This is a genomic window from Halodesulfovibrio marinisediminis DSM 17456, assembly GCF_900129975.1.
Lineage (GTDB): Bacteria > Desulfobacterota > Desulfovibrionia > Desulfovibrionales > Desulfovibrionaceae > Halodesulfovibrio > Halodesulfovibrio marinisediminis.
Genome location: NZ_FSRG01000009.1, coordinates 1 through 57,671, shown reverse-complemented (window position 1 = coordinate 57,671; position 57,671 = coordinate 1). Strand labels below are relative to the sequence as shown.

Annotated in this window: 49 protein-coding genes and 5 tRNA genes; 23 read left to right on the top strand and 31 right to left on the bottom strand. The window is 45.1% G+C overall.

The window, feature by feature from the left end; all coding sequences use genetic code 11:
- The first annotated feature begins 253 nt into the window (after positions 1-253).
- Positions 254-339, top strand: a tRNA-Tyr gene (locus BUR09_RS16185).
- Positions 340-457: 118 nt separating this feature from the next.
- Here the strand turns inward: BUR09_RS16185 and BUR09_RS16180 are convergent.
- From BUR09_RS16180 to BUR09_RS16170, 3 genes are all read right to left on the bottom strand, one after another.
- On the bottom strand, positions 458-1,462 hold the full coding sequence (locus BUR09_RS16180) for a DUF1848 domain-containing protein (RefSeq protein ID WP_074217989.1): 1,005 nt from the start codon (positions 1,460-1,462) through the stop codon (positions 458-460).
- Positions 1,463-1,707: 245 nt separating this feature from the next.
- A complete protein-coding gene (locus BUR09_RS16175; protein WP_245796753.1) occupies positions 1,708-2,145 on the bottom strand; it encodes a regulatory protein GemA in 438 nt (145 codons plus the stop codon).
- Positions 2,146-2,345: 200 nt separating this feature from the next.
- Positions 2,346-2,543 carry a hypothetical protein gene (locus tag BUR09_RS16170; RefSeq protein ID WP_139296878.1) on the bottom strand — a complete coding sequence of 66 codons (198 nt, stop codon included), beginning with the start codon at positions 2,541-2,543 and terminating at the stop codon, positions 2,346-2,348.
- A gap of 339 nt (positions 2,544-2,882) precedes the next feature.
- On the opposite strand from BUR09_RS16170, the gene BUR09_RS16165 reads away from it, so the two are divergent.
- Positions 2,883-2,968 (top strand) — tRNA-Tyr (locus tag BUR09_RS16165).
- A gap of 477 nt (positions 2,969-3,445) precedes the next feature.
- Here the strand turns inward: BUR09_RS16165 and BUR09_RS16160 are convergent.
- Positions 3,446-3,655 (bottom strand): hypothetical protein, encoded by a 210-nt coding sequence (locus BUR09_RS16160; protein WP_074217988.1) that lies wholly within the window; start codon positions 3,653-3,655, stop codon positions 3,446-3,448.
- A gap of 405 nt (positions 3,656-4,060) precedes the next feature.
- On the opposite strand from BUR09_RS16160, the gene BUR09_RS16155 reads away from it, so the two are divergent.
- The 11 genes from BUR09_RS16155 (at position 4,061) to BUR09_RS16105 (ending at position 13,495) form a co-directional block, all read left to right on the top strand.
- Positions 4,061-4,146 (top strand) — tRNA-Tyr (locus BUR09_RS16155).
- A gap of 200 nt (positions 4,147-4,346) precedes the next feature.
- Positions 4,347-4,526, top strand: coding sequence for a hypothetical protein (locus BUR09_RS16150; protein WP_074217987.1), 180 nt, complete (start codon positions 4,347-4,349; stop codon positions 4,524-4,526).
- Between the two features lie 719 nt (positions 4,527-5,245).
- Complete coding sequence (gene tmcD / locus BUR09_RS16145; RefSeq protein WP_074217986.1) at positions 5,246-6,499, top strand: electron transfer complex subunit TmcD; 1,254 nt, start codon at positions 5,246-5,248, stop codon at positions 6,497-6,499.
- Positions 6,500-6,517: 18 nt separating this feature from the next.
- Positions 6,518-7,174, top strand: coding sequence for a TmcC family electron transfer complex membrane anchor subunit (gene tmcC / locus BUR09_RS16140; protein WP_074217985.1), 657 nt, complete (start codon positions 6,518-6,520; stop codon positions 7,172-7,174).
- A gap of 17 nt (positions 7,175-7,191) precedes the next feature.
- Entirely contained in the window at positions 7,192-8,505 is a 1,314-nt protein-coding gene (gene tmcB, locus BUR09_RS16135) for an electron transfer complex ferredoxin TmcB (RefSeq protein WP_074217984.1), read from the top strand.
- 12 nt (positions 8,506-8,517) lie between these two features.
- Entirely contained in the window at positions 8,518-8,907 is a 390-nt protein-coding gene (tmcA, locus tag BUR09_RS16130) for an acidic tetraheme cytochrome c3 TmcA (protein ID WP_074217983.1), read from the top strand.
- A gap of 25 nt (positions 8,908-8,932) precedes the next feature.
- Positions 8,933-9,466 (top strand): hypothetical protein, encoded by a 534-nt coding sequence (locus BUR09_RS16125; RefSeq protein WP_074217982.1) that lies wholly within the window; start codon positions 8,933-8,935, stop codon positions 9,464-9,466.
- Between the two features lie 3 nt (positions 9,467-9,469).
- Entirely contained in the window at positions 9,470-10,375 is a 906-nt protein-coding gene (locus BUR09_RS16120) for a universal stress protein (protein WP_074217981.1), read from the top strand.
- A 27-nt stretch (positions 10,376-10,402) separates the two neighbouring features.
- On the top strand, positions 10,403-10,810 hold the full coding sequence (locus BUR09_RS16115; protein ID WP_074217980.1) for a response regulator: 408 nt from the start codon (positions 10,403-10,405) through the stop codon (positions 10,808-10,810).
- A gap of 26 nt (positions 10,811-10,836) precedes the next feature.
- A complete protein-coding gene (gene divK / locus BUR09_RS16110) occupies positions 10,837-11,205 on the top strand; it encodes a DVU0259 family response regulator domain-containing protein (protein ID WP_074217979.1) in 369 nt (122 codons plus the stop codon).
- Between the two features lie 340 nt (positions 11,206-11,545).
- Positions 11,546-13,495, top strand: a complete 1,950-nt coding sequence (locus BUR09_RS16105) for a response regulator (protein ID WP_074217978.1) — start codon at positions 11,546-11,548, stop codon at positions 13,493-13,495.
- A gap of 570 nt (positions 13,496-14,065) precedes the next feature.
- Here the strand turns inward: BUR09_RS16105 and BUR09_RS16100 are convergent.
- Both BUR09_RS16100 and BUR09_RS16940 read right to left on the bottom strand, forming a co-directional pair.
- Positions 14,066-14,671 carry a hypothetical protein gene (locus BUR09_RS16100; protein WP_074217977.1) on the bottom strand — a complete coding sequence of 202 codons (606 nt, stop codon included), beginning with the start codon at positions 14,669-14,671 and terminating at the stop codon, positions 14,066-14,068.
- Positions 14,672-15,530: 859 nt separating this feature from the next.
- On the bottom strand, positions 15,531-15,686 hold the full coding sequence (locus tag BUR09_RS16940) for a hypothetical protein (protein ID WP_175566056.1): 156 nt from the start codon (positions 15,684-15,686) through the stop codon (positions 15,531-15,533).
- A gap of 366 nt (positions 15,687-16,052) precedes the next feature.
- On the opposite strand from BUR09_RS16940, the gene BUR09_RS16095 reads away from it, so the two are divergent.
- Positions 16,053-18,026: a DUF2075 domain-containing protein gene (locus BUR09_RS16095; protein WP_074217976.1), complete on the top strand. Its 1,974-nt coding sequence runs from the start codon at positions 16,053-16,055 to the stop codon at positions 18,024-18,026.
- A gap of 106 nt (positions 18,027-18,132) precedes the next feature.
- On the opposite strand, the gene BUR09_RS16090 is transcribed toward BUR09_RS16095, so the two are convergent.
- The 16 genes from BUR09_RS16090 to BUR09_RS16015 form a co-directional block, all read right to left on the bottom strand.
- A complete protein-coding gene (locus BUR09_RS16090) occupies positions 18,133-19,287 on the bottom strand; it encodes a hybrid sensor histidine kinase/response regulator (RefSeq protein ID WP_074217975.1) in 1,155 nt (384 codons plus the stop codon).
- A gap of 393 nt (positions 19,288-19,680) precedes the next feature.
- Positions 19,681-21,951 carry a PAS domain-containing sensor histidine kinase gene (locus BUR09_RS16085; RefSeq protein ID WP_074217974.1) on the bottom strand — a complete coding sequence of 757 codons (2,271 nt, stop codon included), beginning with the start codon at positions 21,949-21,951 and terminating at the stop codon, positions 19,681-19,683.
- A 207-nt stretch (positions 21,952-22,158) separates the two neighbouring features.
- The gene (locus BUR09_RS16080; protein ID WP_074217973.1) at positions 22,159-22,695 is read right to left on the bottom strand and encodes an RrF2 family transcriptional regulator; all 537 of its coding nucleotides are present in this window, start codon (positions 22,693-22,695) and stop codon (positions 22,159-22,161) included.
- Between the two features lie 789 nt (positions 22,696-23,484).
- Positions 23,485-23,733, bottom strand: a complete 249-nt coding sequence (locus BUR09_RS16075) for a hypothetical protein (protein WP_074217972.1) — start codon at positions 23,731-23,733, stop codon at positions 23,485-23,487.
- Between the two features lie 385 nt (positions 23,734-24,118).
- Positions 24,119-26,593: a Lon protease family protein gene (locus tag BUR09_RS16070; RefSeq protein ID WP_074217971.1), complete on the bottom strand. Its 2,475-nt coding sequence runs from the start codon at positions 26,591-26,593 to the stop codon at positions 24,119-24,121.
- Positions 26,594-26,602: 9 nt separating this feature from the next.
- A complete protein-coding gene (locus tag BUR09_RS16065) occupies positions 26,603-27,034 on the bottom strand; it encodes an Hsp20/alpha crystallin family protein (RefSeq protein WP_074217970.1) in 432 nt (143 codons plus the stop codon).
- A 272-nt stretch (positions 27,035-27,306) separates the two neighbouring features.
- The gene (locus BUR09_RS16060) at positions 27,307-27,975 is read right to left on the bottom strand and encodes a GntR family transcriptional regulator (RefSeq protein WP_074217969.1); all 669 of its coding nucleotides are present in this window, start codon (positions 27,973-27,975) and stop codon (positions 27,307-27,309) included.
- Between the two features lie 264 nt (positions 27,976-28,239).
- Positions 28,240-29,463, bottom strand: a complete 1,224-nt coding sequence (locus BUR09_RS16055) for a hypothetical protein (protein ID WP_074217968.1) — start codon at positions 29,461-29,463, stop codon at positions 28,240-28,242.
- 59 nt (positions 29,464-29,522) lie between these two features.
- Entirely contained in the window at positions 29,523-30,794 is a 1,272-nt protein-coding gene (locus BUR09_RS16050) for a TRAP transporter large permease (protein WP_074217967.1), read from the bottom strand.
- Positions 30,795-30,806: 12 nt separating this feature from the next.
- Positions 30,807-31,307: a TRAP transporter small permease gene (locus tag BUR09_RS16045; RefSeq protein ID WP_074217966.1), complete on the bottom strand. Its 501-nt coding sequence runs from the start codon at positions 31,305-31,307 to the stop codon at positions 30,807-30,809.
- Positions 31,308-31,360: 53 nt separating this feature from the next.
- Positions 31,361-32,353 carry a TRAP transporter substrate-binding protein gene (locus tag BUR09_RS16040; RefSeq protein ID WP_074217965.1) on the bottom strand — a complete coding sequence of 331 codons (993 nt, stop codon included), beginning with the start codon at positions 32,351-32,353 and terminating at the stop codon, positions 31,361-31,363.
- Between the two features lie 82 nt (positions 32,354-32,435).
- The gene (gene cuyA, locus BUR09_RS16035; protein WP_074217964.1) at positions 32,436-33,437 is read right to left on the bottom strand and encodes a D-cysteate sulfo-lyase; all 1,002 of its coding nucleotides are present in this window, start codon (positions 33,435-33,437) and stop codon (positions 32,436-32,438) included.
- 22 nt (positions 33,438-33,459) lie between these two features.
- Positions 33,460-33,849 carry a RidA family protein gene (locus BUR09_RS16030; protein ID WP_074217963.1) on the bottom strand — a complete coding sequence of 130 codons (390 nt, stop codon included), beginning with the start codon at positions 33,847-33,849 and terminating at the stop codon, positions 33,460-33,462.
- A gap of 378 nt (positions 33,850-34,227) precedes the next feature.
- The gene (locus BUR09_RS16025) at positions 34,228-35,673 is read right to left on the bottom strand and encodes a Na+/H+ antiporter NhaC family protein (protein WP_074217962.1); all 1,446 of its coding nucleotides are present in this window, start codon (positions 35,671-35,673) and stop codon (positions 34,228-34,230) included.
- A gap of 129 nt (positions 35,674-35,802) precedes the next feature.
- Positions 35,803-36,804, bottom strand: a complete 1,002-nt coding sequence (cuyA, locus tag BUR09_RS16020) for a D-cysteate sulfo-lyase (RefSeq protein WP_074217961.1) — start codon at positions 36,802-36,804, stop codon at positions 35,803-35,805.
- 1,079 nt (positions 36,805-37,883) lie between these two features.
- Positions 37,884-38,165, bottom strand: a complete 282-nt coding sequence (locus tag BUR09_RS16015; protein ID WP_074217960.1) for a peptidylprolyl isomerase — start codon at positions 38,163-38,165, stop codon at positions 37,884-37,886.
- A gap of 315 nt (positions 38,166-38,480) precedes the next feature.
- Between BUR09_RS16015 and BUR09_RS16010 the strand changes: the two genes are divergently transcribed.
- The 4 genes from BUR09_RS16010 (at position 38,481) to argB (ending at position 44,479) form a co-directional block, all read left to right on the top strand.
- Positions 38,481-39,947 (top strand): 30S ribosomal protein S1, encoded by a 1,467-nt coding sequence (locus BUR09_RS16010; RefSeq protein WP_074217959.1) that lies wholly within the window; start codon positions 38,481-38,483, stop codon positions 39,945-39,947.
- A gap of 218 nt (positions 39,948-40,165) precedes the next feature.
- Entirely contained in the window at positions 40,166-41,617 is a 1,452-nt protein-coding gene (locus BUR09_RS16005; protein ID WP_074217958.1) for a DegQ family serine endoprotease, read from the top strand.
- A 572-nt stretch (positions 41,618-42,189) separates the two neighbouring features.
- Positions 42,190-43,545 carry an ATP-dependent protease ATPase subunit HslU gene (hslU, locus tag BUR09_RS15995; RefSeq protein WP_074217956.1) on the top strand — a complete coding sequence of 452 codons (1,356 nt, stop codon included), beginning with the start codon at positions 42,190-42,192 and terminating at the stop codon, positions 43,543-43,545.
- A gap of 40 nt (positions 43,546-43,585) precedes the next feature.
- Positions 43,586-44,479 carry an acetylglutamate kinase gene (gene argB, locus BUR09_RS15990; RefSeq protein ID WP_074217955.1) on the top strand — a complete coding sequence of 298 codons (894 nt, stop codon included), beginning with the start codon at positions 43,586-43,588 and terminating at the stop codon, positions 44,477-44,479.
- Positions 44,480-44,572: 93 nt separating this feature from the next.
- On the opposite strand, the gene BUR09_RS15985 is transcribed toward argB, so the two are convergent.
- The 7 genes from BUR09_RS15985 to BUR09_RS15955 form a co-directional block, all read right to left on the bottom strand.
- A complete protein-coding gene (locus BUR09_RS15985; RefSeq protein ID WP_074217954.1) occupies positions 44,573-45,064 on the bottom strand; it encodes a nuclear transport factor 2 family protein in 492 nt (163 codons plus the stop codon).
- 177 nt (positions 45,065-45,241) lie between these two features.
- Complete coding sequence (locus tag BUR09_RS15980; RefSeq protein ID WP_074217953.1) at positions 45,242-45,796, bottom strand: hypothetical protein; 555 nt, start codon at positions 45,794-45,796, stop codon at positions 45,242-45,244.
- A 124-nt stretch (positions 45,797-45,920) separates the two neighbouring features.
- Positions 45,921-47,897, bottom strand: coding sequence for an NHL repeat-containing protein (locus tag BUR09_RS15975; protein ID WP_217694189.1), 1,977 nt, complete (start codon positions 47,895-47,897; stop codon positions 45,921-45,923).
- Positions 47,898-47,985: 88 nt separating this feature from the next.
- Positions 47,986-48,486 (bottom strand): cupin domain-containing protein, encoded by a 501-nt coding sequence (locus tag BUR09_RS15970; protein ID WP_074217951.1) that lies wholly within the window; start codon positions 48,484-48,486, stop codon positions 47,986-47,988.
- Between the two features lie 296 nt (positions 48,487-48,782).
- The gene (locus BUR09_RS15965) at positions 48,783-49,634 is read right to left on the bottom strand and encodes a 2-oxoacid:ferredoxin oxidoreductase subunit beta (RefSeq protein WP_074217950.1); all 852 of its coding nucleotides are present in this window, start codon (positions 49,632-49,634) and stop codon (positions 48,783-48,785) included.
- Positions 49,635-49,639: 5 nt separating this feature from the next.
- Positions 49,640-51,328 carry a 2-oxoacid:acceptor oxidoreductase subunit alpha gene (locus BUR09_RS15960; RefSeq protein ID WP_074217949.1) on the bottom strand — a complete coding sequence of 563 codons (1,689 nt, stop codon included), beginning with the start codon at positions 51,326-51,328 and terminating at the stop codon, positions 49,640-49,642.
- Positions 51,329-51,529: 201 nt separating this feature from the next.
- Positions 51,530-51,886: a winged helix-turn-helix transcriptional regulator gene (locus BUR09_RS15955; protein WP_074217948.1), complete on the bottom strand. Its 357-nt coding sequence runs from the start codon at positions 51,884-51,886 to the stop codon at positions 51,530-51,532.
- A 447-nt stretch (positions 51,887-52,333) separates the two neighbouring features.
- On the opposite strand from BUR09_RS15955, the gene BUR09_RS15950 reads away from it, so the two are divergent.
- Positions 52,334-53,488, top strand: a complete 1,155-nt coding sequence (locus tag BUR09_RS15950) for an iron-containing alcohol dehydrogenase (RefSeq protein ID WP_074217947.1) — start codon at positions 52,334-52,336, stop codon at positions 53,486-53,488.
- 133 nt (positions 53,489-53,621) lie between these two features.
- Positions 53,622-54,854, top strand: a complete 1,233-nt coding sequence (locus BUR09_RS15945) for an NAD(P)-dependent oxidoreductase (protein ID WP_074217946.1) — start codon at positions 53,622-53,624, stop codon at positions 54,852-54,854.
- A gap of 191 nt (positions 54,855-55,045) precedes the next feature.
- On the opposite strand, the gene BUR09_RS15940 is transcribed toward BUR09_RS15945, so the two are convergent.
- Positions 55,046-55,555, bottom strand: coding sequence for a ferritin (locus tag BUR09_RS15940; protein WP_074217945.1), 510 nt, complete (start codon positions 55,553-55,555; stop codon positions 55,046-55,048).
- A gap of 281 nt (positions 55,556-55,836) precedes the next feature.
- Here BUR09_RS15940 and BUR09_RS15935 point away from each other — a divergent pair, with 281 nt between their 5' ends.
- Positions 55,837-56,043 carry a dual CXXC motif small (seleno)protein gene (locus tag BUR09_RS15935; RefSeq protein ID WP_074217944.1) on the top strand — a complete coding sequence of 69 codons (207 nt, stop codon included), beginning with the start codon at positions 55,837-55,839 and terminating at the stop codon, positions 56,041-56,043.
- Here the strand turns inward: BUR09_RS15935 and BUR09_RS15930 are convergent.
- Complete coding sequence (locus tag BUR09_RS15930; protein ID WP_084539531.1) at positions 56,040-56,717, bottom strand: phosphoadenosine phosphosulfate reductase family protein; 678 nt, start codon at positions 56,715-56,717, stop codon at positions 56,040-56,042. The genes BUR09_RS15935 and BUR09_RS15930 overlap by 4 nt on opposite strands.
- Before the next feature lie 485 nt (positions 56,718-57,202).
- Here BUR09_RS15930 and BUR09_RS15925 point away from each other — a divergent pair.
- Positions 57,203-57,279 (top strand) — tRNA-Arg (locus BUR09_RS15925).
- A 223-nt stretch (positions 57,280-57,502) separates the two neighbouring features.
- Positions 57,503-57,579 (top strand) — tRNA-Arg (locus BUR09_RS15920).
- The last annotated feature ends 92 nt before the right edge of the window (positions 57,580-57,671 follow it).

Sequence of the window (57,671 nt, the reverse complement as noted above, 5' to 3'; positions counted from 1 at the left end):
GATGAATTCTTTGTAAGCCTTTTTTCGTGACTCCTACCCCCTACAAAGCCTTCTCTTCCTTCTCCACACTTAATCTTTTTTTCATGACTACCAAAACATCACAAGCGATGCATCATTGAAAGATCGTGTTTAAGACACACTTCTATTCTTGCCGTTCAATTTTTTTTTAAATTTCTGCTTGCCAAACACATCTGACATGCGTAGAACCCGTCTCCGTTGTTGAGAAATACGTTCTACAGCAACAAGCACAATTGGTGGGGTTCCCGAGTGGCCAAAGGGAACAGACTGTAAATCTGTCGGCGTACGCCTTCGGAGGTTCAAATCCTCCCCCCACCACCACGAATTTAAAGCCAGTCGAAAGACTGGCTTTTTTTTGTGTGTGCAATCCCAACTAAGTTGATAGATAATAAAAAAACGCTGCAATTAAATACGTTGCAGCGTTTTTAGCTAATAGAACTTAAATTGGAATTATTGTTTCAGCATTGTTATCTTTAAGCTTCAAATTTTTCGTAACAACCCTGTCTGAAGTATTTGCATAGCAATATACACACAGATGCCCACATGTATCATACATACCGATGTCTTTACTTATCACACAACCGCATTCTTCACGCTGCCCTTTATCCTTAGGAACCATTTTTAGATTTGGCATTGGCAGCAAAGAATGCTGAGTTTGATATTGCCTTAAAAAATCAGTTAATTTTTCATTCTTCGGAGTGCAAAGCTTAAACAATAGTTCATCATCGATGCATTTGTTTTTACTTACACCATACTTTGTAAGATCTCTCTTTTCACAACAGGTCGCTATAGCTAGGCCATATTTTTTTGCAATTTTTGACAGCTCAATAGCAAAGGTAACTTCTTCATCAATCGAAGGAGCACGCAGGTCAGACAGCTCACTACACTTCAATGTATTTTGCACCTTCCTATAATCTGCAATATCAACGAAGCTAATCACAACCTTTTTAGTATGCCCCTGTAGTTGCTTCGCCAGCTTTTCAAAGCGCTTAATGATTAACGATACGGTTAACCCATTCCCCAAAATAATTGGATCAAAACGCCAAACAATACGGTCCGCACCAATACGGGTTGAAAGTTCTTTAAATGTTGCCAATCGCCGCTCTAAGTTAGGCACGTTTGGTTCGAGCTTCTCAGCATCATAGTCATTAAGTGTATACTGGAAATAGTAGGCTAAGTTCCGTGAATCCAGCTCATCAAGATACTTCAACATTGGAGCAGGATTTTTTGTCCAAAAAACAATTGCTCCTGTCCTGCTAAAACTAATGTAACTCTTCTTTCTATTAAATGGGTTTATCCAAGCTAGATAGCCCGTTCGCAATCTATTCATAAACCAATCTGAATGATATGCAGGAATGTCTGTAGAGCGACTGACAGAAATTATTGCTGGAGCTTGGGCATTTTTTTCACCTTCATTAGTCTGAAGAATCTCTTTTTTTGGCATCTTTTCTCCTCAGCACTTTTACCTATCTATAGTTAATATTAGGCAAACCGCTCAAAAGCATTCTTACATCCATATGGATCACAATGGCTACCTGCTTTTTATACTTGGGACAGTTTGATGGCAAATCGCTTAAAAGTCATACCTAGTTTGTGACGCCACAGCAGGAGATAATATCGTATTGGTCCTAAATGTTGTGAATCATGCCGAGCTCTCTAGTCTGTGCTACCAACTCTTCAACTTACGTTCTACTCAACCTCTATACCCTGATCTTGGCAGAGCTTGACTAAGTCCTTTGCAATAGCTTGCAGGACTGCTTGATCCTTAAGCCAAACAAAACTCTCTACGTCGAATTGTTCTTTCATGTAGATATCAACGCCACTCGTTTTCCAACCGAGTTTTTTCCACAGAGCCAATATGTAACGTTTCTGCTTCATATACGGAGCATTGTCGGGAATAGCATAGAAATCTTTCTCAGGCTTAGGTGCTGTTTGTTGTTTAGCAATAAACACAGCCCCACGCTCTTCCATATGGCGCAACAGACGATAACGCTGTTTGTAATCAAGCTTAGCTGCGCTGCTTACTCCAAACATATCTTCCAGCATGACTTGGTACGTATCATCATCGAGGCCAAGCTGTTTTTTGCCCAAATGAATTTTTGCTAGCTCTGTGTTCCTGCTCATCATATTTCTCTCTAGCTGCTCATCAGGTCGGAATCGCCAATCTTTGGCGAATGCCCGTGGCTGTCTCGGACAGTTTCACACTTACGACTTCGTTAGTAATAAAAAAACGCTGCATACAATCTCCAGTTTATAGGAATTGATTGTGCAGCGTTCAATATTTTGCAGGTCGATTAAAAAAAGCTACCACCGGACAAAAGCATTCCTTAGTCAAAACTATTCCAATGCCCACAGTTCTCGCAGGAAAAAGCAGATGGGGCATATTCATCGCTTTGCTTGGTTACTTCCACCTCATTAAGATGACCGCAATTTTCGCATGGCATCAATGCTACTGAGCGTTCAGGGTCAAAATCATAAATCTCCCCATCAATGGTGATGCTGTCAGTAAACTGGTCCATATTCATCATCGGCTCCTTCGACTGAATATTTTTAGATTATCAGCGTAAATGTACCGTATGTAACTATTCAGAGCAACGAGTGATGAATAGTTACAAGGTATAATCTGACCACAATGCATGTCTCAACCAATGCTTACCCACAGGAGCTAAGCCAACGCCTGCCCCAAAGAATCCTCCAGAAAGACTGCCTCTCTTCAAATAGACAAAACTACATTCTTCTACCGTAGGCACCCCGACTTTCCTAAAATTTGAAAAAATATTTTTTTTAGCTTGCCAAAGGTGCCCGACATGCGTAGAACCCGTCTCCGTTGTTGAGGAATACGTTCTACAGCAACAAGCACAATTGGTGGGGTTCCCGAGTGGCCAAAGGGAACAGACTGTAAATCTGTCGGCGTACGCCTTCGGAGGTTCAAATCCTCCCCCCACCACCACGAATTTGAAGCCAGTCGAAAGACTGGCTTTTTTGCGTTCTACCCTTTTCTGTATCTGCTTACACTCTATCCCGCCGCAACGGCGACTTGATAACCATACAAAAGCGGTTCTCTTTAGCAACCACGTATTCCCCAATAAAAAAAGCCAGTCGTATTGACTGGCTTTTAGTGTCTAATCTCATAACTCATGTCTTGAGTTCCGTAATATATCGTTATGCAAACCCAGCCTCCCCAAGACCGGATATCCACTAACAATTGCCCCAGACACTTGAGTCTCTATGAACTTGCTTTCAAGCTCTTCTATACACTCAAGTTCTGCCAGAACCCCTTGAAGACTTTCCTACCTACCTCAAAGGATTTCTCAGGCAACGTCTGCATAAGACTGATCTTTATCAGATAACCACGCAGCACACCTGAAACAGGCTCCTCATTTGTAGCTCTGACTGAGATCGAAGATACTTATTTCATATTCTATCTCTACTGTGGTCGTTGCGTAATAGGTACAGAACGCTCAAACTGTGCCTGGCTGTAGACTTCGCATAAAAGCTGATCAGCCACACCGTTCAATCGCTTCTGCAAACCGGTAGGCAGTGCTTCTATTTCTTCTGCTAACTCAGCCATGAGGCTGAGTAAGTTCTCTGAAAAATATCTAGTTTTGGATTCTGTCTTTTGTGTTGCTTTTGACATTAGCCCCTCCGTAAGTCATTTCTCATTCGTCGCTTCTTTTTTATTCAGCAAAAAACATGTGTAGGGTCTGCATTAAAACAAATTTCGATACAATGTTAACAATGCAGCATGCTCAGACGCTCATGAAGCGATACAAAATATATTGCTTACCTTGTATGACTTCAAAATCATCTTGATTTTTACTTGGTCAAAATCACATGCCGAAAAATTCTAACGTGTTGGCTAAGTGTTCTTGATTATTTTTGCAAACATTATTTTGCTTTTGAGTCATTTTTTTGCTGTAAGTAAATGTTAACTTAATAAATATGTTAAGTAGTAAACACTTTTCACTTGCCAAAACAGACCGTCATGCGTAGAACCCATTCTCGTTGCCAAGGAATACATCTTCCTAGCAAGACCATACATGGTGGGGTTCCCGAGTGGCCAAAGGGAACAGACTGTAAATCTGTCGGCGTACGCCTTCGGAGGTTCAAATCCTCCCCCCACCACCATGGAACACGCTTGCGGTTAGTTTGAAAAAACTGACCGCTTTTTTTTATGGTTAAAAGCAACTTGCCCAAAACCTCTTCTGATACCCTCCACACCATACTTTAAGCATCATAAAAAATTCCCAAATTGCATATCCAAGCATTATGCCATATAATAAAAATTGTTTTTCAGATGTGGCATAAGCAACATTGGAGATTATTTTATGCAACAACCAAAACGCTCTTCAGAAGAGGCTAAAAAGCTTATCTGCCCGTTTCAGTTGGGGAATGCTGATTTTGCCTTTCGTTTTAAAGACGATAATTCTGACCATGGAAAATGTATGGCAGAACGATGCATGGCTTGGAGCGACGGACGCTGCCTGCTTATCCCCTCCGCGCAATAAAACGTTTAACCAGATTATCAGGCTCAGAACCGTATCATCATATATGGTTCTGAGCCTTTTTTTATCCTTTCTTAGTCAGCTTCAGCACACCTTTCAGTACGCCAATCCAACATCCCGAAATACCATTCATTAATTCTATACTGCATTAGTAGATAATAAATACACGCCTGCGACTACTTTTTTAGCCTACGATTACTGCACAACTTCCATTTTCGAACTGTATCTCTATACGGTGAATAGTTTCCTTATCTCGTGTTATTCTACACTGCTGTTGTAGAAATTAAATTTCATATCTTTTTATTTTTCCTAAATAATTCCGCGTTATATTATGTATTTTCATGATAGTATTTTTCTAAATTCAAAATAGTTTTTTGTGTCTATTTAATACCGCAGCACTCTACTTTATCCATTTAGTGTCAAACATAAACGTAGCTCAAACTGCGAAAGTAGTTACATACCAAAACAGTATAGTTATAATCACTATAATAGAATTTGTAACATGCTGTTTTCAGGAACAATATAATTCATACATGTTGCGAAAGATATTTCCGACCTTGCTTGTTACGTATTAATTTAAATTTTTATGAACGTTTTTCTACATGACTGTGCTACATTATTAACGAAATAGGAAAATTTAGTATGCAACTATATTTTCTCCTTTTGCCGTGTGTGTTGGTAAAAGGACGTCTGTTAACCCTTGGATGGCCAAGGAGGCCAGCATGTATAAAACTGAAACGTGGAATTGGGAGGTCGGTCAGCGCACCATTGCGGACATGACACCCAAAAACGACCACAAATGGCAGGAAGAGATTTTTATTTCTCCTGATGGGGAAAAGGCTTCCGCCGTTGTATGCCTAGATGATGCTGAGTTCTCAATACGGACGAATGACAGTGTTTCTGAAAACACATTCGAGAAATTGTGGGAACTTAAGTACACTGCCAATGGTGATCTTTGCTGCTATGCGATGCAGGACGAAGAATGGACCATGATGGTAGACGACAAGGCTTGGGAAGAAACCTATGGCTTTGTCTGGTCCCCATTGTTCAGTGCTGACGGCAAAAACGTTGCCACAGCAGTTCAGCAGGACATGGAGTATGGCATGTCCGTGAACGGAGCAATCTGGGAAAACCTTTTTGAAAACGCCAACAACTTTGCGTTCAGCCCCGACGGGACGAAATCAGCAGCTGTAGTTCAGGTTAAGCCTATGGGTCAGGCAGATCTGAAAACATTCCGCAGCGGCATATTCTCCCTCGCAGTTGACGGCGTTGCGTGGGATAACAATCTCATGAATTTATGGACACCTGTATTTGACAACAATGCATACCGCGTTGCTGCACAGGTACGTCTCAACCTCTATGAATACAGTATTATTGTAGACAATATTGTTTGGGATAATACGTATCAGGGCGTATGGGAACCATGTTTCACTCCGGACGGAAAGCACGTTGTTGCGCCGGTTCGTCAAGGTGGAAAATGGGGAATGGCTAAGGACGGACAGCTCATATGGCAAGCCCAATACGCTAACTGCTGGCACCAGCAGTATGGTGCAGGCGGCGAAAACCTCTACGCTATTGTTGCCCCTGAATACGGGAAATTCACCGTTGCAGTTAACGACAAGCCTTGGGATATGCGCTTCCCTGTTATTACAGACCTTGCAGTATCTCCTGACGGCAATAAGGCTGCTGCTCTTGCAAACACCATTAATAAAAATTGGCGTATTTGTGTAAACGGTTCCGCTTGGGATGGTTCATACGACATGGCGTGGAAACCTGTATTCTGTCCAAAGAGCGAATCGGTTGGTGTCAAAGTGCGTAAGAATGGCAAGTACACTGTACTCGTTAACGGCAAAACAGTCGGCAGCGAATTTGATATGTGCTTTGACCCTATCTTCAATGCCGATGGCAGCAAAGTTCTTGTTCGTGGTCTTCACGATGGAAAAGCTCTGCGTATTGTTGCTAATGTGCCTAAATAAACGACTGGAGATTTCGCTATGAACAGTCTCTACAATTTTGCTGTAGGACCGTTAGCATGGGCAGCCTTTATCATTCTGGCTGTAACCGCAGTGTGGCGCCTGTGGTCCATGTACTCCCTTGCTAAACAAAAAGATGCGTCATCTGTAGCATACATGAACTGGAAATTTAGCCTGCGCTCAATTTTCAACTGGTTTATTCCCTACAGATCACTTGGTTGGAAAACAAATCCAGTTCTTACTGCAGTTACCTATGTATTCCATTTTTGCTTTGTCATTTTGGTTATTTTTGTGACCCCTCATCAGATTCTTTTGGAAAACGCGTTCGGAATCACCTATCCGACACTGTCTCCAGAAGCTGCTCAAGCTCTAACACTTATTGTGATTGCCTGTTGCTGTTACTTTGCATACCGCCGCGTAACCAACGTTACTGTCCGCTATGTTACCCGCGCAAACGACTGGATTACCCTCGGTCTTGTTGCGGCTCCGTTTGTTACAGCAATACTCTGTTCATGGAGCATCGGCGGAGAAATTCTGCCACTGCTGCACATACTCACAGCAGAAGCTCTTATCGTTGCCATTCCGTTCACCCGTCTTGCTCATATCTTGTTCGCCCTGTTCACCAGAGCCTACATAGGGTCTGAATTCGGCGGCGTACGCAACTGTAAAGACTGGTAACGGGACTGGAGGAACTAATGAGTATTCAAAACAGAAAAATTGAGGATGAAGGTCTCGCCTACGGTGTAAGCAAGCTTACTACTGATAAGATCCAGCAGACATTCAAAGCTCTCATTGATAATGAAACCGGTGCCAAACTTAAAGCTTTCTCCGAAAGCTGCATGCGTTGCGGCATGTGTGCAGAAGCTTGTCACTTCTTCGTTTCCCATGGCAACGATCCTTCCTACTCCCCTGTAGGCAAAGTTTCACAGACCATGACCAAGCTGCTTGCCGCAGACGGCAAAGTAACTCCTGAAGACATCTACGGCATGGCACAGGTTGCATATACAGAATGTAACTTATGTCGCCGCTGTGTTCACTACTGTCCTATTGGTATTGATGTAGCTTACATCATGACAACTATTCGCCGCTTCTGTCACAAACTTGGCGTAACACCACAGTACATTCAGGATACAGCACACTCCCACTCTGCAACCATGAACCAGATGTGGGTAAAAGATGACGAGTGGATTGACAGTCTCTTCTGGCAGGAAGACGAAGCACGTGAAGAATTCCCCGGTCTCCGCATCCCTATGGATAAGGAAGGGGCTGACTTCTTCTACTCCGTTATCGCACCGGAACCAAAATTCCGTACCCAGCTTATCTATCAGGCTGCTGCAATCATGAACCATGCCGGCTGTGACTGGACTATGCCATCCATGCCGGGCTGGGATAACAGTGACATGTGTATGTACTCCGGCGACTTTGAAATGATGGGCCGCCTGAAACGACAGCACTACGAACTGGCGCAGAAGCTTAAAGTAAGCCGAATTGTTATGGGTGAATGTGGTCACGCATTCCGCTCCATCTACGATAACGGCAACCGCTGGCTCGGTTACAAAGACTATCCGGTACCTGTAGTGCACTCCATTGAGTTCTTTGCAGAGCTCTTTGAGCAGGGTCGCATCAAGCTTACCCACAAACTTCAGGAACCGGTAACAATCCACGATCCTTGTAACATCATCCGCGGCTACGGTCTTATGGATAAACTTCGCTACGTTGCTCACGAACTATGTGAAAACGTCATAGAAATGTATCCAAACCGCGAACACAACTTCTGTTGTTCAGCTGGCGGCGGCGTTATTAACTGTGGACCTCCATTCAAAAAAGTACGTGTAGAAGGCAACCGTGCTAAAGCCGATCAGCTTAAAGCAACAGGTGCTAAGATCTGCATTGCTCCGTGTCACAACTGTCACGGCGGTCTCGAGGATGTTATCCACCATTACGAGCTTGGAATTGAACTCAAATTCCTCGGCGATCTCATTTACGAGTTAATGGAAAAACCGGAATAAATGGAGAGCACCATGAACAAAGTATTCACTTCGATACTGATGGTCTTTGCCTTCATGCTGACCGTTCCGGTAGCAACCGCAGTAGCTGAAGGCATGCCTGAAGGCAGAATGGATGTACCGCAGCTTGCACCGTTCAAGTATGCACCAGCTGTCTTTGATCACGATCCACATAACGAGAAAGCTGGTCTGGATGAAGACTGTAGTGCATGTCACCACGGCAGTGACGAAGGCATAAAAGTTCTGGAATACGATGAAGAACTTCCATGCGCAGACTGTCACTCCGTAAACAAGAAGAGCGGCGTAACCCCGTTACGCAGAGCATTCCACTTACAGTGCATTACCTGCCACGAGAAACAGAATAAAGGCCCGGTACAGTGTAAAGCCTGTCACCAGCCAGAATAAGAGCATGTAAAACAGGAGAAGCAGCATGGAAGAACTCAACCTCTCCCCCGATGGCACGCTCCGGCAGAACAACTCTGCTGTTGCTGATATTATCAGCTGCCTCAGCCAAAGGATTGTGCTTGAGGATGGGGTAACTCTGCGCTCGTTCTTCTCCTTGTTTTCTGCGTATCCAGATATACTTCGCCTGAATCCTTTTTTGCAGGGAGCCTGCAATGATGCGGCTACCTGCAACGATTCAGGATGCACGACAGAGGACTTCACGCATTTGGAACTCTATAGACAACTGGAGATGACAGGTGCTCCCGGTACGCCGGAAATGAACATCCATACTCTGGTACGCGGCATAAACAATCAGGGCAGACATGAGCTGCGTTTTTACCGGCTCAACAACCTGCTGGACATGCCTTTTTCGCTTGGCCAAATGCGACACGTACTATTCGGAGACAGAACCAGCGAGTTGTACTGCAACACAACGTTCTCTCTCTTCGAAGTAATCGAAGGAATTGCCTGGGAGCTTGGTTTTCAAGGCGGTTCCCTTACATGCAGCCTTAGGAGGTAGCATATGTTTAAGAAAATTCTGTTCGCTACATCAGCTTCCCCCGCTTGCGATAACGCAGCCAAGGTTTCTTTTGATCTCGCACAAAAAAACAATGCTAAACTGTATGCCCTGCATGTTCTCGGCGTTCCATCCCGAGGTTTCAGCCATACTGTGACAGACCTTCGCACTGGTGAAGAAGAAATAGTAGATGCTGATTACCGTGACTGGGTTATGGAAGAATTAAAAACAACCTACGCAACTCAGCTGGCTGAAAGCGAAAACACAGCACTGGAACTTGCTGTAGGCGTTCCAGCTACCGAAATCCTGCGTTTTGCACGTAAGGAAGGGGTTGATCTTATTGTTATGGGTGCAAACACCCGTGATGATGATCCGGAATCTGCCCGTTCCCGCTCTATTGTAGGCCGCACCATGGAAAAGGTAGCACGCCTTGCGAAGTGCCCTGTGCTCATCGTTAACAGACCATGCACAACCTGCTGGAAACTCTTCTCAAACATTGTGTACTGTACAGACTTCTCCCCTGCAGCTGACACTGCTTTCGAGTTTGCACGTACCACTGCTGAAGAGATTGGCGCAAAGCTTAACATCTTCCATGCATTCGATATTAACAACTCCAAGTTAGGTCTGTTCCCGTCTCAGAACGATATCGAACGCCAGCTTGAAGCTGCACAGAAGAAAATTGACGAGCGCTACGTTTCCAAACTGACCGGTTATGACAACTATGATGTAGAAATCTGGGAAGGCACCCCGTACGTTGAAATTCTTAAATTCGCTCGGGAAAAACAAGCCGACCTCATCATCATGGCACACCATACTGCTGAAGTACCAGCAGAAGACGCAGAGCTTGGCAGCACCATTGAACAGGTTGTTGTCCGCTCCGCCTGCCCTGTCGCCAGTGTGTCGCGTGCATAAAAGACACATGCTGGTTAGAGGTGAAACATGCATACACCGCGCGTACTTGTAGTAGATGACGAACTCAGTTTCAGGCTGTTCTTAAAAACGCTGTTCGAAACAAGTGGCATGCGGGTAGAAAGTGCCCGTAACGGCAGTGAAGGTTACGATAAAGCGCGCGCTAACAAGCCATCGTTAATCGTGCTTGATGTGATGATGCCCGAATGGGGCGGAATCAATATGTACCGGAGAATTAGAACAACGCCGGAATTGGCAGATGTACCGGTAGTGATGCTTTCCGCAGTGGCTCCTGAGGGTTTTACCCATGCCCTTAACATGATAGGCATATCGGAAAAGGAACTTCCTCCACCCGAAGCCTATGTGGAAAAACCGCCAAGCCCTGATGAGCTCCTTGCTACAGTTCGTGGTCTGCTTAAACAGAGTGTTTCCGAATAACCTGCTACTACCAAGGAGTGACTATAATGCCACACAAAGTCCTTGTAATTGATGACGATCCATATATTGTTAAATACCTCATCGATATTTTAACCGACAATGGCTACGCAACATGCTCAGCGTCCAACGGTGCCGAAGGCTTCGAAGTGCTGAAACGCGAAAAGCCGGATCTCGTAACTCTTGATCTGGAAATGCCGGAAGAATGGGGCCCACGCTTCTACCGCAAAATGTCAAAAGAACCGGGCTTCGAAAAGACTCCGGTTATCGTGATCAGCGGCCTCCCGGGCATTCATCTCGCTATTAAAAACGCTGTTGCGTCCCTGAAAAAACCTTTCGACCCCAATGCACTCCTTGAAATCATCAAAGGTGCACTGGCTGAAAAAGAAAACGCTTAATTGACGATAATTGCCTCCGGCGGCTCTCCGAGGGGCTAGGGCTCTGCCCTGCACCCGCAAGAGGGACGCCCCCTTGACCGCGCTTAAGACTGGTTTACTTGTGACAAGTACACATAGCCTATTAGGCTAATGACCACCCACAACTGTAATCAGTCCTAATAAAAGTTTTAGGAAGGGGGTCTGGGGGAGAACCCTTTTCCAAAGCTTTAGCCGCTCTCGAAGAATGAGAGATTACGGATAAAGACAGTGGAACAGGGTTTCCCACAGCCGCCGGAGGCAAAAAAAGCCTCACCAAAAAAGAAAGAGGCAAAACACTCCTCGATGAACCGCTGGAGGAATAATGTTGTACACGATTCTGCTTGTGGATGATGAGGAAGGCATTCGGAAAATCTTAGGTCTGTCGCTGCGGGATCTGGGATACACTGTATACACAGCAGCCAGCGGCGAAGAAGGCATAGAGCTCTTCAACAAGTACGAGCCGGAAATCGTACTGACCGACATCAAGATGCCTGGCCTGAGCGGTCTCGACCTTCTTGATACATTCAAATTTCAGGCTCCGGATACGGAAGTCATCATGATCACGGGTCATGGTGACATGGAACTGGCTATCCAGAGCATCAAGCGTAACGCGACAGACTTCATTACTAAGCCTATCAACGAGGATGCGCTGGAAATTGCGCTCAAACGTGCGCATGAACGTATTGATATGCGTCGTCAGCTCAACCAGTACACGTGCGACCTTGAACGCCTTGTTGACGAACAGGCCACCCAGATTGTGGAACAGGAACGACAGCTTGCTGCACTGCAAATTGCAGAAGGCTTTGCGGATGGCTTGCGAACTATCGTAAGCAACATTGACGGCGGCTCTATGATGTTCAACCAGCTGCCATGTTTTGTTTCCGTACACAATGCCAACAGTGAAATTATCTCCAGCAATCCGCTCTTCAACGAACGAATAGGACCTGCTACCGGTAAGCCAAGCTGGTGGGCATACAAGGAGAATGATACCCACCGTCCTGACAGCTCGCCTGTAGAACGCGTTCTGCTTTCAGGTGATGCTCAGTCGTCACAGGAGTTCATCACAGATAAAAACGGTAACAAGCTGCCAGTACAGGTAAACGCTGTGCCAATTCTGGATAACGACGGCACCATTGAGCTGGTATTGGAATTGGCAGCAGACATGACCGCAGTACAAAATATGCAGGAAGAACTGCGTATCACTCGTCATCGCTACCAACAGCTTTTTGAAGAATCCCCGTCCTATATCAGCGTACAGAATAAAGATCTTAAAATTATCGCGAACAACAGACGATTCCGCGAAGACTTTGGAAGTTCACTCGGCAAAAGCTGTTACAAGCTTTACGCACATCGGGATACACCGTGCACTAAGTGTCCGGTAATGAAAACATTTGAAGACGGCAAACCTCACCAGTACGAAACCGTCATCACCACGAAGACAGGAGAACAACGCAACGTACTTATTTGGACTGCCCCCATTTGCGATGTGGAAGGCAATATTGCAGAAGTAATGGAAATGTCTACAGACATTACACAGCTTCGCGCCTTGCAGGACAGACTTTCAACTCTCGGGCTGCTGCTTGGTTCTACCGCACACGGCATAAAAGGTCTGCTTACAGCGTTGGATGGTGGCATCTACCGTCTTGGTACCGGCATAAAAATGGATAAGCCGGAACGCGTGCTGGACAGCTTTAATGACCTTACCCTTTTGATCGACCGCTTACGTAAAATGGTACTGGATATTCTGCACTACGCCAAAGAGCGCTCTTTGAACTGGGAAGTGATTATTCTGCCGAACTTTGTACGGGAAATTGAAAACATCATTCGTCCAAAAGCAGATGCAAGAGGCGTTACTTTCAAATGTGTTGCGCCGGAAGACGGCACTATTGAGGCTGACTACAGCGGCTTATCGTCCGCGTTGGTTAACATTTTGGAAAATGCTGTGGATTCCTGTGAAGCATCACGTTCAACAGCCGAATACTGTGTAGAATTTTCTGTATGCACAGATGGCAAAACGGTTGATTTTACTATTACCGACAACGGTACCGGCATGACACAGGAAACACGTGAAAAGCTGTTTACGCTCTTCTTCTCATCCAAAGGTGCTGCAGGAACCGGCATAGGACTGTTTGTAGCAAACCAGACAGTACAGCAACACGGCGGTACTATTTCAGTAGCCTCAGAACCGGGAACAGGCAGCAGCTTTGCAGTACACATGCATGCCGTACTTCCTGACCATCTAAAAAAAGAAATCTCCGAAGCAACAGGTTAAGGGTCATTTTTAAATAAATCCATGTAATCGTATCAACTCAGAACGCGGTGCATGATTACTTTAGAAATAGCCCATAGCCCACATACTCTGTACAAATCAGAGTGCCTGCTTGAGGCGGTGTGAAGCCAGCACCGCCTCACAGTCATATATATGCATCTCTCCATTGAGCATTGGCTAAACAAATGCTGTTAAATTACCCAATTAAAACCTAGTTATTCTATATCACAACAAACAACCCAAACCATCCCACCCTTCTGCCATAGAAAGAAAGTGCCATTTTCACTCTTTGTTTATATATATAAACAGACATGAAAAAGAGCACTTTTTCCACAAATGGCACGAGCTATCTACAGGCTCTAAATCATCGCCTCCCCCCTCCAACAATACATCTTCATGTTTATCCTCAAAAAACGAACGCTCCGCTAAAGGTACAACCTGAGGTTAACACCATAGCGGAGCGCTGGATAAAGGGACAACAGAACGACGGTAGATTATGTCTGGACAAGCGGCACACTTAAGTGCATTTCAACGCACAATAATCTATGTACCGACAACACACTATCCGACATTCTAAACTGTTACACGGATGCTCGATTGCGCAGTGGATGCAACCGCTCGGGAACTCATGGGTTTGTATCCCACAGCCCCGGATGTACGGGGAACAGGCTGTACAGTCGCCATGGACTGCACACTCTGCATCGTTTGTACATCAAGTGCTGCTTGCGGAGTAACAGCCCCCATCTGTGCTGCTATAGTGGCATGAGTTACGCCAGCATCATGCTGAACACCTTGGAAGAAAGCCTGATCGGCTGCGCGGGTCATCTTGCGCAAGATAACTTCCTTCACATCCTCCAATGTTGGAGATTTTGGCATGGCATTCAAACGTGCTTCGCTGTAACTCTCATTCACTTCAGCAGAGGTGGGAACTTCTCCGGCAGTACTCATAACTCCCGCATGTTGATTTGCATCAAACTGCACACCGGCAACTTCGCCTGTCATCAGCGCCAGATATTCATCAGACAACTCGACAGTATCAACCATTTCCGGCTGGACAGCCTCGTTGTGTGGCGCAAGCGGCGTTGCCAATCGCTCATCCGGCATATTAGCCAGTTGCGCATTTGACTGCACCAATGGCTTTGCCAGCACACTTTCTGCATTCAATGTTGCGGTAATCATAATGAACCTCGCATGTATCAATTCTGTCCTGAAATCTTAATCGGCACTTCGCTAAAATATTTTATAGTCACACCTCATTTTTATAACACGCTAACAATACAAACACGGCAAGCCACACTCACAAATCCAAGCAACTCAGCATTCACCTAAGAGAATTTTATGTAACTGGCTGCATATTTTTTAATTAATTAAAGTTGTTACCCATTCAACCGTTCTAAATGCCACAAGCCCTCTAACAATAAAAAAGAGCGGCGCATGAATACGCCGCTCTTATCCAACAACTCCCTTGCGATAAAGGAGTCATATGTTTAAAAAGTATAATATATTAAAATCAATAAGCAATAAGCTGCGCTGCCAACGCTCTTGCTTATGAAAAAACTTCATTTGTATTGTGGGCTTCATATCGAACTGATTCTCCAATGCCCCCTGATGAGTTGTTCCTTGTCAAAACCAAGCCAGCTGAAAAATTATCCATCTCATTGATTACTATCCGAAAACTATGCTGGATATGCGCTTCCCTGTGTTGCGATGAATAGCAACTCACCCCTTTGCGCAAAGGAGGTATTATCTCACAGGTAATAATTTCTTAACAAATTCTTCGCAAAAAAATCTAAGCTCCTCAAGATTTATGAGGATAATGTAGGCTACTACCGCAACCATAAAAGCTAGTAACACGTATTCAATACGTTTTACCCCAAGTTCACTTAGAGCAAACTTTTTAATTCTATCAATCATGTTACACTTCACGTACCCAATTAAAGTATCTCTTTAAAAAATGTTGATAGATCCCTACGCTATATCATTCACTCTACCACATTATGACCGATAATGCTTGTATGTGCTGCAATAATAGCATGATTTACTCCACCAGCATCATGATCACCACGGAAGAACGCCTCGTCGGCTGTGCGTGATATTCATCGGACAACTTAACAGTATCAACAAGTTCCGGCTGGACAGTCTCGTTGTGCTGAGCAAGCGGCATTGTCAGTCGTTCTTCCTGCATCGCTGACAATTACGCACTTGATTGCGCCAAAGGCTTTGCCAACACTTATTCTGCATTCAATGTTGCGGCACTCATTTTGAGCATCGCATGTATCACATTCTGTCCTGTCATCCTGATCGTCACTCACTGAAATATTTCAAAGTCACTCTCATTTTTATTTACATTGTTATCGACAATCGCCCCCCTGCTACCAGTAACCTTGGCTACGAAAACAACGTACAACTATCCTGAAACAATCTATGATGAATAACAAACAACCCCATTACACAATCCACTTGTTGCCCACCCTCACCCCTGGTAGAAAGTATCTCAACCACACGCCAAAATAGAAGAATCCTTATCTACTCTGATTCATGACAACGTACGGATAACAAAATGCAACGCGCTTATTACTCAGCTACACAACGCGAATTCTTAGCGACTTCTCCTGATACTATTTTGGGTACGCTAACACGGAACCATCCATTCGCCCTTGAAGACTTGCAAAAAAATGCATGGCTCGCACAAATTCACATTCTGCAAGAACAACTCCCTTCGTTGCCGGACAGTTATGTAGCATTTGAATACGCTATCCCGCGCATGGGAAAACGCGTAGATGTCGTTATACTTCATTCGGGAGTTGTTTTCGTACTAGAATTTAAAGTAGGCGAAAAAACGCACACGCAACACTCTGTAATTCAAGCACTCGATTACGCTCTGGATCTTAAAAACTTCCATGAGAAAAGTCATACTTTACCAATTGTTCCAATGGTTATCGCCACTGAAAGTGCGGTAACCAATGCTTCTCTCGAACAATATAAAGATGGCGTTTGCTTTCCAATAAAAGCCAACAAATCAAATATTGCAGCCTGGATCCTCAACATTAGCAACACGCAACGAAAACGAGATATTAATCCGATCGAGTGGTGCAACTCTATCTACAAACCAACACCAACCATCATCGAAGCTGCACAAGCTCTATACAAAGGGCATAGTGTAAGAGAGATTTCCCGTTCTGACTCCGGTGCAATTAACCTTAACCGAACATCAACGGCTGTTGCTGAAATCATCGAACATTCAAAAAAACACTCAAAAAAATCTATTTGCTTTATCACTGGGGTTCCAGGGGCTGGAAAGACATTAGCGGGACTTACACTGGCAAATGATCGAAACAACGCTGATAAGGGAGAACATGCGGTATTTCTTTCCGGAAACGGTCCTCTAGTTGAAGTGCTTCAAGAGGCTCTGGCAAGAAACGAGGTAGCAGAAAACAAAAACACTACTAATAATATTTCTAAAAGAGTAGCGCTCTCCAAGGTCAAATCTTTTATCCAAAACATTCATCACTTCAGGGACGACAACCTGCGTAGCACCGAGGCTCCAATAGAAAAAGTAACCATCTTTGATGAAGCCCAACGAGCATGGACTGCCGAGCAAGCAGCCTCGTTTATGACGAGGAAAAAAGGTATTTCTGACTTCACCATGTCTGAGCCAGAGTTTCTTATCAGTGTGCTGGATCGCCACCAAGACTGGGCTACTATTGTTTGCCTTATTGGTGGAGGACAGGAGATCAACACAGGAGAAGCAGGCTTACCAGAGTGGTTTTCAGCCATCAATAATAAGTACCCTCATTGGGATGTGTATACATCGGGATCACTTTCCGGAAGAGAATATACAAACGGTGAAAACTTATACGCCTCATTGCGTCCCGATCAGCTCACGATAAAAGATGAGCTGCACCTTGCCGTCTCTATTCGCTCATTTCGCTCAGAACTACTTTCTGAATTCATCGGCAGTGTACTAGACCTCAACCAAGCAAAAGCAACCGCACTTTTTACGAAAGTTCAAAAAACATACCCTATAGTTTTAACAAGGCATTTACAGCACGCAAAACAATGGCTCAAAACTCACGCAAGAGGCGGAGAGCAATTTGGGCTCACTGCGTATTCCGGTGCGCTTCGCCTTAAGCCTGAGGGTATACATGTTAAAACAAAAATCGACCCTAAAAACTGGTTCCTAAATGGCCCTGAAGATGTACGCTCTTCTATGTTTCTTGAAGATGTTGCCACAGAATTTGATATTCAAGGACTGGAGCTGGACTGGACATGCGTAGCGTGGGATTCGAGCTTACGATTACATAACAAAGAATGGGAATATAGAACCTTTCGTGGAACAACATGGCAAAATGTTAATGATGAAATACGACGCCGGTATCTTCTTAATGCGTACCGAGTATTACTCACAAGAGCACGCCAAGGCATGGTCATATTCATCCCTAAAGGCAATCCCGCAGACCAAACTCGACTCCCTGAGTTCTATGCCCCTGTATACGAATTCTTTTCTTCCTGTGGCGTCCCTTCAATTGATTAACCTCTCGCTTATGCAACAAAAAAAAGTGGAGACATATCTCCACTCTTTTTTTAATTATTGGTAGGTCTTGCTGGTTCACACCACGAAATATTCTAAGTATCGTGCCCTACACAGCCGGAAAAAACGGCAGCAGAATAATTGCACGAACACCGCCTTCGATACCACTTTCCAAAATGAGTTCACCGCCCATTTCGCGAACTGCTTTTCTGGTAGCCATAAGCCCAAAGCCAGAGCCTCTGTCTTTGGTGGTCACGAGTCCTTCTTCAAGCTGTTCAAACAATTCTGACGAAAGGCCACGTCCGTTGTCCTCCACCAAGTATCGGACATGCTGAGAATCACATTCTGTGTGCAAGATCACCTTCCCGTCACCAAACTCTCTGCGGCCTGATTGAATAGCTTCTTCCACCGCCTCAACCGCGTTTGTGGCAAGATTCATCAAACATGTATGCACCGCCTGTTCGTCCAGCAAAGCAGGTTTCTGAGGCACACAGGAGTGGATAATTTTTCCCCCCGCCTCATGCATTCGTGCGGTGAGCAATTCTGCGACCTCGCACATGGGAGCACTCGGGTCGACTTGTTTAGGCTTGAGGGATAACGGGCGTGATAACTGCAAGAGGTTCATGGTCAAATCCCGAACCCGCGTCACATCACGCTTTACCATACCCCAGCCCTGTTCCAGATAATCTTTTCGATCAAGCTCCAACCCTTTTTCCAGTACAAACAATGCGCCTTCAAGACCGCCAGCTATATTTTTAATGGCATGAGCCATGCCCGCAACGGTCTCACCCATAACGGCAAAGCGCTCTGCCTGAACCAGCTCACGAGTTCGCTGCTCTACAAGTGATTCAAGGTGTAACGTGTGCTCTACAAGCTGCCTGCGCATAATTACGCGCTCGATTGCCCGCCGCAACGCAAACTCTAAAATTTCTACATTCACCGGCTTTGTAATGAAATCTAACGCGCCAAGGCGCAAACAGTCCACCGCAACAGACATATCTGCATGACCCGTGGTGATGATGACCGCTGTTTCCGGCCAACGCTTTTTGCTTTCCCGCAACAGCTGCACACCATCCATACCAGGCATACGAACATCTGTAACCACAACTTCGTATGGCTTCTGCTCCAGCTTCTCCACGGCCTCCTCACCGCTGTGCGCGGTATCAACCACGTATCCCAAGTCCGTAATATATGCTCCAAGGACAACGGTAATGCCCTTTTCGTCGTCTACCAGCAGTACTGATGATCTAGATGCTATGTTCATTAAGTATGCCTCCGGTAGCGGTCAGTTCACTATTAAGCCTCCGGCGGGCAGGGCTCTGCCCCTGCACCCCGCAAGGGGGACGCCCCCTTGACCGCGATTATAAGAGTAGTGTCAATCTCGGCTTTGCATCAGTCGTTCATGCAACACATTTTATCATTTAATAACATCATGAAAAAACTACATTATTCACAAAAAAATTTCAGAAAAGGTACCCCCTCGCGGCTACCAACACCTTAAAAAAACAAATTCCCCTCGCCCATAAAAGTTTTTGGAGATTTTTAAAAACCTTTTGCAAAGCGGTAGCCGTTCTCGAAAAGTGAGAGATTACGGATAGCAACAGTGAAACAAGTTCTTAAAGCCCCGCTGGCAAGCGCTGCCGGAGGCATTCAACACCTACCGGCGACTACTGCTACGAGGGAACATGAGCGTAAATTGCGCACCGCCCTCTTTTTTGTTTTTAACGCGGATGGTTCCACCAAAATCTTTAATGAGCCCGTAGGAGATGGAAAGCCCGAGCCCTGTTCCCTTGCCGACTTTTTTAGTTGTAAAGAACGGCTCAAAAATTTTGTCGATAAGCCCTGCTGGTACGCCTGCCCCCGTGTCCTCCACCACAGCAACGACAGCGCGTGGAGTTGAATAGGTACGAAGAGTAATAACTTTCTTTTCAGTTTTTCCTTCTGCTGATGCCTCTTCAATTGCATCGCGTGCGTTGAGCAACAGGTTAATAAAAACTTGTTCCAGACGATTTGCGACCCCAAGAATCTCCGGCAGTTTTTCTTTAAAATTCATTTCCACGGAAATTCCACGAAGCGTAAGCTGTGAAATAAACATATCCACGGAGCTCTTAATAACAGAGTTCATATTGACCCGTTCAAGAGCATGGTCTGACTGCCTGCCGAATGCGCGCATATGATCAATAATCTGGCTTGCTCTATCAACGTGAGAGTCTATCTCTTCCGCCATGGTCTTCAGAATCTCAGAATCAATAGGCTGCGAGCGGTTAATCTTACGCATAATAAATCCGCTTGCAGTCTTAATAACGGTTAAAGGCTGATTAAGCTCATGCGCTACGCCGGTTGCCATTTCACCCAACGTTGCCATTTTACCAGCTTGAATAAGCTTCTGTTCTGCTTCCAGCCTGTCTGTTACGTCCATTGCGGTTACAAGCAATACGTTACGATCATTGTACACAGCCGGAGACAACCTAAAATCAACATAGAATGTACTACCGTCTTTCCGCTTCTGACGCACACGGTTTAAGGCAGTAAACGCTCTGAAATATGACCTCGCCTTGTCTTGCTCTTCTTTTGGGAACAGATGGATAAACGAAGTGTCGTGCATTTCCTCTGTATCATACCCGTAGCTGCGTTCTGCCATGTCATTACAATCAATAATGTTGTAATCTTCCACATCTAAAACAAACACGGCATTCGGAATATGGTTGAAAATAGCATGATACTTTGCTTCGGAACTAATGAGTCGCTCCTCTGCACGTTTACGGGCAGAGATATCTATGCCCATCTCCATAGCAGCCACCACTTCACCATTTTCATCAAACACTGGAGCAACGTGAACAAGCCAATGCGCTTTGGTTCCATCAGGATTTGTACGGCTTTCTTCTGAACAATACGGACTCCCTGTCTCAAAGGTTTTATCCAATGGACAGTTCGGGCATTTATCTGACAGCCCCTTGTATGCTTCATAACAGTATGCGCCGGGTTTTGGATTAAATCGCTCTGCAAATTCTTTGTTGTATTTGAGAATACGCATATCTGCATCTTGAACTGTAATACTGCACGGAACCTGCTCAAATAAGTCTTGGTACTCGCGACGATTTTTATCCAGCTCGGCCTGCTTCTTAGCTACAGCTTGTTCCATAGCCACAACAGAATCCACAAGATTTCCAAGCTCACCTGTACGAGGCATATCCTCCAGCCCTGAAGGTTTGCCTTCACTTATCCGTTTTGTAGAATTGATAATCTTTTTGATCGGCGTGGTGATATACCGCCGCAACCCGATAACAAGCAACGATACTGAAAGAATGTATATCAGCCCCGTAAGAGCAAGAAGTTTGTTTTGAACTTCGGAAAGTCCCACAAATTCCTGATCGGTTTGCAGGACAAGCTCCAGTTCGCCCAGAACAGTGTGGCTGGAGTTGTGCGCATGGCACGGAGCAACCGAACAGCTCTTGTCATTCATTATTGGAGTAATGGTTCCAAGCAGCTCAGTATCGTCGACCGCAAAGGTTCTGGTACGTTGATCGAGTGTCAGGCCGGTTTTTGGAGGTTCTGTGGAATGGCAGGCAGAGCAGGAAGGGGTCTCCTTAGAAACCTGCGTTCCTACCTCACCTCGAATATTAGAAAACCGGATAACACCCTGTTTATCATAAATTCTAACAGAGGTGATATCCGGATGTTTTGCAATATCAGAAACAATCTGATCTATCTCATTACGTGCATTTGCCATCATAGCATAGCGAGCCGAAAGCAAAATAGTCTTACTGAGCCTGTCAGCTTCAACAGAAAGTTTCGAGGCTGTATACTTCGTAAGAAAATGCATGGTTCCCCATGAGTGCAGTCCAAGACAAAGAATAAGTACTAGCGCAATAAGCAAAAGAACTTTTACAGCCAACGAATTGCGAAAACGGGAAAGCCAAAAATACATGCTCAACCCCCAGTAAGGCGGTACACACAGGATAATAAACTACAGGAACATATACAGATCAGATTACTTACGACATACACACTGGTTATAAGCCCCCTCTTATGTACGTCGTGCCAGTCGCCCCTCATTAATACGCTACTTCAGCCCCCCTTCCTAATAACTATCCATCATTTCAAGGAGGTTACACGAAGGGAATCTTTCACGCTTTTAGAATGAATCCTCGAGCCCAGTCAGTGAGTATTCACGTAATAAGTTGAGCCGTTTTTGTTCTTCATCCATTGGTGCAGTGCAAGAATTTTGTACAGTTCGAACACAGTAATCGCCAAATTTCACACCTTTTTCAGAGTAACTTACAAGCTCTGCAAAAGTGAACTTATCCAAATGGGAATACATGGCGTTACTTGCTTCTTTCCAAAGCAGCCTTGTAAGACATCCCGGAGCATCGCAGCATGTGGCAGCATCCTGTCCGCAACCTACTATATCGGTTCCTCCTTCTAACAGCCTAACGACTTCACCCACGGTAATATCGGCCGGATCAACAGCAAGCCTATGTCCTCCACTCGGACCTCTTCTAGTTTTCAAGTACCCGCCAGCACGTAACTGTCTGGCGATCTTTTCCAGGTACTTCTGTGAGATACCAAGACGGGCAGACGAATCTCTCATGAGTACCGGTTTTTCCTGACCATGGGTGGCAATATCGAGCAATAATCTCGTGCCATATCTACTATTGGTTAATAGCCGCATAGCAAACTCCTTATGGTAATACCCTACAAAAAAATATATATTCACATTACAAATTCCGACAAAAAAAGTCGGCTAAGTAACCTCAATACCCCCTATACCCTACTGGCGAATTTCTAACAACTAATGAAATTTTCATACTATTTTAATCAACAATCAATTTAACAAAAGATCCTGTTCAATTAGAATGTGAGTCGATTGAGCAACTATATATTCTTTTTTTCCACCTTGAGAATTCATATACACCTGCTACGGTAATAAGTGGTAATTTGTTCTCGGAGGAATAATGGCACGCACAACCAATAAGAATTGTAACTGTTGTGTATATCATAGAGGAACTTGCACAATAGGCATTTCAACAAAACCACGAACGAGGTGTAGCAACTATCTTCCGCTTTGCGTTTCATGCCCGTATCCTGAAACATTTTGCTCAACCTGCCGTCTGCGTCCGTTTAATGAGCTCAAAAGTGAAATTTATCAGGATAAAGAGCTAGGAAACCATATGTACGGATGTGTTTGGGATGAATCCTCACCCCATCGAGATATGCTCAGAGAAAAAAACTAATTTTTAACAACCCCAAAAAAAAGAGCAGCCTACATATGTAGACTGCTCTTTTTTCTAGCCCGAACCAGAAGGATAAAACTCGGCATGTACCCTCTGTCACCCGGGAAAGCTCTTTGGAACTGCTTATACGGCTGCATCCGGTATAGTTGGCATTCTACCGGACAGTACATTCTACCAGACAGGTAGAAAAGACACTGTATAGCAAAACACTGTCAGCTGCACCGCCTCTATTGTTCCACAAGCCTATTAAGGTTAGGCACCAGCCCCTCAAGCATCATTTTCAGACACTCTTTCTGTTGGCTGGGCACCTTTTTCCATGCCTCGGCATAGTTCAACATGCATTTCTTGTCGGATTCAACGTCAATGTAAAACAAACCATCTTTGTCTACATTAACCTCAATCCGTTCCCCGCATGCCTTAGTTAAAACTATTTCCACACGGTTAACTTCGTCAACAATCTTGCCATTGTTGCCCATAACTCACACGCTCCGTTTGATTTGCCCGAATTCATCCGGTTGGTAAGTAACGCTTAAAATATGGTGTATCTCATCTCTAATTGCACAACTCCAAGACTCTTTGCAAAACAAAAAAATACATTGTCTATTCAACCAACTTTTTCCTTGTCAATCAAACTTGTAAATATCCAATATTTACAACTACAAAACGACGATATATGCAACTTATGACATAAAAAAAGATGTTATACGCAATTACGCATAACATCTTTTTATAAGGCTGTTTCTTAATCCATAGCATCCCTTTCACTTTACACTTTACACTCTTCACTGGCAGCACCTACGCCAGGAAAAGGGGCAAGTAGAATACTATGAATCTCGAAGCAGCATCTATTCTGGAGTAACTCTACTCTTCGTCGTTATCTTCATCACCGTTCTTTTTACCTTTGTGAAAATCGCGAAGTCCTTCAGCAAGCGCCGCAAGGCGGGTATCAACAAGGCCGTATACAGAACCTTTATAGTAGTTGCCCTCCGCATCTCGTTCACCAGCCGGAACACCGGTTAAAATCTCAATGCCTTCACGGACATCTTTAATCGCCCAGACTGAGAACTTGCCTTCGTTTACCGCGTCTACTACTTCCTGCTTAAGCATAAGGTCTTTTACGTTGGCTGCAGGAATCAAAACGCCCTGATCGCGGGTAAGTCCTTTTGCCTTACAAACAGTATAGAAACCTTCAACCTTTTCATTTACGCCGCCAATAGGCTGCACTTCACCGTTCTGGTTAACAGAACCTGTAACAGCAATACCCTGTTTGATAGGCACCTGAGACAAACTGGACAGGAGCGCATACAACTCGGTTGTGGAAGCCGAATCACCGTCCACACCACCATATGACTGTTCAAACGCAATGGAGGCGGAAAGTGTGAGCGGTTTATCCTGTGCAAAGTTTTGGCGCAGGTAGCCGCTTAAAATGAGCATTCCTTTATTATGGCTTGGACCGGACAACTTGGCATCACGTTCAATGTTAATGATGCCCTCCTTGCCCATTGATGTAGTGCAGGTAATACGTGAAGGCTTGCCGAACATCAGGTCACCGGTTGAATACACGGCAAGACCGTTGATCTGCCCCACTTCACCGCCTTCTGTATCGATAAAGATACTCCCACGATCAATCATTTCCTGAATTTTCTCTTCAATAAGACCTTCGCGGTATATACGGGCATCCAGAGCCTCTTGCACATGCTCAGCTCCAACCACTTCTTTTTCTGCGCTCTTCGCAAAGAACTCTGCTTCTGCCATTATGTCGCCAATTACCGGAAAAGATGTGCTCAGTTTTTCCTGCCTGCCGCTTTTACGTACGCTATGTTCCAGCAAAAGCCCTACCGCATCGTTGCTGAACGCTTTTAACTTACGTTTATCCGCATAGGTGGCAACCAGACGACAAAACTCATTCACACCATCATCAGTTTTGTCCATGCTAGAATCAAAGTCTGCACGCACCTTAAAGATCATTTCCACTTCAGGATCATAAAGCTTCAACAGTTGGTACAGGTGAGTGGTTGCCAGAACCACAACTTTAACATCCATAGAAATGGACTCCGGCTTAATTCCGGTAGAAGCCATAAAGGAGAATGGATCGAAGGTCTGAATTTCCAGCTCAGAAGTCTTCAACGCACGTTTCAGAGTCTGCCACACACCAGGTTCGGCAATAGCATCAAGCAGGTTGATGACAAGGAACCCACCATTTGCCTTGATAAAGGAACCTGCATTAATTTTCTGAAAGTCAGTACGCCACAGACCGGACCTATCCATGACTCGTTCGATTGAACCGAACAGGTTACGATAGGTTGGGAAAGATTCAATAATGATTGGCGGGCCGTCGCTTTCAGAGTTATCTACCAGCAAGTTTACGCCGTACGGATGCAACACAGCCTCTGCACTGACAGTCGGCAGATGCATCCCTTGCACCGGTCCCGCCTGCTGCTGACCGATCATTTTGATAACATCAAGCTGTTCTGCCATATTCTCCAGCATCGCTTTAAGATGCTTGTAGACCTTTTCATGCTCTTTCCAATCTTCAAAAAGCTTCCGTGCAAGCTCGTTGGCAGTGTTCATAAACATCAAACGATCAACTTCTTCGCTTTTTGCTTTCACAGCCTTTTGCAAACGCCGCACATCCATGAAAATGGAATCTATCTCTTCTTTAAGTTCTTTGTATTTTTCCTGAAGCGCTACAAACTCGTCTCTTGGAAAACGGCCTTTATCCACCATTTCTTCCAGTTTGAGCAAGTGAGTAGGTTCACCATCCACCACAGGAACAATATCCGGACGCTGCACTTGTCCCATTTGCATATTCACAAGAACAAAACCAGCTTCCTTAACGCGCTCTTCCAGCCCCTTGAAGAAATCACGGGTCTTTTTATCATGTTCTTCCAATAAGGCATTCTTGCTGTTTATGTATTCCTGACTTTCGAAAAGCTGTGGAATTTCGCGTTTAATATCTTCTAAAAATTCTTCAATATTTTTTTTAAACAGCTGCCCTTCCCCTGCATCAAATGTAAGAAGAATAGGCTGTTCAGGATTTTTGAAGTTGTTTACATAGCATAAATCCTTAGGTGAACGCTCTCTGCGGACAGAGTTTTCCAAAAGCTGCCGCACCATGCCCATTTTTCCGACATCGGCTTCACCGGTAACAAAGATATTATACCCCTTAGCCTCAACGCCCACACCGAAACGGAATGCTTCCACACCACGTTTCTGACCGATAATGTCCTTAATCTGTTCTAGGTCACTAGTTTTAGAAAACGGAAGCGTTGTCGGATCGACTTTCCACCGCAGCTTATCGATAGGAACTAACTTTTGTTCTGTAATATCTGTCATGGAAGCCTCCTATTCCTTTTCTTCGCCACTGGTGATCGGGATAGTACGTCTCTCTGGAAGCGTGCAGCTTGGCAAATTAATAATTAATTTACCGTCAGTCAGGCTGGCATCCACATCTTCTAGCCGAACTTTACATGGCAAACGCAGCTGAGTCTCAAAAGACCCTGCCGCTTTTGTAGGCCCACTTACCTCTGAATAAGCACACCGTAACGTCAGGTATTGACCGTCAATGTGTAGCGCAATATTCTCTTCTTTCACACCGGGAAGCTCTGCCTCGATGCGATATCCATCCTCAGTTTTCACCAATCGTAATTCTGTATCCATTAGCGGCTGACATACAGAAGGTAATCCGAACTCAGAACAAATATCATTAAACATTCGATCACTGTCGAGCTTAAGTCGCTGGAGTTGTTGACTTCTCCACACTTTTAGATTGGACATTGACAGACCTCCTGCGCGTATGCGCTTCATCAATTACATGTCGCTCCTTAAGGTTGTACCGCATCAGCAATTTTGTTGGTATGATTCTAGTCTGTTATAGGAGAGTTGTACGCATAAAATAAACAAGCCCCTCAAAAATGAGGGGCTTATTACGTCACACCGCACACAAAAAACATACGGGTGAATACTGAAATTACCGACACACCAACTGTGCCTTCTTTTCAACAACATTGCATGGGTATGACTAAATATATAAAATTGTATGTGGCAGGTTATGCCTCATCCTCCAGAACATCGACTCCATAACGTTCCATACGTTTTCCTGATTCAATGTAGTGCTCACGAATTGCATTTTCGATGGCAACAACATCTCTGCTTCGCAGCACTTCAAGCAGGTGGTTATGGCGTTCGTATACCGCTTCCAGGGTAAACAAGTCTTTCCAGTAACGGAAAAGCAGAAACTTGGAGATCCCCTGACAGGAACGGCGAGCAAGCTCGCTAATCAGGTCATTTGTATTCTTGGAGAACAGAATATCATGAAAACGGTCATCAAGTTCGGCCATGGAAGTCCCATTTTCTCCATGCTCAACAACCTTCTTCATATCGTCGACAATATGCTGCAAATTTTCAAAATCTTTTTCTGAAAACTCAGAAATAGTTGAAGACACAGCAGCACCTTCCAGTACACCGCCTGTAAAGTAGCTGTCCCGAATCTGTTTAGCGGTAAGTGCTGTGATAAACTTGCCACGCTGAGGAATAGACGTAATAAGTCCTTCCTTAACCAGCATCTGCAATGCTTCGCGCACAGGTGCCCTACTAATAGACAGCTCGGTCGCCACTACAACTTCATTTACCTTATCTCCCGGATGTAATTTACCGGTAAGAATGGCATCTTTAATATAAACAATAATTTGTTCGCTATAAGTTTTTACGGCGGACATGTTTTTCCTTAGGCTCTATTTAAGAGATTTTATGCTCAACTGCCGGAATTAACTACATTCCACACAATTCCTCTCTGAATTCCGACACGAACATGCATATGGTTTAGCCCCTTCAAGGACCGGATAGTTATAATAAAGATACAATGCGTAGGCAAATATCTTCTGTTACCAAACAGTTAGAACATCGGTTGGCGCGTTGTGCAAACGGACCGGCAACAGCCCGTATAATAATGATGCAATAACTGTATCATGGCAAAGCATATATTAAAACGTATCCGGAGGCATAACGACCTTTCGTTCACGTACAATCTGTACTGCCTCGTCAATATTTTCGACCAAATGAGGGGTTGCTGCGGCAATAACCCGCAGATATTGCATTACATCCTTCTGTGACACTGCAGGGATGCGCCATCTTCTAATATTTGCACCCGAAACGGCCATGGAGAGTACTGCAGCCATACCGGGCTGCAACCCTCCACCGCCAACAACTGAGTTCAGATCAGAACTCATAAAAGTTACCCCGCCAGCATCCTGGCTAACGAGTTCGGCCAACTCACCAATAAGGGAAACTTTTTCAGCTGAAGTCTGCGCGGCAGATAACGCAACTCCAAGCTCTGCGATGCGCTCACCTAACTGGTGTGTCATCGTTGCTAACTCCGTTGTACCGCGCTCATACGCAGTATTGGAGCACATGGTCACCACATTGACATCATGTGCCCCGCAACATAGGGCCTTCCCCACAACCGGGTTATCAGCCTCTTCGTTATACCGTACCCACAGCACATCCGCACTTAAATCACTGCATACGGAAGGCACATAGGCTTTGCTTTCAAGGATAATGGTAGGCAGCGATTCTAGCCCAAGGTGTTGCATCACAATACCCTTGCCGCCATACGCAAGATTCCCTTCAGCATCTTCAATGGGACCCACACCGCCTGCTGTGGCATTCAGCGTTGCCAAAACAGATACAGGATGTCCATCGATGGTAAGAACTGTACCAAGACAACCACCGCAAGTCCCCGCGAGGCGCTCATCTTCGTACACAAAATTTTCTGGATACTTTGCAAGAAAAGTATTCAAGACAGCATGGCACATAGCTATCTGTAAGGCCACTGGCACTTCGGTTACGCCCTGCCCGTAAAATCTACCAAACAGTTCGAGTAGAAGCTTTTGACTGTATACGGCATCTCCACCTACCGCACGGAGTACAAGCTCAGCCTCGTATGGATTAATCCCTCTACGTGCCCTTGCTCTACCAATCCCACCATCCTCTGTAGCTACAACAAAACAGTCACCCTCAACAGTAATTGACTTGATTGTTGTATCAACAGGATATGCCTGCGCCATAAGAGTTGTAGCGACAACAAAGCCGACGGTGTCATCCTGAATAAAACCGGAATGACTGTGTACATGCCCTGCTCCGGCGTGTCCCATAATGCCGAAACAACCTTTACTCTCAGAGGATTTTGAAATTGAGTATTCTTGCATAAAAACCTTTTAAAACGGGGAGGACAATATCCTCCCCGTACAGATGCTTTCAGCGGCTATTAGAGAAGTCCCAAGGACAAAGCCGGAATAAATGTGATTGCAAGCAATGCAATACACATGGTGAACAGGAACGGCAGCACAGCTACGCTGAGACGTTCGATGCTCAAGTTACTGATGCTACAGCCAACAAAGAGGTTTACGCCAACAGGTGGGGTAAGGAAGCCCATTGAAGCTGCAACGATCATTACGATACCGAAATGGATTGGATCCATACCAAGATGCTTCATTACCGGCAAAAGGAGAGGAGTAAGGATAAGAATGTTTGCCAGTGCATCCATAAAGGTACCCATGATCAGGAGGAATACCAGAATAATAGGGATCAGAACGTACTTGTTGTCAGAAATGCCTACGAGAATTTCTACGAGCATATCAGGTACGTTGTAGAACAACAGGATCTGACCCAATGCGGTAGCGGTTGCTACTACAATAAAGATAGAGGCAGAAGTGATAGCAGTACCACGGAAAACCTCCCATACTTTTTGCCAAGAGAGAGTGCGAAGTACGAGCCCTTCAGCAATGAATGCGTAAACAACTGCAATAACACCAGCTTCTGTAGGTGTTGTAAGACCACCATAGATACCGCCAAGTACGATAAGCGGAACCATAAGTGCTACGAGTGCTTCACGCAGAGCTGTGATGCGCTCCATAAAGGTAGCACGTTTGCCTCCACCATAACCATGGCGGCGTGCAATTACATAGCTACAGATCATAAGGCAGATGCCAACAAAAATACCAGGAACAACACCGGCGATGAAAAGGTCACCAACAGATACGCCCGCGGTTGTGCCATAAATGATGAGCGGTACGCTTGGTGGAATCATAACACCGAGACAGCCTGCAGAGGTGTTAACCGCTGCTGCAAAGCGACGGCTGTACCCTTCTTTAACCATAGAAGGAACCATAATGCCGCCAACAGCTGCTACAGTAGCCGGAGAAGAACCGGAAAGAGCGCCGTAGAACATACTTGTCAGTACGGAAATATGAGCCATACCGCCGGTTACGTGTCCTACGAAGCTGTGGGAAACTTTAAGCAAGCGTTGCGCCATACTACCCTTCTGCATGATTTCCCCTGCCATAATGAAGAATGGAACAGCCATGAGAGGGAACACATCAAGAGAAGTGATCATTTTTTGAACAAGAAAAGCTGGTGGAAGGATATCGCCGAACACGATGCCCACCGCAACGCAAAGCCCGATTGCAATACCAATTGGCACACTCAGTAACAAGAAGAATGCAAGCGATGCAAAAATAATAATGATTGTAAATTCCATGAGAAATAGCCTTTATACTTCTGCTGAAGGAACTGGATCGATTTTACCAGTTACTATGCCGATCATTCTTTCAATAGTACGCAAGCCCATGAGAAGCATACCAAATGGAAGGCTCAGGAACACCCAGTACATTTTAATTTCAAGTGCGGGAGTTTTCTGGCCGGTAGTTACGAGGAACTGAATCATTTCGTAACCCCACCATGCACAGGCGAAGCAGAACACTGCTGTAAACGCGTAGGATAAAAGTGTAACCGGTTTGGCGAGACGGCCACCTGCTATAGTACGGAAAATAGTAACCTCAAGGTGTTTATCTTCCTTTGTCGCATAACTACAGCCAACATATACAGCCCAGATAAACAAGTAACGGGCTAACTCTTCTGACCACTCGAATGAATATTCAAGAACGTATCGAGAAAAAACCTGAACAGCGATAAGCACAGTCATCACGATAAGACATGAAGATGAAAAGATTTCTTCGAAACGGGCCAAAAGCGATTTTCCTTTTTGAGACATGCACTCTCCTTAAGACTGTCGGCCGGTTAATCCGGCCGACAGAACCAAGTACTTTATTCTGCTACTGTTGCTTTCGCTTTTTCGATAAGTTCTTTACCGATGCGATCTTCAAACTCTTTGTATACTGGTGCAGATGCAGCAGCCCAGCGAGCGCGCTCTTCTGGAGTGAGTTTTACAACAGTAACACCTTTATCAGCGAGCTTAGCAAGAATCTCTTTTTCACCGTCACGAATGAGTTTACGTTCGTACAGTTTAGTTTCCTCGAATGCAGCAAGAATCATTGCTTTATCTTCTGCGTTAAGGCTGTCGAGGAAGCGTTTAGAAATCATTACAAGGTGCGGGCTGTAAAGGCTGTTAACAATGGTAACGTTGTTGTTAACTTCTGGGAAGTTATTGTGCCAAGCAAGGTTGAGGTCGATGTCGATACCATCAACGGTTTTCTGCTGAAGTGCGGTGTAAACTTCGCCCCAAGATACTGGAGTAGGGTTCATACCAAGTGCACGAAGAGTAGCAATGTGCGCTTTGGATGGAGTGGAACGAATTTTAAGGTTTTTCGCATCTTCAAGAGTCTTAACTGGCTTCTGGTTGTTCCAGAGGTTACGGAAACCAATTTCAATGTAACCAAGACCTACGATACCGGAAGGCTCAAGAGCTTTGGTAGCATTCATACCGATAGGACCGTCGGTAATTTTGTCTGCAGCTTCGTAGGATGGGAACAGGAACGGAAGGTCAAAGATAAGGAACTCATCAGAGAACGGTGCAAGGTTCGGGGTAGCAGCAGAACCCATCTGCAGCATGTTAAGCTGGAGGCCCTGTACTACGCTGTCAAAGTTACCGAACTTAGAACTGTCATAAATATCAACCTTGTACTTACCGTTAGAACGTTCTTCAACAAGCTGTTTGAACTTTTCAAACGCCATACCCATTGGGTGCTGAGGTACGTTCGGGTGAGCGAGTTTGATAACCTTTGGTGCTGCAAAAGCAGATGTTGCGCCAATCATAAGAACAGCAACAAGCGCAATAATCATCACTCTAACATTTCTCATACTTCTCTCCTCACTAGGATTGGTTACTTATAAAAAGCCGTGCGAAGTCCACGAGCTTCGCACGGCATAATCACAATACTTTCTATTTGAAGGTATCGAGGTATGCGTACAACGCTGGAGAACCACCAGTGTGTAAGAATACTACGTTTGAACCTTCAGGGAAATGACCTTTACGAACGAGGTCGATAAGGCCAGCCATTGCTTTACCGGAGTATACTGGGTCAAGCAGGATACCTTCGGTCTGAGCAAGAAGTTTAACAGCTTCGATCATGGAATCGGTTGGGAGGGAGTAACCCGGTCCAACGTAAGAATCGAAACACTCGATTGCTTCGCTAGGTACGCCACCTTTGATGTCACCGATGAGTTCAACGGTCTGCTCAACAAGCTTGTAAACGTGAGCTTCCTGAACGTCTTTGGTACGGCTTACGTTGATACCGGATACTGGGATACCGGAGTTAGTTGCGTACATACCGATAGCCATACCTGCGTGGGTACCAGCGCTACCGGAAGGAACAACAACGTGATCAACTTTAAGCTGCATGTCGAAGATCTGCTGCTGGAGTTCCTGAGCACAAGAAACGTAACCGAGAGCACCAATAGAGTTAGATGCGCCACCAGGAATAATGTAAGGCTTTTTACCTTCAGCACGGAGTGCTTCAGCAACTTTTTCCATTTCTGCCATCATGTCAGAACCACCAGCTACAACTTTGGTGCTCTTCACGCCGAGAAGGTTGAAGAGGAAGTTGTTACCGGAGCCTTCTGGCTTGTAGCTGCCTTCTACGCGCTCTTCGAGAACGAGGTGGCAGTCCATGCCTTCTTTAACAGCCCATGCGAGGGTAAGACGGCAGTGGTTAGACTGAACAGCACCACAAGTAATGATGGTGTCAGCACCGTTCTCGATTGCGTCAGCCATGCTGAAGTCGAGCTTACGAGTTTTGTTACCACCAGAAGTACCTGGGAGAAGGTCATCACGTTTGATGAAGATGTTTACCTTACCGCCGAGTGCCTCAGAAAAAGCAGGAACAGCTTCGAGCGGAGTTGGGGAAGATACGTAGCCACGACGAGCAAATTTTGCGAGATTCATGATTTTTCTCTTTTAAAGATAGTTAGTTTTTTTTGCGGAAAATAACTTCAATTTCGATATCTGCACCCAGAGGAAGAGCAGCTACCTGAAAAGCACTACGAGCCGGGAAAGGTTCGTTAAAGTACTCTGCGTAAACGGCATTAACTTCTTTAAAGTCGTTAACGTCGGTAAGAAATACGGTTGTTTTCACAATATCATCGAGGGTGCAGCCAGCAGCTTCTGCTACAGCCTTAATATTTGTGAGAGCCTGATGCGCTCTGTCAGCGATGGTACCTTCGCGCATGTTTCCGGTTGCAGGGTCGATCGGAAGCATGCCGGATGCGAATACAAAGCCGTCAGACTCGATAGCTTGAGAATAAGGCCCAACAGCTGCAGGCAATTTCTCGGTAAAAATTACGTTTTTTGTAGACATGTTGTCTCCAGTCTAACTGGTTTAATTTTGTATGCCGAGTTGCGACATGTAAAATGTCGACATTTCATATGGCGTGAAATCGTCTTAAAAAGAATTTACAGAGCTTGTCAAATACATTTTTCGAACTTTTCTAACTTCATTCTAATGAACGCCAAAAAAGTGGCACTCTACTGGAATATGCATTCACATAACATTCTATAAAAAAGGATTTTTTTTACTCAATCATCTGAACAATATCTAATCACAGAAACTTATACGGATTTTATATATTCAACCATCGTTATGCTCTCACTAACCATAAGAAAGCCATAAAAAAACCAGACTGAAAGTATGCCCTTCAGCCTGGTTTTTATGAATTCATATTATATTACACTGATGCTACGCAACCTTGTTCACTCCGGCTTCAGCCTCAATCAAACTACCTTCTTCAGCTTCTTCTTTTTCGTATGCTCTATTCCATCCGGTAAATGCAGAGAACAACAGCACCGCAAAAAGAGCCCATGAATAAGGGTTACAAAGTGCTGCAGTAATCGGAGGTGCCGCAATGCCAAATGCTTCTGAAGAGGAAATAACTGCTGCATACCAAGCAGCAACCACGATATGCCATGGAAGGATGAAGAAGGCTGTACATACAGCACAGTCCATCAAGTTAGCTCTACGAGCAGGTGCCAGTTTAAAACGGTGACCAATAGGTTTTACAAGACTTGGACCAACCAGAAGCAACGCTGGAGCGTTTGCTGAAATCGGAATTGAAGCAAGAATTGTTACACCGATAATGGACAGTTCTGCCTGTCGCACTGTACCGATCATAAATTTTTCTGCGAAAGATAAGATATTCTTCATGATGCCGGTTTCAACAAGAATCTGAGTCACAGCAAGAATCAGGATAGCAAAGAATGCAGCACCCACAACGCTATTGATGCCATTCTGGATAATACCTGTAGATATGCCACGTTCAGCTGGGATGTGGAAAATATCTGCCAGAGTTATGTTGCCGATTGTAACACCGATAACTGCAGCGGCGATGTTACCATAAATTAACGATTCAATGATGTGACGACCACTTAACGCTGAAACAACTACTATTACCAATGCAATAAGCATGAATGCGCCAGTAGGACTCATCTGAGCCTGAATTTGAGGCAAAGACTGAACTGTACCGCCACCGCCAAAGAACAGGAAGATCATACCGGCAATAGTTGCAGCACTTATTGCCAGCGGGAACCTGCTTCGGACAACATCCTGCATCGTTGCGCCCTGCGTGTACGCGGAAACAATTGTCGTATCAGAAATCGGTGCAAGGTTATCACCAAATGCAGCACCAGAAAGGATTGCGGTTGCAAGAAGAGCCGGATCCGCACCCAGGAAATAACCAGCGGGATACAGAACCGGAGTCAAAGCAATACATGTTCCTGTGCTTGTGCCTGTGCCAAGGGCAAACAACATTGCAGCTATGAAAACAACCAGCGTGAACAAACCACCCTGCGCACCGGTGGTCATACCAAGCCAGAGCAAGCCTTTAACAAGGCCGCCAGCTACCATCAATTTACCAAATACACCTGCAAACAACCATGCGGTAATAATTACGATACCTGTAGAATCGCCAATACCGCGCATAGCCGCCTGACAGTATTCATGTTTATTCTTTGCAAAGAAAAGACCGGCAACGAGAGCAAGCCATGCACAAGCCCAGAAAGGCTTTGTGCCACCGCGCTCAGCTACAGAAAGCCAGATCAGCCCTACAATCAATACAGCTAAGGGAACAAGCCCACCCCACACACCGCCATATAGATCCAGCTTCTTTTCAGTTACATCATTTCCCATACTTCCTCCATTTGCAGCACAGCAAAATCAGTGTCTCATCATACTGCCATTGCTGAACATATCAGAATGTTATTAAAAAAAAGCCGTGCGGAGTCCACGAGCTCCGCACGGCATCAAGAACAATACTTTCTATTTGAAGGTATCAAGGTATGCGTACAGAGCTGGTGAACCACCAGTATGTAAGAACACTACGTTTGAGCCTTCTGGGAAGTGGCCTTTACGAACAAGGTCGATAAGACCAGCCATTGCTTTACCGGAGTATACTGGGTCAAGCAGGATACCTTCGGTCTGAGCAAGAAGTTTAACAGCTTCAATCATAGAGTCGGTTGGAAGGGAGTAGCCAGGTCCAACATAAGAATCGAAACACTCGATAGCGTCGCTTGGTACGCCGCCTTTGATGTCGCCGATGAGCTCAACGGTCTGCTCAACGAGCTTGTAAACATGAGCTTCCTGAACATCTTTAGGACGGCTTACGTTAATGCCGGACACAGGAATACCGGTGTTGTTTGCATACATACCGATAGCCATACCAGCGTGAGTACCAGCACTACCGGAAGGAACTACGACGTGATCAACTTTAAGTTTCATATCGAAAAGCTGCTGCTGAAGTTCCTGAGCACAAGAAACATAGCCGAGAGCACCGATTGCGTTAGAAGCACCACCAGGGATGATGTACGGCTTTTTGCCTTCAGCACGAAGTGCTTCAGCAACTTTTTCCATTTCAGCCATCATGTCAGAACCACCAGCTACAACTTTGGTGCTCTTCACGCCAAGGAGGTTGAAGAGGAAGTTGTTACCAGAACCTTCTGGCTTATAGCTGCCTTCTACGCGCTCTTCGAGAACAAGGTGGCAGTCCATGCCTTCTTTAACAGCCCATGCGAGGGTAAGACGGCAGTGGTTAGACTGAACAGCACCACAAGTAATAATAGTATCAGCACCTTTTGCGATAGCATCTGCCATGCTAAAGTCGAGCTTACGAGTTTTGTTACCACCAGAGGTACCTGGGAGAAGGTCATCACGTTTGATGAAGATATTTACTTTACCGCCAAGCGCTTCAGAAAACGCAGGAACTGCTTCAAGCGGAGTTGGGGAAGACACGTAGCCACGACGAGCAAATTTAGCGAGATTCATGATAATTCTCTTTTAAACAATCTGTTAGATTTAGTTACACCCACCACTTATTCACATCTGCCATCATAGGATCAACATGCAAAACAAGCGGCTTCGGACATAATTCACTAAAGGACACTGACAAACGCTATTAACGTATATTGACTGGTTAATAGCGCCAAAACTTGTTGATTCTACGAGCCTTCAAAAATCCAGCTACCTGCTCCAGTCAATGTTGGTGGCACCGAACTCGAAACTCACCTTCGAGACCGGACATAGACTGTAAAGCGCTAGGTTTCGAATCCTCGCAAAACCTTAACCTGCTGCCTGCTTGAGTACATCTGCAAGTACTCACTGTGCATAGATGCATTCAAAAACGGCATGACTCATTCGCCAACCGTCTAATTATAATTACAGACTTGAGACATATAAAATGTCGACATTTCACATGTCGCGAATTTTTCTTAAGAAGAATTTACAGAACCTGTCAAACGGATTTTGTGCATTTTTCACCCTTAAGTCCCAACAATGTTTATTCTTAAGCACCAACCGACCTTCACAAATGCAAACTAACATACTTTAAAAAAAGTATTTTTATCAAAAAAAGAACACAGCACCTTGCCCAATTAAATGCACCTAAAAAAGTTGTAATCACCAATAATTTTTAAGACATATCCATGCAGCGCCATACCAAGAAGCAATAGCGTCACAGCACACTCCACACCTACCCCTTTGTCTTATTGCTGTACTACACATCTAGGACGTATCCACGACCTACTACTTTTTATATTTTTCCCTCACGAGCATTGTACTGACAGAACATCATCAACGAGCACCAGTTTCCCCATAATAGAGTTATCCCATTCCTAGAATGTAGTTCAGTCGGCACGTCTCTTTTTCGTACGCTACTGACATCCCCCACTCTATTCATCCACATACAAAACTCTAAGTTATCAATCAGACCAACAGAAACTTGCCCACAAAAAAAGCCCCGTTCTGTTGCAGCAACAAAACGGGGCAAAAATTAACAAGATAATCTAGGCAGAGTATCCTGCTTTGTGCGACACTGTAAGTATCACTTACTTTTTTTTAGTAACGTCCTAGTCCTGACGTTCAGTCACTTCCACGAGATGGTAACCAAACTGAGTCTTAACAGGGCCGTGTACAACACCTACTGCTTCGTTAAAGCATACGGTGTCGAATTCTGGAACCATCTGACCTGGGAAGAATTCACCGAGTTCTCCGCCACGACGACCGGATGGGCACTTGGAGTACTCTTTTGCGATCGCGGCAAAATCTTCTCCGCCATCGATACGTGCCTTAAGTTCCTTACAGGTATCCTCGGAATCTACGAGAATATGACGTGCTTTAGCTTTTGCCATGGTAAAACTCCTAATGTATGATATAAGACACATATCATGCCAGATGATACAAAATGAATCAACTTAGTAAATGCATACTGTTAATATATGCAGTGTTACCTAAAAAAATAAGCTTTCGTGCTAGGTTGTTACTTTTTGTTTTTATCCGCAGAAAATGAATGTTTTCAGCATAAAACCAGCGTGCGTTCATTTAGGCATTCATAATTTCGTGGCGCTAGGTACGTTTTCTCACTTGTATATAAAACAAATGAACGATATAGCGCCCAAAGCGTATTGTGCATCAACCATCTAACCCCCTCTTTCAAGGAGAACTGGATGACCGGTTCCGAAGATAGCCGTCAGAACGGCACAATGGAAAATTTTGAAGAAATGCTGGAAGCCTACACTGGCGCTGACAAAGCTCTGTCTGTTGGCGACAAAGTTTCCGGCCCAATCATCGGTATGTCCGGTGATAACCTCTTTGTCGACGTTGGAGCAAAAATCGACGGCATTGCTGATCGTGCTGAATTCCTCGGCGAAGAAGGTGAGCTTACCGTTGCTGAAGGCGACACCGTAGAACTCTACGTTACTGCAGTTAAAGCTGATGCAATCCATCTTTCTAAAGCTATCAGCGGTCCTGCTGGCGCAGCTATGCTCGAAGAAGCATTCAACGCAAAACTTCCTGTAGAAGGTAAAGTTCTCGCTACCCGTAAGGGCGGCTTTGATGTTGAAGTTTCCAAACGTCGCGTATTCTGTCCAGTAAGCCAGATCGACACCAAATTTGTTGAAAATCCAGAAGAGTATGTTGGTCAGACATTCTCCTTTGCTATCATCAAATTTGAACAGCGCGGCCGTAACATTGTTGTTTCCCGTCGTGCTCTGCTCGAACAGGAACAGCAGGCTGCACGTGATGAATTCCTCAAAACCGTTAATGAAGGCGACCTCGTTGACGTTACCGTTACCCGCCTTACTAACTTTGGCGCATTTGCAGAACTTGCTGCTGGCGTTGAGGGTCTCATCCACGTTTCCGAACTGTCTTGGTCCCGCATTGCTCAGGCAGACGAAGCTGTATCCGTTGGTGACAAACTGCGCGTTAAACTGCTCAACGTAGAAACCGACAAAAAAGGTCAGCTCCGCATTTCCCTTTCTGCTAAACAGGTTCAGGAAAACCCTTGGACCCGTGTTGAATCAGAACTTACCGCTGGTGAAGTGCGCGAAGGCAAAGTTGTTCGCCTCACTCCATTCGGTGCGTTTGTTGAAGTGCTCCCTGGCATCGACGGTTTGGTACACGTTTCTGAAATGTCTTACACCAAACGTGTTCACAAACCAGAAGACGTTGTTGCAGTTGGCGACACCGTTTCTGTTAAAGTTAAGTCCATCGACTTAAGTTCCCGCCGTATCTCCCTCAGCATGCGTGATGCTGAAGGCGATCCATGGGCAGACGTTGAAGAACGTTTCCCTGCAGGTACTGAAGTTGAAGGTACCGTAGAGTCTTCTTCTGATTTCGGTCTGTTTATTAACATTGCTCCGGGCATTACCGGTCTTATGCCGAAATCTCTGATGGCTAAAGCTGACAAAGCAGCAAACCTTGACGCCGTTAAATCCGGCGACAAAGTAGAAGTAACCGTATCTCAGCTCCGCACTGCTGAGCGTAAGATTACTCTTGCTCCTAAAGGCGTTGAAGCCTCTGAAGACACTTCCTGGAAAGCGCATCGCAAAACCAAAACTGCTAAAGCAGAACCACAGACCAGCTTCGGCTCTTTAGGTTCCCTGCTGCAGGACGCGCTTAAAAAGAAAAAATAATCTGTTGATGCACATGCTCATTAAAAAGGATCAGGTGAAACTGATCCTTTTTTTTACCCAAATTTTACCAAATTCAAGTTTTTCTGCATAAAAAATAACCATCTCTTATACTTTTTTTCGTTTACAATGGCTGAATAATTATTATGTAAATGGGCGGTATGTGCTATTCATACCGCACGGATAGAGTGCCCACCTGAGCATTTAGGAGAATTTGAATAATGACGATTCGTAACAGGCTATTTTTTCTTCCTATTTTTGTATTAGTTTTTACACTAACAACTCTCCCTGCACTGGCGGATTTACCTAACTTTACTGAGTTAGCTAAAAAAGCAGGCCCTGCTGTTGTTAACATCAGCACCCAGAAAAAGGTGGTAATTCCACAACAAAAGCCGGGCATGCCAAAATTCTTCGACGAAAATGGACCACGCACCCCGTTCGATGACTTCTTCAAACAGTTCGAACGCTACTTCAAAGACGGTCAGCGTCGTCCTAATCCGGAACCCCAACGTTCACTCGGTTCCGGTTTCATCCTCTCTAAGGACGGCTACATCGCAACAAATAACCACGTTGTGGATGGTGCAGACAAAATTAGAGTAAACATTCTGGATGACAACGGAGACTACGAGTCCTACGAGGCAAAAATTGTCGGTACCGACCCGTTAACCGACCTTGCGCTGTTAAAAATCGAAACCAAACGCGATCTTCCTACCCTTGAACTCGCAGATTTCTCCAAGGTAGAAGTCGGACAGTGGGTTCTCGCAATCGGTAACCCATTCGGTCTCGACCACACCGTTACCAGCGGTATTGTCAGTGCGCTCGGTCGTAACATCAGCAACAACCCTTACGACAACTTCCTACAGACAGACGCATCTATTAACCCTGGTAACTCCGGTGGTCCGCTTCTTAACCTCAAAGGCGAAGTAATCGGCATCAACACTGCCATCATCGCACACGGTCAGGGCATCGGCTTTGCCATTCCAAGCTCAACCGTTAAAGATATCATTACCAAGCTTAAGTCAGACAAAAAAATCCGTCGCGGTTGGATTGGTGTTTCCATCACCAACGTAGACCCTAACATGGCACAGGCTCTTGGTCTCAATGAGGCTGAAGGCGCGTTTATCGCTCAAGTTGTACCGGGGGAACCAGCTGCAAAAGCCGGTCTTCTCGAAGGTGACATCATCTTAGCGGTTAATGGCGAACCGGTTGCCGACTCTACAGAGCTTATCCGCGTTGTATCCGCACTCGCACCGGGTACCACTGCGAAGTTCACCGTATTCCGTAAGGACAAAAACATCACCATCAACGTAAAACTCGGTGAGCGTGGTGCCGAAGGTCAAAAGCAGCCTTCTGAGAAGGGTCAACCAGCTCCAGACACTGATATTAAAGATCTCGGCCTCACCATCACTCCTCTCAATGTTGATGCCGCACGAAGCCTCGGTATTAAAGACATAAAAGGTCTGCTGATTACTAACGTAGCCCCAGAAAGTCCTGCATCACGCGCAGAACTTCACGCAGGTGACGTTATCCTCGAAGCAAACCTTACTCCTGTAAATACAGTCAAAGAGTTCCAAAAAATTCTGAAAACACAAGGCGAAAAACGCGGAGCCATGCTCCTCAAAATCGTTCGTCAGCAACAGATTATGTTTAGAACCATGACTCTGGAAAAATAAAACCCTAACGATAAAAGGGCACCTTCCGGTGCCCTTTTTCTGTTTTAATCACAGGACCTTGTTGCCTTCTGGCGACGCTTATCAGCGGGATGCCTTCGGCGAGTCTGCGACGCTTGCCTCCGGCGGCCAAAGAACCTGTTTCACTGTCGCTATCTGTAATCTCTCGTACCTCGAGAACAGCTACCGCTGTTGAAACAATGTCCTCTGGACTCTCCAAAAACTTTTAGGAGCGAAGAACTCCCGTTCCTTTATTCGCTGGTAGCCGCAAGGGGACTACCCTTCTATTGCTAACACGAATTTATGTCTTATACTCAAGTTTGTTGGACATAACCGATAGGTAGCAATCATTAAGCTCTCCAACGACATAAAAAACGGATTAGATTCGCTATTAAAAGTTTTTGGAAGGGGGTCTGGGGGAGAACCTTGTTTCAACAAGGTTTCCCCCAGCCGTCGGAGACAAATATCAAAAAGGCCTAAGCCAACTGAACTAACATCTAATTTGAGATTGGCAATTAATAAGCGGCTTGTTAGTATAGCCCGTTATTGCCCCATATTAATCAGGAGATTGAAACGTGCTTACACCACGTGAAATTGTATCCGAACTGGATAAATACATTATTGGACAGCATGGTGCGAAGCGCATGGTCGCAGTTGCTATGCGTAACCGCTGGCGCCGCCAGCAGATTGATCCGTCCCTTCGTGACGAGATTGCACCAAAGAATATTATCATGATGGGCCCTACTGGCGTTGGTAAAACTGAGATTGCCCGCCGTCTTGCGAAGCTTTCTGCTTCCCCGTTTGTAAAAGTAGAGGCAACCAAGTTCACAGAAGTCGGGTATGTTGGCCGTGACGTTGAGTCTATGGTTCGCGACCTGATGGAACTGGGCGTAGCTCTTGTACGCGACGAAGAAACTACTCGCGTTCGTGCTCAGGCAGAAACCAATGCAGAAGAACGTCTTCTCGACCTGCTTCTTCCGGGTTCTGCACCAAAGCCTATCCATGACCCGATTACCACCTTTGACACTCCTACTCCGGAAACTGACAAAGCAAGCTCTACCCGCGAGAAAATGCGTAAAATGTTCCGCGAAGGTAAGCTTGATGACCGTGAAGTAGAAATGGAGCTTGAAATTGCTCCTCAGGGTATCGAAGTAATGGCAATGCCAGGCATGGAAGACATGGGCAGCCAATTTAAAGATCTCTTCAGCAAAGCTTTCCCTGCTAAGAAAAAGAAAAAACGCATGAAGATTGGCGATGCACTGCCGCTTTTGATTGAAGAAGAAGCAGCACGCCTTGTTGATGAAGAGAAAGTCACAGAACTGGCAAAAGAACGTGTTGAACAGTCCGGTATTATCTTTATCGATGAAATCGACAAAGTTGCCAGCTCTCAGCACGGCGGCAAAAGTGCAGACATCTCCCGCGAAGGTGTTCAGCGCGACCTGCTCCCGATTGTTGAAGGCAGCGTTGTTAATACTAAATACGGTATGGTCAAAACTGACCACATTCTGTTCATTGGTGCGGGTGCATTCCACCACTCCAAGCCAGCAGACCTTATTCCAGAGTTGCAGGGTCGTTTCCCGCTGCGTGCAGAACTGACCGCACTGGGTAAAGAAGAGTTCTTACGAATTCTTAAAGAGCCTCACAACGCTCTTACTATTCAGTACACTGCGCTTCTGGCTACTGAAGGTGTAACCATCACCTTTGCCGAGGATGGTCTGGAAGAAATTGCATCTTTTGCAGAAATGACCAACCAGGAAACAGAAAATATCGGCGCGCGTCGTCTCTACACCATCATGGAAAAAATTCTGAGCGACATCTCTTTTGAAGCTCCAGACCGTTCCGGTGAAGAAATTGTTATCGACCGTGCATTTGTAGAAAAGCACTTAGAAGATGTTCGCGAGGATAGAGACCTGAGTCGCTACATTCTCTAATATACATGCGGGGCATCCCTCCGCAGCAGGAACTACGTACATGAAAGACTACGCTAAAGCACAGCTTACATCACGCATTCTTATTGAATCTCTTCCGTATATTAAAAAGTTTCATGGTGAAATTGTGGTCATTAAATACGGTGGCCACGCAATGAAGGACGAAGAGCTGGGTCGTGCATTTGCTCAGAACATCGCTCTTTTAAAGTACGTAGGATTAAGGCCGGTTATCGTACACGGCGGCGGTCCTCAGATTGGTAAGATGCTTGAAGCACTCAACATCACCTGCCAGTTCCGCGAAGGACATCGCGTAACTGACGACGCAACCATGGACGTTGTAGAAATGGTGCTCGTAGGCAAAGTAAACAAAGAGATTGTAAACAAGCTGAACTTGTCAGACTGCAAAGCTGTCGGGCTTTCCGGTAAAGACGGCACACTCCTTCGCGCTCGCAAGCTGCAAATGGTTATCGACAATCAGAACAAAACACCGGAGATCATTGATCTCGGTAAGGTTGGCGAAGTTGTGGGCGTTGAAGTTGGTCTGCTGAAAGGTCTTCTTTCTGAAGGCTACACTCCGGTAATCGCCCCAGTTGGCGTGGATGATGAAGGAAACACCTACAACATCAACGCAGACTCCGTAGCAGGTGCTGTCGCAGGCGCACTGCAAGCCAAGCGGCTCCTGCTGCTTACAGACGTTGCCGGTATCCTTGATGCGGACAAAAACCTGCTTGAAGAACTGACAATCAAAGAAACTCTCGCACTCTTCGAAGACGGTACACTTCAGGGCGGCATGATCCCGAAAGTAAAATGCTGCCTCGAAGCCATAAACGATGGCGTAGGACGAGCAACCATCCTCGACGGACGTGTAGAAAACTCCGTACTGCTGGAACTCTTTACAGACAGCGGCATCGGCACGCAGATTCTTGGCGACAAGTAGGCGTGAGTTTTCCGATATGAAATAAAAAAGCGTGGGCTTAAGGCTCACGCTTTTTTTGCATTGAAATGTCTGTGGAACAAATCGCACTCCACTTTATTTGCTCATATCACATTTTCCCTTTTTCTCTGCAAGCGCCCAAGCTTGTTCGAGAATATCACGGGTTCCTTTTTCACTTTTGAAATCAAATTGCAGACTTCTTACCTTCCAACCTTCCGCAGTGAAGCGACAACCAAACACATACTTCCCTTTGCCTTCCCAAATGTGCTCATGCAAAAAGTAGATTGCTGTTGCGTCTGCTTTAACTGTGGCTTCCTGCCCTTTAAGTTCCACTCTTATGTTTTCCAACTTATGTCGTGTTGCATCGAACCCGCATAGAGACTCTTTCCAGCGATAGATGACGTCCTTAGGTGATGCCGTATGCGGTTCACCACCGAACAGCGAAGTATAATCCACCGTAACTTCATCTGTCAGCATCGTCTCTAAGGTATTGAATAATCGTAAATCCAGCAGCACCCCCAGACTTTCAACAAGGGTTTCAAGGAGCGCTGTATCTGTTTTTTCTCTGCGTTCAATATAGGTTGGCATACGCACCCTTCCTTTCGTTTTTACAACGACAACTGGCATCATAAAAAAGGTTACGACCAGTATAGCCCAAATAAAAAAGGAAGGAATGGATATATTGCCCGCCGCAACTGCCCTGCATGAAAAGGCTACCCTTAAGATTGCAGGCAAAGGAGCAGCAACGAAAACAACGAGTGGAAATTAGTTTTTATTCTCAACCCAGTATCGTTCGCTTGCCTCAGGTACTGCCGGAAAATCTGCGGCTTCATCAGGAGTCAAAGCTAGAACACGGAGCACACTAGTCGGACTGACGCGATAATCATACATTTCAACAAGGTAGTTCAAACTTTCAGGCAAGCCATTTTCCTTGATGAAGTAGTTGTAGTTATCAAATTCGTTCGTCGTATCAGCTACATTCATCTTGTAAATGTTTTTGCGCCAATCCTTACCCCACTCAGTGACTTTTTCGCCCTCAAGCAGTTTAAAATGGTAATTTGATGACGGAGAAGACATGCGTTGAATAAAAAGAACAGCCTGCCCGTTGGTATATACTTTTGAATGCATGGTGCCACGGGGGAAACGACCACTTACGTCCGAACTTAACGGAATATTAACGGAAAGATTACCTACTTCCTTAAAATCAGACGAAATGGTAACCGCATATGCACCACGACCGATTTTCTGAACCGAGCTATCAGTATCAGGCTGTGTCGGAGATATAAAAAGAGAAACTAATCGTTTAATTACACTGCTCATAATGACCTCATATTTTCTCTTTTGTGAGGGTATTATGAATGGTTGTCAAATCATCTGACGGATGGGCAATCTACACCACATCATCTATAAGTAAGCTGGTACCAAAAGCCAGTCTCTGCTGCTCCTATCTAGAAACAGGTCGGACCGCACCAATCAGAGGATTGAGTACCGGCTTTGCTATACCGTAGATAACCACAATTCCGTCCCCTCCCCCCATCGTTGAAGTTCGGCGATCAGGATTTTCATCAAGCAGTGCACTAATCACATTCCAGTTATTTGCGACCCATACATTGCCTGCCTCATCAATCATCGTATCAGTCACTTCTTCCATGAGGCCGCTACGGTAATAATGAATTAAATCACCGCTAGATACCCCTTGTGGGCAAACATCTTCTTTAGCACCACACATATGCATAAATCCGGTTCCCAAAAAATTTGAAACAAACACAGTGTCGTCTCCATCAATACTGACGCCCCATCCTCCATTAATTTTCCCATTAAGCAGGTCCGACTTCAGCACTTTCCCTTCGGGACTGATCATTGTCACATTCCCTGTAACCGGAACTTGCTTCTCATGTGCAAGGATATTCTCTATTGAAATCTTGAACTCCTCCAAAATTCCAGCCCCTTTTGGTATTTTTGGCAATGGATATCCCGGAGAAAGATTTGCTGCGACCCAAACGTTGCCAAGGGAATCAACAGCTAACCCACGAGGAGCAACTCCCACTTTGATTTGTTTTGCTTCAGAAGGACTATCTGCAGGGAAGCGAGTTACAGTCATGGACGCTGAATTTGTCACCCAAACCACGTTATTATTATCAACAGCAACGGCAAAAGGTCTTTGTAAACCTGAAACGTTAACGACTTCCCCCCGATTGTGATCACCATTTGGGAATTTAAGCATTTGATTTAGCTGGTTGTCACAAATCCAAACATCACCATTTGGAGATGTTGCAAGCCCTTGTAGCATTCCCACCTTTCCGTCTACTTTTGCTGGCCCGAGAGGTTTTCCATCTAAATCAAACACCCCTACTTTTTTATTGAATGTTGAAATCCATACTTTATCGTTTGAAACAGTAGTGCCCCAACCAACACCATCAAGCCCCTGCCCATTATAGCCTGTAATCGCAGGAGAAATGGGAGAACCATCCGGCCCAAGACGAACAACTCCTCCACCAATTGAACTAATCAGTCCAGATTGAGAACCTGGCATCCAATTTTGCCCGCTCCAAAGATTGGCTCTATTATCAAACATCATTCTTCCCGGAGAATAGATTCCTCCTCCGGTAAACTTGATTTGTAGCGAAAAGTCGTCTGGAACAAAGCTTAAGTAAGGAAGAAAGTTAACATCTCGTCGTTGTTCCCCTTTAGGGTAAGGAAACGCTTTATCGAATAGCGAAAAATAATTTTGAGTTTGAAGATAAGGAGCCTTGGCAATTTTAAGTAAAGACTCCAATGTAGAAGAAGAGGAATTAATAGCCAAAAATTCGTTACAAAGACCTTTATGGCTATTCGCTCCGCAAAGTGAAACTAGAGCACCCAGCGTATTCATTCGTGCAACAGTTTCAGATTGGGTCAAGTTAGCAGAATTTAAAGCTACTTTGCTAAAATAGCCCGTTGAAACATTTATCAAATTATCAACCTGAGATGAACCAATAACAAGCCCGTTGGCAGTTCCTTGAAGCCCTTCTTTTAAAGCAAACTGCTGGGCATTCGGCCATAACGATCCAATAGTTGTTAATTCATTAAGAATAACTGATGAAGGAGCAGGAATAGGGATAATCGCAAATAAGCTTAAATTAGGAACCGAATCATTTTTGATTTTTCCACCAGCACTTATGAGGTATAGCGGCTGGTTTGACGTTGCGGAATGGGCATTAAACGCAACTTTCCCCTGCTTATCTGAGGTAGCTTTTTCTAAAAAAACAGGTTTCCCAGCTGGAACAGCTTGCCAAAGCTCAACTTTTGCATCGGAAACATCATGCCCATCAGACGTTACGTGTACTGATATCGCGGCTAACGAGTATGTGCTGAATGCTACTAGAATAAAAGATAAGACGGTAACAATACTTGTCAGAATACGGGAAAACAATACGTGCATAGTTGTCTCCATTACGTACTATTGTAACAGCATTAAATGGACTCCTAGTCTTAACAACAATGCACATCATAACATATGAAGTAGATTTCTACATATGCGTATATTCGCGGATGAGTTCTTTGTGTTGAGGAAATGTTTTCGACAACTCATCGAAAGTTCCGTTAATGAAATCTTCATATTCGAAGCCAGGAGAGACAGTGCATCCCAGTAGCGCCCATGCTCCGCCAGAAAGTAATTTTGTGCCTTGCCAGACGTTAGGCTGAACAACGACCTGAGGTGAGTGATCTTTTTCCAGATCAGAGCCAAGAACACATGTATGCAGTTCGCCATTGGCATTAATCTGCACCATTTGAACTGGATCGCCAGCATAGAAGTGGAAAATCTCTGCGGACTTTACAGCATGGAGGCCGGAAAATTGTTCAGGGGTGATAAGATAGTAAATGCATGATGAATACTGCCTGTCACCACCTAAATCCGGCAATGCACTGGCAGGAATACTCCCAGAGGCTCTGTACGTTACTCTAAAATACCCGCCCTCTTCGGGTAACGGGCTTAGATTAAACTTTTTAATAACATCCTGAGCAGTCACTTTAGGCGCTCCTTTCAACGATAATTTGTTTTTATCGGTAACCTACGTTTTCAAAGCTAATCGTAGGCATGTAAGATCTCATAAGACAGGTTTTTACTGACGTTTACTGTGCTATAACTCAGATTAAGTAAAGTCAAAAAGACCTGAATTGACAAATAGATATGAGCTGTAGAGGCATTGCCTGACTTATTATGTTCCAGCGACTTCGTAAACAGAGCCAGAAAAAAAGCTGCCTCCGCATGGAAAGCAGCTCTTGCTTATATCAACTATATACCACCGTCCTTCCGACGACAGACTTAAGAATACTTCTTCACGACCTGATCGAAAGCCTCACTGTCTACCATTTCAGTACCGAGCGGATAGGTAAGATCTTTCGGTAAATGTCCGCCATAGGCTGGACGATTATTAGTGTACAAAACTCCAATCGGAATCTTATCGCTGAACTCATCAGCTTTTTGAATCGCTTTCTCTCTGTTTGTCGGATCGTAATCTTCACCTAACTCGTAGCAGCGTTTTTTGTACCAACCAAAGGTGTTCACCTTGTTGAAAGAAACACACGGTTGAAGCACATCCACGAGAGCGAAGCCCGGATGCGCTATAGCTGCTTTAATCGTTTCCACCAAATGGGGCACGTTACCTGAGAAAGCACGGGCTACAAAGTTTGCACGCATGACAACCGCGACTCCCACCGGATTGAATGGCGCATTTGTTACGCCAAATGGCTGCGCTTTGGTGATCTGCCCTTCCTGTGTTGTTGGGCTGGCCTGTCCTTTAGTAAGTCCGTACACCTGATTATCGTGCACAATTGCGACCATATCCACATTACGCCTGATAGCAGCAAGAAAATGATTACCGCCCTCGGCATATGTACAACCATCCCCGCTTGTTACAAGAACAGTCAGCTCCGGATTAACAATCTTTACAGCCTGAGCCGCAGAGAGTGCCCTGCCGTGCAACCCGTTAAAACCGTTGGCAGTTATATAGTGCGGCATCTTTGCAGCTTGACCGATACCGGAAATGATCGCGGCTTTGTGCGGCGGAATATCAAGTTCAGCCAAGGTCTGCTTCAGAGCTTGCAGAATATCGAAGTTACCGCAGCCGGGGCACCAGGCTTCATTGTAATTACCGTACTCGTTAATATCGCCCATTACGCCTACTCCTCGTACATATTACTGATAATGTAACCCGCAGTTAATGGACGCCCGTCGTATCTGCTGACTATCTTTTGAATAGGAACGCAGGTGAGCCCTTTAAGAAGCCAAGCAAACTGGGCATTGGAGTTTCCTTCAATGCATACACGTTCTTTAGCGCTTTCCAAATACGGCATAAACTGCTCCACCTCCAACGGCCACACTTGTGAAAAGCTTAGTACTGCGACTTTTTCGCCACGCTCTTTCATAATCTCAGCAGCGTCGCGTACCGCCCCTACTGTGGACCCCCAGCATATTAACAGCCTGTCAGGATGGTCAGCGCCATAATAACGCGGTGGAAGAACATCCTTGCGGATACAAGATTCCTTCAGCAACATTTTTTCTACCATAGCATTACGCAACTGCTTGCTTTCCGTAATGTTACCGCGTTCGTTATGCGCATGACTATCTACCAGCACAATGGACTTGCCGAATCCAGGGAGCCTTCGTGGCGATATACCGCTGTTTGTCAAATTATACCGTCTGTAATCATCAGGGTGAGTATCTGTGTAATCCGGCTTACACACCTTCGGAAGCTTATGCATGTCGTATGCTTCAAGACTTTGCAGACCATCCGCTAAAAACTGGTCTGTAAGAATGATAACCGGAGTCTGATACTTTTCAGCACAGCTGATAGCACGGTGTCCCATTTCAAAACATTCTTCTACAGAACTTGGAGCCAAAATGATACGCGGGAACTCACCGTGCCCACCGAACATGGTGAACAGCAAATCCCCTTGGGCCGTGCGAGTAGGCATACCGGTTGCGGGACCGGGACGTTGGGCAACAACGATTACAATCGGCTGCTCCATAACACCCGCAAGACTAACACCTTCTGTCATAAGGGCAAATCCACCACCGGATGTTGGAACAATGACAGGGGCACCAGCATAGGATGCACCAAGCGCCATATTCAACGCGGCAATTTCATCTTCAACCTGCTCAACCACCACACCCATTTCCTGAGAATGGTTAATAAGCGTCTGTGCTACAGATGAGCCCGGTGTCATTGGGTAGAACGTACAAAAACGGACCCCTGCCGCCATTGCACCAAGTGCAATACTAGTATTTCCATTAATGAGAATACGTTCTGGATGCAGATGCATTGACGGTAACTGAGAACACTTGTGTGTATGGTCCAAGCTCCACTCATAAGCACCCTTAAGAGCCGCAATATTTTCTTTAACGACCGCCTCTCCCTTGGAGGCGAAGCGCTCCTTTAGCAACTGTTCAGGCAACGCACTATCCAAGCCGAGCAAGGAACACAGTACGCCAAGCGCAATAACATTTTCATATAAAGGGTTAGAGGCAAGTCTATCGAAAGGAATGCTTACGCATTGTTTATTCATGGAATCAAGCTTATCGCTTAATATAATAGTTCCGCCATCATGCAGCATTTCAAAAAACTGTGCGACTGCATCCTGATTAAATGCAAACAAGAGATCACATTGATCAGCCGGCGCGAACTTCGGTGTGTCACTGATTCGGATTCTGAAAGAGTTATGACCACCGCGAATTCGAGACATATAATACTGAGTGGCAAAAACTTCATACCCAGCACGAGTCAAAATTTTACTGAGCAGTTCGCCAACAGTAACCAGTCCCTGACCAGCTGCTCCAGCGATAATTATCGTTCTGTCGAGTGTGGACAAAAGAACCTCCAATACAGAGAAAAAACTGAAGTCGTAGGTTATATAGTCTACACGATAACAGATAAGTTTTGTTGGCAAAAGAAATTATACCATTCTCTTGTTAGTCTTTGCCTTTTTCACCGCCCGCACGTTGAAAGCCTGTATGATACCGGACTGTTCCTTTGAGTCAGGCAACCAGTATATTTTTCTGTAAGAATAAAATTACTCCACTTGTCCTTCACGACCTTTCAAGTACTCTACAGCCCACTCATCAAGGCTGTTAAATGACGGAATAAGCTTTTCCCCTATCTCGGTAAGAGAATATTCTACAACTGGTGGAACTTCCGGATACGCTTTTCTGTTAATGATGCCGTTCTTTTCCAGACTGCGCAGCTGTTGTGTCAGCATTTTTTGCGTCACCTTCGGCATTAATTTTCTTAACTGCCCGAACCGCTTTTCCCCTTTCGAAAGATGCCAGATGATCTGGGGAACCCATTTACCGGAAAGAATCTCAAATGCGACTTCCAATTCGTATGTGTAACTGCTGCAACTAATTTTATGTGTTCTATCTTCAGGCATGTGCATTTCCTTGTGCGAATGTATGCTAATCCACAATCATATCAACATGTAAGATGAATAGATTGCGAGTATTTTTTTAATGAAACGTGCATGTTGTGCTTTTGAATGCTGAACAAAGGCTAATAGCACTTTCTCCAACTATTGGACACCCCTAGAGGTATATTTTTGGGTAGTTACTTTTTGTAAACCAGTACCCAAATCTACACTACTACACCGAAAGGTGCCTACTTTACAGGGAAAAGCAAATATTGTTTATACAACCTCGTCTGCGTATCCAAGGTGGATGCGTATACAATTTCTCTTTGTGCATACTTCTGTAGTGACCTATCTCTCCACTGTAGAAGCAGCAAGATTATATGCCCAAAAAACGCATTCTACATCAGAGTGTGCACAAAGAGAAATCTAACTAAATATACAATACTATTTATACAATAGGGAGAAAAACACATGGCTCGTTTTACTATTCCAAGAGACGTATACTTTGGTGAAAACACCATTGAAGAACTTAAAAACGTTGATGGCAGCAAAGCATTTATTGTTATCAGTGGCGGCTCCATCAAAAGAAACTGTGGTCTGGAAAAAATCGAAGGCTACCTTAAAGAAGCTGGCATCGAAACTCGTCTTTTCGAAGGCGTAGAAGCTGACCCTTCTGACGAAACCGTTATGCGAGGCGTGGCTGAAATGAACGAATTCCAGCCAGACCTCATCATCGGCGTTGGTGGCGGTTCCCCAATCGATGCTGCTAAGGCAATGTGGATCTTCTATGAAGCTCCGGAATTCACTTTTGAAGAAGCAGCAATTCCGTTCAACCTGCCGCAGCTTCGTCGCAAAGCTCGCTTTGTAGCTATCCCGACCACCAGCGGTACAGGTACCGAAGTAACTGCATTCTCTATCATCACCAGCAAAGAGACTGAGCTGAAGTACCCTATTGCGGACTTCAACATCACTCCTGACATGGCGATTGTAGACAGCAACTTAGCACAGACCATGCCTGGTCACCTTGTTGCTCACACCGGTATGGACGCCCTGACCCACTCTCTGGAAGCATATGTTTCCATTATGGCAAACGAACTTACTGACGCGCTTGCTATGAAATCAATTGAGATGATTCAGGAACACCTTGTTGAATCCTTCAAAGGCAGCGAAGAGTCCCGTGCAAAAATGCACCTCTCCCAGTGCCTCGCAGGTATGTCCTTCTCCAACGCTATTTTGGGCATTGTACACAGCATGGCACACAAGACCGGTAAAATGTTCAGCATTCCTCACGGTTGTGCTAACGCAATCTACCTCCCTGCTGCAATTCGCTTCAACGCAGAAGAAGCTGGAGAAAAGTATGCAGACATCGCTAAACGCCTCGGGCTTGCCGGTTCCACTACTGAAGAGCGTGTTGATGCACTTGTAAACTTTGTAGAAGGCTTAAACCGTGCACTCAACATCCCTGCTTCCCTGCAGGAATTCGGTGTTGAGGAAGAAGCTTTCCTTGCAAACCTCGACATTATCGCTGAAGGCGCTGTTGGCGACCCTTGCACCAGCACCAACCCAAGAAAAATCTCTGTTGAACAGATGAAAGAGCTCTTCAAAAAAGCATACTACGGCAAATAGTTTCGCTATAGCCTGCTAGTAAACGGCTTTAAACGGGGTGAGTACAACAGCTCACCCCGTTTTCATTTTTAGATAGGCTCTGAATACAAAAAACTAATATACCAAGCCCGCCAACCATAGGAGCTTATACATAATGGAAAAACACATTCTTGAAGAAGCACAGCGTTGCCTTCAATGTAAAAAACCACGTTGCAGACAAGGGTGCCCAAATAACACCGCCATCAATGACATGGTCAAACTTATCCTTGAAGGAAAAATGAAAGAGGCGGGTAAAATGCTTTTTGAAAACAACCCTCTTTCTGTTATCTGCTCAACCATTTGTCCGCACGAAAACTTCTGTGAAGGACATTGTGTGCTGAAACGCAAGGGTAAGCCTGTTCAAATTAGCACCATAGAAAATTACATTTCAACCCACTATCTTGATCACGTTCAGCCAGAGAAACCTACGTTGCGTCACAAAGATAAAATAGCCATTATTGGTTCAGGACCATCCGGCATTACTGTTGCTTTTATTCTTGCTTCCTATGGGTACGATATAACTATCTTCGAATCTGAAGATAAGATCGGAGGCGTGCTCCAGTACGGCATACCAGATTTCCGCTTGCCAAAGGAGTTACTTGAAAAACTCAGAAAACAGCTCATGGAACTGGGTGTAAAATTTCGTCCAAACATGTTAATTGGACCAGTGATTACCCTTGATGATTTATTACACGATGCCTACAGCGCGGTCTTTATTGGCACCGGTGTATGGAACCCTAAACCGCTACGCATAAAAGGGGAAACTCTGGGGCACGTACACTATGCTATTAACTACCTTAAAACTCCTGCGGCATATGATCTTGGGAAAAAAGTAGCTGTTATTGGCGCGGGTAACGTTGCTATGGATGCTGCCCGAATGGCTATGCGGAACGGTGCGGAAGAAGTTACAATGCTCTATCGGCGAGGCGAAGAAGATATGTCCGCAACAAAACATGAGTACGAGTCTGCAAAAGCTGAGGGCGTTACCTTCTCCTTCTATCGTTCACCCGTTGAAATTGTTGATACGGGTATCCGCTGCGCTCAAACACGCAAAGAATTGGACGAGAAAGGCAATGCACGAGTTACAGCAATAGAAAATTCGGAAAAACTAGTTAACGCAGACTCTGTAATTATTGCGGTCAGTCAAGCTCCAAGAAGCAACCTTAAGGGAATCGAAATCGGTACTAGCGGTCTCATCATTGCAGATGACCACGGACGTACAACTCAAGAAGGTCTTTTTGCCTCAGGAGACGTGGTCACCGGAGCAAAAACAGTGGCTGAAGCAACGTATTACTCAAAACGAGTTGCTCGAACTATCATCGAATATTTAGAAAGAAAAGCAGCATAATCCCATGGGTTGCAGGAGCTGGAATACAGAATTTGTTGCCATTCTTCACGATATCACCCCTCAAAAAATTTCGCCTCTCTACTTCGGGTAGTCTGCACAACCTCACTCGAACCACGACTGGCAGAGCAAGCTTCTGCATAAAAAAATCCCCGTATGCATCACGCACACGGGGATTTTTTGTAAGAACTGAATTATTTTGCAACAGGCGGAGTAAACACGCGCTGGCCGAGTTCAGAGTCGAGCATAAGCATGCCCTGACCTTCACCGCCGATCATTTTGAGTTTACCGAGAACGTCATTTACGGAATCTTCTTCTTCAACCTGTTCGGAAACGAACCACTGAAGGAAGATGTTAGTTGCGTGATCGCGCTCATCGATAGCAAGGTTTACAAGATCATTGATGCGAGAAGTTACGAGCTGTTCGTGCTTAAGGGTTTCTTCAAACACTTCAAGAGTGTTAGCCCAATCGTTATCAGGTGCTTCGATTGGCTGAAGAATTACACGACCGCCGCGCTCGTTGATGTAATCGTAAAACTTAGTTGCGTGGAAGAGTTCTTCCTGAGCCTGTGCACGCATCCACTGTGCAAAACCGCCCATGCCTTTGTCTGCAAAGTATGCGGACATAGAGAGGTACAGGTAGCTGGAAAACATTTCCCATTTTACCTGATCATTCAACGCTTGATTCATTTTTTCAGACAACATCAGAATTCTCCTTATGGTAACTGGTAGTACAGAGTATCATGTTTTGATGAACCAGTCTTGTTATGCAACGCAGGTTTGTCATCAAAATGGTCAGGCCATTTGTTTGGCATGATGTGCTATAAAAAGCAATATCCGTAGAATATTGTATTACTGTTAACGCCAAATTCCCCGCATAAGTCAATTGCAGTGGAAAAAATAATACGGTATCAGCGTCTTTCGCAAAACAACCATCAAGTATTCAGACCAAGGCGTACGTTAGGTCTGATAAGGAGTTATCATATATGTGGGGTTCCAGCTGGAAGCGAAGCGCAGAGACAACCATTCCATGCAAAAAATGCAAAAAACCGCTTACTGTAAAACGCAGCTGCCAGCATGTGTACATGGAATGTACACATTGCGGCGATAAAAGCGACATTGCAGCATACCTGCGTGAAATGGATGACGCTTTGGAAGCCTTTATGGAAGGCGTATACTGCGACCGGATCTAAAAATATCCGAGGCTGCGCAACATATCCATTTTTGCCTCTTTATCACTATCACGTCCGGCACGTTCCCCTGCTTCGCTGCCAAGTCCACCACACGGCTTGGTGCAAGGTACACAGCCTAAAGAACGGTAGCCGGAATCGTACAACGGGCAGTACGGCAAATTGTACTGCATAGTGTACGCCCAAATATCCATTTCGCTAAAGTTCAAAACTGGATGCATCATAAGGCAGTCGGGCCGCTCTCTTTGCTCACGCATTGGTCGGTCCCTGTCTGGATGCTCATCTTTGCGAATACCGGTCAACAAGACTTCAATATCCTGCTGCCGAACGCCACGACTTAACGGCTCAACTTTAAGGTCGGCACAACAGGTTACCTTATCCTGCGCTACCGGATAATCAGCCATATCTACTTCAGGGCGCACGATTGTCAGGTCAATACCCCAATCCTGCGCTAAGCAGTCACGCTGATGGAGAACTTCCGGAAATTTACAGCCGGTATCGATATTCAGTGCCGTTACGCGCTCAACACCCAGTTCAGCCAGAATGTCCTTCCATAAATGAAGGGTTACGGTAGAGTCTTTACCGCCTGTCCATGCCACAGAAATGTTGTCTGCACCGTATTCCGCAGCGATCTGTCTAAGCTCGTTCCGAGCCTGTTCGATTTTTCTCTCGAGCATAATATTCTCTAGTTCATAACTCATTATGATTGAATTTCGCGGTACACTGTACCACAACTTTTCATACAATCAAGATGAGATATCGGATTCATAACAAACCGCTTTTGTATAAAAGTCAGTTTCTTCAAGTGCACCATGCAACAGGTGCCGAATGTGTACAACACTTTCTGCATTGTACGCGCTTGTTGCGGTATTTATTATCGGCAAGGGCATCGATATAAGTAAATTCCAAAGTAAGTCACAACAAACGCATTGTTCCCCTACCCACTTCTTCCGCTGTAGGCAATAGACAAAAAACGTAAAAAGAGGAATGTACATACAATTATAACAGCGCCCACTCTAAACGGTCGTCTATGTATCATTATATACGGTCTATAGATTCACCCACTATTCAGAGAACATTCAAGTTTTTTTAAATTTCGTCTTGACTGGTTGAACAATGCTGCATATAACCCTCCTCACGTTGTTAGCAACGCACCTTTTGCGGGGATGTAGCTCAGTTGGATAGAGTACCTGGCTACGAACCAGTTGGTCGGGAGTTCGAATCTTCCCATCCCCGCCATTCGAATACACTGCCTGTCAGTTTTTCTGACAGGCGTTTTTCTTCCAAAAAAAAGGGGCGCAGCTAAAAACATAAAGGCAGACGGTTTTAAAAAAACTTTTTTTCAAAAACTGCTTGACCTTGCTGAGGGTTGAACATATACACCCTCTCGCTGTGACGGAAGTCACTTCACAAATTTATATCGGGTCGGTTTAGAAGACTAAATTAGACACCGAGACCCTGCGGGGATGTAGCTCAGTTGGATAGAGTACCTGGCTACGAACCAGTTGGTCGGGAGTTCGAATCTTCCCATCCCCGCCATTTTGATCTTATACATCTGCTTAGGTGGATGTTTTATAGAGGGTAATATGCCCTCCCCAAGTGATGGTGACATCACATATATATACCGGATT

Excerpts from the sequence above, each read along its gene's own strand:
- BUR09_RS16180 (WP_074217989.1), bottom strand. The coding sequence starts at position 1,462 with ATGCCAAAAAAAGAGATTCTTCAGACTAATGAAGGTGAAAAAAATGCC.
- BUR09_RS16175 (WP_245796753.1), bottom strand. The coding sequence starts at position 2,145 with ATGATGAGCAGGAACACAGAGCTAGCAAAAATTCATTTGGGCAAAAAA.
- BUR09_RS16170 (WP_139296878.1), bottom strand. The coding sequence starts at position 2,543 with ATGAATATGGACCAGTTTACTGACAGCATCACCATTGATGGGGAGATT.
- BUR09_RS16160 (WP_074217988.1), bottom strand. The coding sequence starts at position 3,655 with ATGTCAAAAGCAACACAAAAGACAGAATCCAAAACTAGATATTTTTCA.
- BUR09_RS16150 (WP_074217987.1), top strand. The coding sequence starts at position 4,347 with ATGCAACAACCAAAACGCTCTTCAGAAGAGGCTAAAAAGCTTATCTGC.
- tmcD (WP_074217986.1), top strand. The coding sequence starts at position 5,246 with ATGTATAAAACTGAAACGTGGAATTGGGAGGTCGGTCAGCGCACCATT.
- tmcC (WP_074217985.1), top strand. The coding sequence starts at position 6,518 with ATGAACAGTCTCTACAATTTTGCTGTAGGACCGTTAGCATGGGCAGCC.
- tmcB (WP_074217984.1), top strand. The coding sequence starts at position 7,192 with ATGAGTATTCAAAACAGAAAAATTGAGGATGAAGGTCTCGCCTACGGT.
- tmcA (WP_074217983.1), top strand. The coding sequence starts at position 8,518 with ATGAACAAAGTATTCACTTCGATACTGATGGTCTTTGCCTTCATGCTG.
- BUR09_RS16125 (WP_074217982.1), top strand. The coding sequence starts at position 8,933 with ATGGAAGAACTCAACCTCTCCCCCGATGGCACGCTCCGGCAGAACAAC.
- BUR09_RS16120 (WP_074217981.1), top strand. The coding sequence starts at position 9,470 with ATGTTTAAGAAAATTCTGTTCGCTACATCAGCTTCCCCCGCTTGCGAT.
- BUR09_RS16115 (WP_074217980.1), top strand. The coding sequence starts at position 10,403 with ATGCATACACCGCGCGTACTTGTAGTAGATGACGAACTCAGTTTCAGG.
- divK (WP_074217979.1), top strand. The coding sequence starts at position 10,837 with ATGCCACACAAAGTCCTTGTAATTGATGACGATCCATATATTGTTAAA.
- BUR09_RS16105 (WP_074217978.1), top strand. The coding sequence starts at position 11,546 with ATGTTGTACACGATTCTGCTTGTGGATGATGAGGAAGGCATTCGGAAA.
- BUR09_RS16100 (WP_074217977.1), bottom strand. The coding sequence starts at position 14,671 with ATGATTACCGCAACATTGAATGCAGAAAGTGTGCTGGCAAAGCCATTG.
- BUR09_RS16095 (WP_074217976.1), top strand. The coding sequence starts at position 16,053 with ATGCAACGCGCTTATTACTCAGCTACACAACGCGAATTCTTAGCGACT.
- BUR09_RS16090 (WP_074217975.1), bottom strand. The coding sequence starts at position 19,287 with ATGAACATAGCATCTAGATCATCAGTACTGCTGGTAGACGACGAAAAG.
- BUR09_RS16085 (WP_074217974.1), bottom strand. The coding sequence starts at position 21,951 with ATGTATTTTTGGCTTTCCCGTTTTCGCAATTCGTTGGCTGTAAAAGTT.
- BUR09_RS16080 (WP_074217973.1), bottom strand. The coding sequence starts at position 22,695 with ATGCGGCTATTAACCAATAGTAGATATGGCACGAGATTATTGCTCGAT.
- BUR09_RS16075 (WP_074217972.1), bottom strand. The coding sequence starts at position 23,733 with ATGGGCAACAATGGCAAGATTGTTGACGAAGTTAACCGTGTGGAAATA.
- BUR09_RS16070 (WP_074217971.1), bottom strand. The coding sequence starts at position 26,593 with ATGACAGATATTACAGAACAAAAGTTAGTTCCTATCGATAAGCTGCGG.
- BUR09_RS16065 (WP_074217970.1), bottom strand. The coding sequence starts at position 27,034 with ATGTCCAATCTAAAAGTGTGGAGAAGTCAACAACTCCAGCGACTTAAG.
- BUR09_RS16060 (WP_074217969.1), bottom strand. The coding sequence starts at position 27,975 with ATGTCCGCCGTAAAAACTTATAGCGAACAAATTATTGTTTATATTAAA.
- BUR09_RS16055 (WP_074217968.1), bottom strand. The coding sequence starts at position 29,463 with ATGCAAGAATACTCAATTTCAAAATCCTCTGAGAGTAAAGGTTGTTTC.
- BUR09_RS16050 (WP_074217967.1), bottom strand. The coding sequence starts at position 30,794 with ATGGAATTTACAATCATTATTATTTTTGCATCGCTTGCATTCTTCTTG.
- BUR09_RS16045 (WP_074217966.1), bottom strand. The coding sequence starts at position 31,307 with ATGTCTCAAAAAGGAAAATCGCTTTTGGCCCGTTTCGAAGAAATCTTT.
- BUR09_RS16040 (WP_074217965.1), bottom strand. The coding sequence starts at position 32,353 with ATGAGAAATGTTAGAGTGATGATTATTGCGCTTGTTGCTGTTCTTATG.
- cuyA (WP_074217964.1), bottom strand. The coding sequence starts at position 33,437 with ATGAATCTCGCAAAATTTGCTCGTCGTGGCTACGTATCTTCCCCAACT.
- BUR09_RS16030 (WP_074217963.1), bottom strand. The coding sequence starts at position 33,849 with ATGTCTACAAAAAACGTAATTTTTACCGAGAAATTGCCTGCAGCTGTT.
- BUR09_RS16025 (WP_074217962.1), bottom strand. The coding sequence starts at position 35,673 with ATGGGAAATGATGTAACTGAAAAGAAGCTGGATCTATATGGCGGTGTG.
- cuyA (WP_074217961.1), bottom strand. The coding sequence starts at position 36,804 with ATGAATCTCGCTAAATTTGCTCGTCGTGGCTACGTGTCTTCCCCAACT.
- BUR09_RS16015 (WP_074217960.1), bottom strand. The coding sequence starts at position 38,165 with ATGGCAAAAGCTAAAGCACGTCATATTCTCGTAGATTCCGAGGATACC.
- BUR09_RS16010 (WP_074217959.1), top strand. The coding sequence starts at position 38,481 with ATGACCGGTTCCGAAGATAGCCGTCAGAACGGCACAATGGAAAATTTT.
- BUR09_RS16005 (WP_074217958.1), top strand. The coding sequence starts at position 40,166 with ATGACGATTCGTAACAGGCTATTTTTTCTTCCTATTTTTGTATTAGTT.
- argB (WP_074217955.1), top strand. The coding sequence starts at position 43,586 with ATGAAAGACTACGCTAAAGCACAGCTTACATCACGCATTCTTATTGAA.
- BUR09_RS15985 (WP_074217954.1), bottom strand. The coding sequence starts at position 45,064 with ATGCCAACCTATATTGAACGCAGAGAAAAAACAGATACAGCGCTCCTT.
- BUR09_RS15980 (WP_074217953.1), bottom strand. The coding sequence starts at position 45,796 with ATGAGCAGTGTAATTAAACGATTAGTTTCTCTTTTTATATCTCCGACA.
- BUR09_RS15975 (WP_217694189.1), bottom strand. The coding sequence starts at position 47,897 with ATGCACGTATTGTTTTCCCGTATTCTGACAAGTATTGTTACCGTCTTA.
- BUR09_RS15965 (WP_074217950.1), bottom strand. The coding sequence starts at position 49,634 with ATGGGCGATATTAACGAGTACGGTAATTACAATGAAGCCTGGTGCCCC.
- BUR09_RS15955 (WP_074217948.1), bottom strand. The coding sequence starts at position 51,886 with ATGCCTGAAGATAGAACACATAAAATTAGTTGCAGCAGTTACACATAC.
- BUR09_RS15950 (WP_074217947.1), top strand. The coding sequence starts at position 52,334 with ATGGCTCGTTTTACTATTCCAAGAGACGTATACTTTGGTGAAAACACC.
- BUR09_RS15945 (WP_074217946.1), top strand. The coding sequence starts at position 53,622 with ATGGAAAAACACATTCTTGAAGAAGCACAGCGTTGCCTTCAATGTAAA.
- BUR09_RS15940 (WP_074217945.1), bottom strand. The coding sequence starts at position 55,555 with ATGTTGTCTGAAAAAATGAATCAAGCGTTGAATGATCAGGTAAAATGG.
- BUR09_RS15935 (WP_074217944.1), top strand. The coding sequence starts at position 55,837 with ATGTGGGGTTCCAGCTGGAAGCGAAGCGCAGAGACAACCATTCCATGC.
- BUR09_RS15930 (WP_084539531.1), bottom strand. The coding sequence starts at position 56,717 with ATGCTCGAGAGAAAAATCGAACAGGCTCGGAACGAGCTTAGACAGATC.